At 64.1% G+C, this 55,728-nt stretch carries 52 protein-coding genes and 1 tRNA gene (2 of these 53 cut by a window edge); 20 read left to right on the forward strand and 33 right to left on the reverse strand.

Features of this window, described 5'->3' with window-relative positions; all coding sequences use genetic code 11:
* Both DW2_RS05635 and DW2_RS05640 read right to left on the reverse strand, forming a co-directional pair.
* On the reverse strand, positions 1-743 hold the 5' portion of the coding sequence (locus DW2_RS05635) for an SDR family NAD(P)-dependent oxidoreductase (RefSeq protein WP_038144550.1). It extends 10 nt beyond the left edge of the window; the window shows 743 of its 753 coding nt (coding positions 1-743); the start codon lies at positions 741-743; its stop codon lies off the left edge, out of view.
* Between the two features lie 125 nt (positions 744-868).
* The gene (locus tag DW2_RS05640) at positions 869-1,627 is read right to left on the reverse strand and encodes a DUF1013 domain-containing protein (protein ID WP_038144351.1); all 759 of its coding nucleotides are present in this window, start codon (positions 1,625-1,627) and stop codon (positions 869-871) included.
* Between the two features lie 132 nt (positions 1,628-1,759).
* Here DW2_RS05640 and DW2_RS05645 point away from each other — a divergent pair, with 132 nt between their 5' ends.
* A complete protein-coding gene (locus DW2_RS05645) occupies positions 1,760-2,398 on the forward strand; it encodes a ribonuclease T2 family protein (RefSeq protein WP_038144353.1) in 639 nt (212 codons plus the stop codon).
* Here the strand turns inward: DW2_RS05645 and DW2_RS05650 are convergent, their stop codons facing one another.
* The 3 genes from DW2_RS05650 to DW2_RS05660 all read right to left on the reverse strand — a co-directional run bounded on the left by DW2_RS05650 (position 2,399) and on the right by DW2_RS05660 (position 4,588).
* A complete protein-coding gene (locus DW2_RS05650; protein ID WP_051855493.1) occupies positions 2,399-2,860 on the reverse strand; it encodes a SpoIIAA family protein in 462 nt (153 codons plus the stop codon).
* Positions 2,861-2,927: 67 nt separating this feature from the next.
* On the reverse strand, positions 2,928-3,920 hold the full coding sequence (locus tag DW2_RS05655; protein ID WP_038144354.1) for an NAD(P)H-quinone oxidoreductase: 993 nt from the start codon (positions 3,918-3,920) through the stop codon (positions 2,928-2,930).
* Positions 3,920-4,588: a COQ9 family protein gene (locus DW2_RS05660; protein WP_038144356.1), complete on the reverse strand. Its 669-nt coding sequence runs from the start codon at positions 4,586-4,588 to the stop codon at positions 3,920-3,922. Before DW2_RS05660 ends, DW2_RS05655 begins: the two co-directional genes overlap by 1 nt.
* A gap of 104 nt (positions 4,589-4,692) precedes the next feature.
* Between DW2_RS05660 and rpsU the strand changes: the two genes are divergently transcribed.
* Both rpsU and DW2_RS05670 read left to right on the forward strand, forming a co-directional pair.
* Entirely contained in the window at positions 4,693-4,899 is a 207-nt protein-coding gene (gene rpsU, locus DW2_RS05665; RefSeq protein ID WP_010398727.1) for a 30S ribosomal protein S21, read from the forward strand.
* Positions 4,900-5,093: 194 nt separating this feature from the next.
* Positions 5,094-6,542 carry a TrkH family potassium uptake protein gene (locus DW2_RS05670; RefSeq protein WP_038144358.1) on the forward strand — a complete coding sequence of 483 codons (1,449 nt, stop codon included), beginning with the start codon at positions 5,094-5,096 and terminating at the stop codon, positions 6,540-6,542.
* Here DW2_RS05670 and DW2_RS05675 read toward each other — a convergent pair whose 3' ends face one another.
* A complete protein-coding gene (locus tag DW2_RS05675) occupies positions 6,543-7,007 on the reverse strand; it encodes an Lrp/AsnC family transcriptional regulator (RefSeq protein WP_038144359.1) in 465 nt (154 codons plus the stop codon).
* Positions 7,008-7,152: 145 nt separating this feature from the next.
* Between DW2_RS05675 and ald the strand changes: the two genes are divergently transcribed.
* Positions 7,153-8,277, forward strand: a complete 1,125-nt coding sequence (gene ald / locus DW2_RS05680; RefSeq protein WP_038144360.1) for an alanine dehydrogenase — start codon at positions 7,153-7,155, stop codon at positions 8,275-8,277.
* Positions 8,278-8,345: 68 nt separating this feature from the next.
* Here ald and mscL read toward each other — a convergent pair whose 3' ends face one another.
* The 4 genes from mscL to DW2_RS05700 all read right to left on the reverse strand — a co-directional run bounded on the left by mscL (position 8,346) and on the right by DW2_RS05700 (position 11,497).
* A complete protein-coding gene (gene mscL, locus DW2_RS05685) occupies positions 8,346-8,768 on the reverse strand; it encodes a large conductance mechanosensitive channel protein MscL (RefSeq protein ID WP_038144362.1) in 423 nt (140 codons plus the stop codon).
* 152 nt (positions 8,769-8,920) lie between these two features.
* Positions 8,921-9,550, reverse strand: coding sequence for a hypothetical protein (locus DW2_RS05690; RefSeq protein ID WP_038144364.1), 630 nt, complete (start codon positions 9,548-9,550; stop codon positions 8,921-8,923).
* A 104-nt stretch (positions 9,551-9,654) separates the two neighbouring features.
* Positions 9,655-10,446: an inositol monophosphatase family protein gene (locus DW2_RS05695; RefSeq protein ID WP_038144366.1), complete on the reverse strand. Its 792-nt coding sequence runs from the start codon at positions 10,444-10,446 to the stop codon at positions 9,655-9,657.
* Positions 10,447-10,591: 145 nt separating this feature from the next.
* A complete protein-coding gene (locus DW2_RS05700) occupies positions 10,592-11,497 on the reverse strand; it encodes a LysR family transcriptional regulator (protein ID WP_038144367.1) in 906 nt (301 codons plus the stop codon).
* A 93-nt stretch (positions 11,498-11,590) separates the two neighbouring features.
* On the opposite strand from DW2_RS05700, the gene metF reads away from it, so the two are divergent.
* Positions 11,591-12,457, forward strand: a complete 867-nt coding sequence (metF, locus tag DW2_RS05705) for a methylenetetrahydrofolate reductase [NAD(P)H] (protein WP_038144368.1) — start codon at positions 11,591-11,593, stop codon at positions 12,455-12,457.
* 78 nt (positions 12,458-12,535) lie between these two features.
* Here the strand turns inward: metF and DW2_RS05710 are convergent, their stop codons facing one another.
* A complete protein-coding gene (locus DW2_RS05710; protein ID WP_038144370.1) occupies positions 12,536-13,180 on the reverse strand; it encodes a DUF2268 domain-containing putative Zn-dependent protease in 645 nt (214 codons plus the stop codon).
* Positions 13,181-13,314: 134 nt separating this feature from the next.
* Here DW2_RS05710 and DW2_RS05715 point away from each other — a divergent pair, with 134 nt between their 5' ends.
* Positions 13,315-13,806, forward strand: coding sequence for a PaaI family thioesterase (locus DW2_RS05715; RefSeq protein WP_038144372.1), 492 nt, complete (start codon positions 13,315-13,317; stop codon positions 13,804-13,806).
* Here DW2_RS05715 and DW2_RS05720 read toward each other — a convergent pair.
* Together DW2_RS05720 and DW2_RS05725 are read right to left on the reverse strand one after the other, a co-directional pair.
* Positions 13,708-14,910, reverse strand: a complete 1,203-nt coding sequence (locus tag DW2_RS05720) for a DUF2235 domain-containing protein (protein WP_238321269.1) — start codon at positions 14,908-14,910, stop codon at positions 13,708-13,710. The genes DW2_RS05715 and DW2_RS05720 overlap by 99 nt on opposite strands.
* A gap of 106 nt (positions 14,911-15,016) precedes the next feature.
* Positions 15,017-16,162: a type III PLP-dependent enzyme gene (locus DW2_RS05725; RefSeq protein ID WP_038144373.1), complete on the reverse strand. Its 1,146-nt coding sequence runs from the start codon at positions 16,160-16,162 to the stop codon at positions 15,017-15,019.
* A 228-nt stretch (positions 16,163-16,390) separates the two neighbouring features.
* On the opposite strand from DW2_RS05725, the gene DW2_RS05730 reads away from it, so the two are divergent.
* A complete protein-coding gene (locus DW2_RS05730; RefSeq protein WP_038144375.1) occupies positions 16,391-16,822 on the forward strand; it encodes an Lrp/AsnC family transcriptional regulator in 432 nt (143 codons plus the stop codon).
* A 362-nt stretch (positions 16,823-17,184) separates the two neighbouring features.
* On the forward strand, positions 17,185-20,298 hold the full coding sequence (locus DW2_RS05735) for a valine--tRNA ligase (RefSeq protein WP_038144377.1): 3,114 nt from the start codon (positions 17,185-17,187) through the stop codon (positions 20,296-20,298).
* Positions 20,299-20,355: 57 nt separating this feature from the next.
* Here DW2_RS05735 and DW2_RS05740 read toward each other — a convergent pair whose 3' ends face one another.
* Positions 20,356-21,651 (reverse strand): MFS transporter, encoded by a 1,296-nt coding sequence (locus DW2_RS05740; protein WP_038144379.1) that lies wholly within the window; start codon positions 21,649-21,651, stop codon positions 20,356-20,358.
* Between the two features lie 116 nt (positions 21,652-21,767).
* On the opposite strand from DW2_RS05740, the gene DW2_RS05745 reads away from it, so the two are divergent.
* Positions 21,768-22,886 (forward strand): pyridoxal phosphate-dependent aminotransferase, encoded by a 1,119-nt coding sequence (locus DW2_RS05745; protein ID WP_038144381.1) that lies wholly within the window; start codon positions 21,768-21,770, stop codon positions 22,884-22,886.
* 148 nt (positions 22,887-23,034) lie between these two features.
* Positions 23,035-23,241, forward strand: coding sequence for a hypothetical protein (locus DW2_RS05750; protein WP_038144383.1), 207 nt, complete (start codon positions 23,035-23,037; stop codon positions 23,239-23,241).
* Here DW2_RS05750 and DW2_RS05755 read toward each other — a convergent pair.
* Positions 23,232-24,443 carry a pyridoxal-phosphate-dependent aminotransferase family protein gene (locus tag DW2_RS05755; protein WP_038144385.1) on the reverse strand — a complete coding sequence of 404 codons (1,212 nt, stop codon included), beginning with the start codon at positions 24,441-24,443 and terminating at the stop codon, positions 23,232-23,234. The two genes, DW2_RS05750 and DW2_RS05755, sit on opposite strands and share 10 nt — an antisense overlap.
* Positions 24,444-24,586: 143 nt before the next feature.
* Between DW2_RS05755 and DW2_RS05760 the strand changes: the two genes are divergently transcribed.
* The 3 genes from DW2_RS05760 to DW2_RS05770 all read left to right on the forward strand — a co-directional run bounded on the left by DW2_RS05760 (position 24,587) and on the right by DW2_RS05770 (position 27,855).
* Positions 24,587-26,335 (forward strand): ABC transporter ATP-binding protein, encoded by a 1,749-nt coding sequence (locus DW2_RS05760; protein WP_038144387.1) that lies wholly within the window; start codon positions 24,587-24,589, stop codon positions 26,333-26,335.
* A gap of 51 nt (positions 26,336-26,386) precedes the next feature.
* On the forward strand, positions 26,387-27,118 hold the full coding sequence (gene ygfZ / locus DW2_RS05765; protein ID WP_038144389.1) for a CAF17-like 4Fe-4S cluster assembly/insertion protein YgfZ: 732 nt from the start codon (positions 26,387-26,389) through the stop codon (positions 27,116-27,118).
* Between the two features lie 404 nt (positions 27,119-27,522).
* Positions 27,523-27,855, forward strand: a complete 333-nt coding sequence (locus tag DW2_RS05770; RefSeq protein ID WP_038144391.1) for a DUF6280 family protein — start codon at positions 27,523-27,525, stop codon at positions 27,853-27,855.
* 81 nt (positions 27,856-27,936) lie between these two features.
* Here the strand turns inward: DW2_RS05770 and DW2_RS05775 are convergent, their stop codons facing one another.
* The 3 genes from DW2_RS05775 to DW2_RS05785 form a co-directional block, all read right to left on the reverse strand.
* Complete coding sequence (locus tag DW2_RS05775) at positions 27,937-29,073, reverse strand: hypothetical protein (protein ID WP_038144393.1); 1,137 nt, start codon at positions 29,071-29,073, stop codon at positions 27,937-27,939.
* 146 nt (positions 29,074-29,219) lie between these two features.
* Positions 29,220-30,584 (reverse strand): TolC family outer membrane protein, encoded by a 1,365-nt coding sequence (locus tag DW2_RS05780; RefSeq protein WP_038144395.1) that lies wholly within the window; start codon positions 30,582-30,584, stop codon positions 29,220-29,222.
* A 128-nt stretch (positions 30,585-30,712) separates the two neighbouring features.
* On the reverse strand, positions 30,713-31,363 hold the full coding sequence (locus DW2_RS05785) for a protein-L-isoaspartate O-methyltransferase family protein (protein WP_038144397.1): 651 nt from the start codon (positions 31,361-31,363) through the stop codon (positions 30,713-30,715).
* Positions 31,364-31,557: 194 nt separating this feature from the next.
* On the opposite strand from DW2_RS05785, the gene DW2_RS05790 reads away from it, so the two are divergent.
* A tRNA-Cys gene (locus tag DW2_RS05790) sits at positions 31,558-31,631 on the forward strand.
* A 256-nt stretch (positions 31,632-31,887) separates the two neighbouring features.
* Entirely contained in the window at positions 31,888-33,291 is a 1,404-nt protein-coding gene (locus DW2_RS05795) for a site-specific integrase (protein ID WP_238321270.1), read from the forward strand.
* A 17-nt stretch (positions 33,292-33,308) separates the two neighbouring features.
* Here DW2_RS05795 and DW2_RS05800 read toward each other — a convergent pair whose 3' ends face one another.
* Positions 33,309-34,049, reverse strand: a complete 741-nt coding sequence (locus DW2_RS05800; protein ID WP_038144401.1) for a hypothetical protein — start codon at positions 34,047-34,049, stop codon at positions 33,309-33,311.
* Between the two features lie 136 nt (positions 34,050-34,185).
* Here DW2_RS05800 and DW2_RS05805 point away from each other — a divergent pair, with 136 nt between their 5' ends.
* Positions 34,186-34,428: a helix-turn-helix domain-containing protein gene (locus tag DW2_RS05805; RefSeq protein WP_038144567.1), complete on the forward strand. Its 243-nt coding sequence runs from the start codon at positions 34,186-34,188 to the stop codon at positions 34,426-34,428.
* A 110-nt stretch (positions 34,429-34,538) separates the two neighbouring features.
* On the opposite strand, the gene DW2_RS05810 is transcribed toward DW2_RS05805, so the two are convergent.
* The 6 genes from DW2_RS05810 to dsrO all read right to left on the reverse strand — a co-directional run bounded on the left by DW2_RS05810 (position 34,539) and on the right by dsrO (position 46,372).
* On the reverse strand, positions 34,539-37,163 hold the full coding sequence (locus tag DW2_RS05810) for a DEAD/DEAH box helicase family protein (protein ID WP_038144403.1): 2,625 nt from the start codon (positions 37,161-37,163) through the stop codon (positions 34,539-34,541).
* Positions 37,160-39,052, reverse strand: a complete 1,893-nt coding sequence (locus DW2_RS05815) for a DNA methyltransferase (RefSeq protein WP_038144405.1) — start codon at positions 39,050-39,052, stop codon at positions 37,160-37,162. The genes DW2_RS05810 and DW2_RS05815 overlap by 4 nt, the downstream gene beginning before the upstream one ends.
* Positions 39,053-39,202: 150 nt before the next feature.
* The gene (locus DW2_RS05820) at positions 39,203-40,522 is read right to left on the reverse strand and encodes a hypothetical protein (RefSeq protein WP_156102891.1); all 1,320 of its coding nucleotides are present in this window, start codon (positions 40,520-40,522) and stop codon (positions 39,203-39,205) included.
* A 667-nt stretch (positions 40,523-41,189) separates the two neighbouring features.
* Positions 41,190-44,285, reverse strand: a complete 3,096-nt coding sequence (locus DW2_RS05825) for a molybdopterin dinucleotide binding domain-containing protein (protein ID WP_038144410.1) — start codon at positions 44,283-44,285, stop codon at positions 41,190-41,192.
* Positions 44,278-45,423 carry an NrfD/PsrC family molybdoenzyme membrane anchor subunit gene (gene nrfD / locus DW2_RS05830; protein WP_081874871.1) on the reverse strand — a complete coding sequence of 382 codons (1,146 nt, stop codon included), beginning with the start codon at positions 45,421-45,423 and terminating at the stop codon, positions 44,278-44,280. Before nrfD ends, DW2_RS05825 begins: the two co-directional genes overlap by 8 nt.
* Positions 45,410-46,372, reverse strand: a complete 963-nt coding sequence (gene dsrO / locus DW2_RS05835; RefSeq protein ID WP_420340831.1) for a sulfate reduction electron transfer complex DsrMKJOP subunit DsrO — start codon at positions 46,370-46,372, stop codon at positions 45,410-45,412. Before dsrO ends, nrfD begins: the two co-directional genes overlap by 14 nt.
* Positions 46,373-46,613: 241 nt before the next feature.
* Between dsrO and DW2_RS05840 the strand changes: the two genes are divergently transcribed.
* The 4 genes from DW2_RS05840 to DW2_RS05855 are packed head-to-tail and all read left to right on the forward strand — an operon-like array spanning position 46,614 to position 50,391.
* Positions 46,614-47,876, forward strand: coding sequence for an amidase family protein (locus DW2_RS05840; RefSeq protein ID WP_038144412.1), 1,263 nt, complete (start codon positions 46,614-46,616; stop codon positions 47,874-47,876).
* A gap of 9 nt (positions 47,877-47,885) precedes the next feature.
* Positions 47,886-48,629: a 5-oxoprolinase subunit B family protein gene (locus DW2_RS05845; protein ID WP_038144413.1), complete on the forward strand. Its 744-nt coding sequence runs from the start codon at positions 47,886-47,888 to the stop codon at positions 48,627-48,629.
* On the forward strand, positions 48,626-49,642 hold the full coding sequence (locus tag DW2_RS05850) for a 5-oxoprolinase subunit C family protein (protein WP_038144415.1): 1,017 nt from the start codon (positions 48,626-48,628) through the stop codon (positions 49,640-49,642). The genes DW2_RS05845 and DW2_RS05850 overlap by 4 nt, the downstream gene beginning before the upstream one ends.
* Positions 49,639-50,391, forward strand: a complete 753-nt coding sequence (locus tag DW2_RS05855) for a LamB/YcsF family protein (RefSeq protein ID WP_038144416.1) — start codon at positions 49,639-49,641, stop codon at positions 50,389-50,391. The genes DW2_RS05850 and DW2_RS05855 overlap by 4 nt, the downstream gene beginning before the upstream one ends.
* A gap of 9 nt (positions 50,392-50,400) precedes the next feature.
* Here DW2_RS05855 and DW2_RS05860 read toward each other — a convergent pair whose 3' ends face one another.
* The 8 genes from DW2_RS05860 to rpsH form a co-directional block, all read right to left on the reverse strand.
* Positions 50,401-51,339 carry an asparaginase gene (locus DW2_RS05860; RefSeq protein ID WP_038144417.1) on the reverse strand — a complete coding sequence of 313 codons (939 nt, stop codon included), beginning with the start codon at positions 51,337-51,339 and terminating at the stop codon, positions 50,401-50,403.
* Between the two features lie 147 nt (positions 51,340-51,486).
* Positions 51,487-53,127 carry a BCCT family transporter gene (locus DW2_RS05865; RefSeq protein WP_038144419.1) on the reverse strand — a complete coding sequence of 547 codons (1,641 nt, stop codon included), beginning with the start codon at positions 53,125-53,127 and terminating at the stop codon, positions 51,487-51,489.
* 63 nt (positions 53,128-53,190) lie between these two features.
* Positions 53,191-53,607 (reverse strand): universal stress protein, encoded by a 417-nt coding sequence (locus DW2_RS05870; protein ID WP_038144420.1) that lies wholly within the window; start codon positions 53,605-53,607, stop codon positions 53,191-53,193.
* Between the two features lie 173 nt (positions 53,608-53,780).
* Entirely contained in the window at positions 53,781-53,969 is a 189-nt protein-coding gene (gene rpmD, locus DW2_RS05875) for a 50S ribosomal protein L30 (RefSeq protein WP_038144421.1), read from the reverse strand.
* A 12-nt stretch (positions 53,970-53,981) separates the two neighbouring features.
* Complete coding sequence (rpsE, locus tag DW2_RS05880; protein ID WP_038144423.1) at positions 53,982-54,551, reverse strand: 30S ribosomal protein S5; 570 nt, start codon at positions 54,549-54,551, stop codon at positions 53,982-53,984.
* A 114-nt stretch (positions 54,552-54,665) separates the two neighbouring features.
* Positions 54,666-55,025, reverse strand: coding sequence for a 50S ribosomal protein L18 (rplR, locus tag DW2_RS05885; RefSeq protein WP_038144424.1), 360 nt, complete (start codon positions 55,023-55,025; stop codon positions 54,666-54,668).
* 12 nt (positions 55,026-55,037) lie between these two features.
* Positions 55,038-55,571, reverse strand: a complete 534-nt coding sequence (gene rplF / locus DW2_RS05890; RefSeq protein ID WP_038144425.1) for a 50S ribosomal protein L6 — start codon at positions 55,569-55,571, stop codon at positions 55,038-55,040.
* Between the two features lie 10 nt (positions 55,572-55,581).
* Positions 55,582-55,728, reverse strand: the 3' portion of a protein-coding gene (gene rpsH, locus DW2_RS05895) for a 30S ribosomal protein S8 (protein WP_202900092.1). 252 nt of this gene lie beyond the right edge of the window; the window shows 147 of its 399 coding nt (coding positions 253-399); the start codon falls outside the window, past its right edge; it ends in the stop codon at positions 55,582-55,584.

Raw genomic sequence — 55,728 nt, forward strand, 5'->3', positions numbered from 1 at the left:
CCCGCTTCCACCATGTAATTGTTCGCCGTGCACATGGCCGCGTCGTCAGAGGCGAGGAACAGCACCATCCGCGCGACATATTCGGGCTGGATCAGATCGGGCAGACACTGCCGCTCGCGCTGTTTCTCAAGGGCCTCGGGCGTGGCCCAGAGAGTTTTCTGACGATCGGTCATGATCCATCCGGGAACGACCGTGTTGACGCGGATCCGGTGCCCGCCCAGCTCGCGCGCCATCGTCCGGGTCAGCCCGTGGACCGCGCCCTTCGCGGTCGCGTAGGCCGGAAAGCCGGCCCCCGCTTCCCACCACGAATTCGAGCCCATATTGATGATCGAGCCCGCCCCTTTCGCAATCATGTCCGGCGCGACCGTCTGGATCGCGAAGAACATGTGGCGCAGGTTCGTGTGCATGCGATCGTCCCAATACTCGGCATCGACCTCGCGCCAGTCATGGCGATCGTCGCGCGCGGCATTGTTCACAAGCACATCCGCCGGGCCGATCCGCTCGCGCAGCTCCGCAAGTGCCGCCTTCAGCGCCGCGATGTCGCGCAGGTCGCACAGCGCATAATCGACACCTTCGAGCCGCGCCGCGAGAGCCGCGCTCGCCTCCGCGTCGCGGTCGAGGAACCCTACCTTCGCCCCCTGCTCCGCGAAGCCTTCGACGATCAGCGCCCCGATCCCCGAGGCGCCGCCCGTGACGATGACGCTTTTTCCCTTCAGGCTGGGATAGCTCGCGAATTCCGGCATGAGGTCCTCCTTCATCTCGGCGCGCACCATCGCGCCGGGCCGGGATCATGTCCAGCCCCGGACGGGCGCGGGGAACGAAAAAGCCGCCCCGAGGGAGCGGCTTGATCCGATCGTGATCGCGACGATCACTTGTCGTCTTCGTCTTCGTCCTCGTCATCGGGCAGGTTGAAGAAGCTGTCCGCATCGGAATAGTCCTTGTCGGTTTCCTCTTCTTCCTTCTCGTCCCGGAGATCCGAGGTCGAGAAATTCTCGAGACCGGCGATCGCCGAGGGCAGGCGCGGCTCGTCGGGCATCCCGAGTGACTGCTCGGTCGAGACCAGCTTGCGACGCTCGTCATCGCTCATCACGCCCTCGGCGGCGGCCTTCTTCGCGGCCTTCTGCACTTCGGCATCAAGCTCCGACTGGCGGCACAGGCCAAGCGCGACCGGATCGATCGGCGTCATGTTCTGGATGTTCCAGTGGGTCCGCTCGCGGATCGACTGGATCGTCGGCTTGGTGGTGCCGACGAGACGCGCGATCTGCGCATCGGCCAGCTCGGGGTGGAACTTCACCAGCCACAGGATCGCGTTCGGACGGTCCTGACGCTTCGAGAGCGGCGTGTAGCGCGGCCCACGGCGCTTGTCCTCGCCCAGAGCGGCCTTGTTGAATTTCAGCTTCAGCTTGTGGAGCGGGTCCTTCTCGGCCTTCTCGATCTCGGAAGGGTCGAGCTGGTTCGACGCGACCGGGTCGAAACCCTTCACGCCCGCAGCCACGTCACCATCGGCAATGCCCTGAACCTCAAGCTCGTGCATGCCGCAGAAATCCGCGATCTGCTTGAAGCTAAGCGTCGTATTGTCCACCAGCCACACGGCAGTGGCCTTTGCCATCAGGGGCTTGTTCGTCATTGCAGCCATCCTTTACAAATCTCTCCCGGGCCGAGAAATCGGCTGCGGCGCGGGAATTCCCTGCCGCGGTCCATTTCTGGAAGGGGAATTGCCGGTTCATATAGTCGTTCGAAGGCCCGGAGAAAAGAGAAAATGAGACTCCTCACACTCGCCGCCGCTTTTATCCTCGGTGCCAGTCTCGCCCATGCGGAGGGCGAACGGGCGGGCGATTTCGACTATTACGTCCTGTCGCTGAGCTGGTCGCCGACCTGGTGCGCGCTGGAAGGTGACGCGCGCAACTCCCCGCAATGCGATCCGCGCAACGACTATGCCTTCGTGCTGCACGGGCTCTGGCCGCAATACGAACGTGGCTGGCCGAGCTATTGCCGCACCGGTGCACGCGATCCCTCGCGCCAGCAAACCGCGGAGATGGAAGACATCATGGGCGCCCCCGGCACCGCGTGGTATCAATGGAAGAAGCACGGGCGCTGCGCGGGCCTTTCGGCCAGCGACTATTTCGAGACCGCGCGCAAGGCCTATGAGAGCATCACCATCCCGCCGGTCTTCCAACGTCTCGACCGCGACGTGAAGCTTCCCGCGAAAATCGTCGAGCAGGCGTTTCTGGAAACCAATCCCGGGCTCGATGCCGACGAGGTCACGATCACCTGCAAATCCGGCCGCATCCAGGAAGTGCGGGTCTGCCTGAGCAGGGATCTGGCGCCGCGCCGCTGCGGCGCCGACGTGATCCGCGACTGCGCCCTGCCCAATGCGCTGATGGACAAGATCCGCTGATCAGCCCATCGGCGGCTGCTTGTCTTCGAGCGTCGGCAGCTTGTGCGTCGCGTCCGTGTCGTGGGAATGATCCTCGCGCGGCTTGCCCGCCTCGCAAATCCACGCCTTCGCCTTGTCGAGCTCGGCGACATGGAACACCGCGAAGGCGCCGGGGATCATCGGCGCGAAGACCTGGACGCCGAGCCGGACCCATTCGATGTCGCTGACCAACGCAAGCGCCGCGAAATCGCCCAGATGCGTCAGGCCGAACCGCGCGTCGTCCCAGGCCGCCTTCGCGCTGAACCCGTCGAACCGATCGCCGATCACGTAGAGCAGCTTGATCTTGCCCTCGGCGGCGATCTTCGCCTCCAGCGCGGGGATCAGATGGTGTTCATAGGCGTCCGCACCGATCTCGCCGACCGCCTCGATCGCCAGGACATCCGCCGGATAGCCGTCGAGAAACTCGAATTTTCCCTTGCTCATTGCGTCCTCCATCGCGTCTGCATTCCCTTCGAGTATGGGGTCCGCGAAGCGCGATGGGAAGGCAGGCTCACGCGTCTGCTACTTCGAGGACGATCTTGCCGATATGCTCGCTGCTCTCCATCCGGGCGTGGGCCTTTGCGGCTTCGGCAAGCGGGAAGGTGCTGTCATGGATCACCCGCAGCTTGCCCGCCTCGACCATCGGCCAGACCTTCTCGCGCAGCTGACGCGCAATCTCGGCCTTCGCCGCGACCGATTGCGGGCGCAGCGTCGAGCCCGTGATCGTGAGCCGTCGCATCATCACCTGCGCGAAATTGATCTCGGCCTTCGGGCTTTCGAGAAAGGCGATGAAGACCAGCCGCCCGTCATCGGCCAGCGCCTTGAGATCGCGCGCGATATAGCTGCCCCCCACCATGTCGAGGATCAGGTTCGCGCCGCCCTCGGCGCGCAGGACATCGACGAAATCACCCGTCTTGTAGTTGATCGCGGTCGCTCCGAGCGCCTCGCAGGCCGCGCATTTCGCCTGGGTGCCGGCCGTCGTGAAGACCCGCGCGCCAAGCGCCTTCGCGATCTGGATCGCGGTGGTGCCGATACCGGACGAGCCGCCATGCACGAGGAAGCGCTCGCCCGCCGTGAGCCCGCCACGCATCACAACGTTCGACCAGACGGTGAAACAGGTTTCGGGCAGGCAGGCCGCCGATTTCAGGTCGAGCCCCGCAGGCACCGGCAAGGCGTGTTCGGCCGGGCAGGTCGCGTATTGCGCATAGCCGCCGCCGGGAAGGAGCGCGCAGACAGCGTCCCCGACCTTCCAGCTCGTCACGCCGGGGCCGAGCGCCGCCACCCGCCCCGAACATTCGAGCCCGGGCAGGTCCGAGGCGCCCGGCGGAGGATTGTAGGCGCCCGCGCGCTGCAGCGCGTCGGGACGGTTCACGCCCGCATAGGCGATCTCGATCAGGACCTCGCCATGGCCGGGCACGGGCACCGCGCGGCTCGCCTCGACGAGAACTTCCGGCGCGCCGGGCTCGCTGATCTCGATGCAGCGCATCTGCTCTGGCAGGCTCATCAGCGGGTCTCCTTTCCGGGCATGTCCTGGGTGCCTCTCGGCGCGCGGATCCCGCTCAGGAGCTTCGGCAGGATCGGCAGTTTCATCGCGGCGCTCTTCACCTTCTCGAACTGCATCACATCGCCGATCCGCCGATCGAGAAACTCCCAGGTTTCGGCGTGATCCTCGCTCTCGTCGCCCATCCAGTAGAGGACGGTCGCGGAATAGACGCCCGAAAGGGTGAGGCGCTTGGAATACCAGTTGTAATCCTCGCTGCGATCGCCGAGCGCGCGCCAGATCTTGTCGCAGGTCTCCCAGATCAGCTTCGACCCGGTCGTGGTGTTCTGAGGCAGGGCGAAGAGCGCGGCCCCGCGCCGCACGAGTTCAGGGTCGGAGGCCTCGAGACGGAATCGCACCGCGAGTGCCACGCGGTCACGGAACTTGAGCTCCGACAGATCTGCCGCCTCGAGCTGGCGCAGCATCTCGGCATCCCCCTCGCGGTGATAGGCGACGGCGAGATCGACCGCGCCGCGCGGGCAGACCACCCGCGCCAGTCCCGGATCGAGCCCGAGATCGGAGACCGCCATCTTGAAGGCGGGCTCGGACCAGCCATCGAAGGGCACATGCGGCTTGATCGCCGCAAGAAGCTCGGATCTCGCGCGTTCCACGTCGATATGGTCGTTTTTCATCGCGTTTCCTCCGATCTGGGCGGTAGACAAGCCGCCATTTGCTGACTATATGGAGCGCTCCTGCAAGCAACTGCAACTCTAACTTAGGAAGGTGGTGACACCACATGCAGGTCAGCGTTCGCGACAATAACGTCGAACAGGCGCTCCGTGCTCTGAAGAAAAAGCTTCAGCGCGAGGGTGTGTTCCGCGAAATGAAGCTCAAGCAGCATTTCGAGAAACCCTCGGTCAAAAAAGCGCGCGAGAAAGCCGAGGCCATCCGCCGTGCCCGTAAACTGGCACGTAAGAAGGCCCAGCGCGAAGGCGCTCTCTGAGCCGCCCGCGCCGATCACCGGCGCCTGAAAATGCTGGCGGGCTTGCCCGCACCGACGACCCCCGTGGCCTGCCTCGGGGGTTTTTGGTATCCAGAGGCGACGATTCTGCACCGATCTTTTCCTTCTTGCCTAAATCGATCCGGCCCCTACCCTAGCGCCACACGATGACTGTCTGGCTGGAACCGCTCTAGACCATGTCCGATTTCCGGCCCGTCCTGCACCTGTTCGGCCTGATCCTCGCGGCGCTCGGCGTCTCGATGGCGGTTCCGACCGCGCTCGACATCCTCGACGGCGCAGCCAACTGGCATTCGTTCCTCGAAGCCGCGATCGAGACGACCCTCACCGGGGTTCTGCTCGCGCTCGCCACGCAGGGGGACCGTTCGGACGGCCTCACGACCCGGCAGGCCTATCTTCTGACCGCCGCGATCTGGCTTCTGCTGCCGCTTTTCGCGGGCCTCCCCTTCATCGACGGCGCTCCCTATGTGAGTCTCACGGATGCCTATTTCGAGGCCGCGTCCGGGATCACCACCACGGGCTATACGGTCTTCGAGCATCTCGACAAGCTGCCGCGCTCGGTGGTGCTCTGGCGCGGGATGCTGAACTGGTTCGGCGGGCTCGGGATCGCTTTCGTCGCGATGATCTTCCTGCCGGTCCTGCGCATCGGCGGGATGCGCTATTTCCAGACCGAAGGTTTCGACACGCTCGGCAAGGTGATGCCGCGCGCCGGCGATATCGCCCGCTCGCTGCTCTGGGTCTACCTGTCGCTGACCGCGGCCTGCGCGCTCAGCTATGGCGCGACAGGGATGAATGCCTTCGATGCGATCTGCTACGCGATGGCGACGATCGCGACGGGCGGGTTCGGCACCCATGACAGCTCCTTCGCGAATTTCTCGCCCAGCGCGCAATATGCCGGCATTCTCTTCATGCTGGCCTCGGCCCTGCCCTTCATCCGCTATGTCCAGCTCGGCAACGGCCAGATGCGACCGTTCTGGAGCGACCCGCAAATCCGCGCCTTCCTGCGCTGGTTCGCGATCGCGCTGAGCGCGCTTCTGGTCTGGCGCTACACCCATGCACCCGACACGCCCGAAGCGACCTTCCGCTCCGCCGCCTTCAATCTCTCCTCGATCATGACGGGAACGGGGTTCGGCACCGCGAATGTCACCGATTGGGGCAGCTTCGGCGTCGTGCTCTCCTATTGGGTCGGGCTTATCGGCGGCTGCACCGGGTCGAGTTCCGGCGCGCTTTCCGTGTTCCGCTGGCAGGCGCTCGGGGCGGTGATCCGTACCGCCGTGCGCCGCCTGCACGCCCCGCACAGGGTGATCCTGCCCCGGCTTGGCGGCAAGCTTCTCGAAGACGACGTGCTCTCCTCGCTGATCCTCTATTTCACCGGCTATATCCTCGCATTGGGAGTGATCTCGGTCGGGATCTCGATGACGGGGGCGGATTTCGTCTCGGCGCTGTTCGCGACCTGGGGGGCGCTCGGCAATATCGGCTACGGCATCGGCCCGATGGTGGCGCGTACCGGCACGATGGCCGATTTCTCCGATGTCGCGACCTGGCTGATGACGCTCGCGATGTTGCTCGGCCGGATCGGCATGCTCGCGATCCTCGTGCTGTTCCTGCCCCGCTTCTGGCGCGGCTGATCAGACCGGCAGCGCCGTCGTCGACTGCACGCATTTGAGCGAGAAGCTCGACTGGATCTGGGCCACACCCGGCAGGTTCGCGAGCTTCGCCCGGTGCAGCCGCGCGAAATCCTCGGTATCCTCGGCGACCACTTTGAGAAGATAATCCGCAGCCCCCGCCATCAGGTGACATTCCAGCACCTCGGGCACCTTCAATACCGCACCCTCGAAGGCATCGAGCACCTCGTCGGCCTGGCTCGCGAGCTTGATCTCGACATAGACCGTGGTGGTGCGCCCGAGCTTGCGCGCATTCAGGAGCGCCACGTAGTCGGCGATGAACCCCTCCTCCTCGAGGCGTTGCACCCGCCGGTGGCAGGCGGAGGGCGAGAGGTTCACGCGTTCGCTCAACTCGGCATTCGAGATTCGTCCCTGCCGCTGAAGCACCATGAGAATGCGCCGATCCGTTGCGTCGAGATTATGATCCATGCAAATTTCTGCCGATTTTTGTGCGTTTCATCGAAGATACCGGCGCAAGCCTCCTCGGACAATCGCGAAAAATCAAAGCACTTGTTCGGCTTCGGCCGCAATATGGGACCCAGGACATTCCAGTCATATTGGAGGAGGAAACGCGATGAAGATCGGCACGGTGCGCGAAATCAAGGCACAGGAATTCCGCGTGGGGCTAACCCCCGGAGCGGCTCAGGAAGCCGTGGCGCATGGCCATGAGGTGGTCGTCGAGACCGGCGCGGGGCTCGGGGCCGGCTTCGCCGACAGCGATTACACGGCTGCCGGCGCGGCGATCGTCGCCGACGCGAAGACGGTGTTCGAGACGGCGGACATGATCGTCAAGGTGAAGGAGCCGCAGGCCTCCGAGCGCAAGATGCTGCGCGAAGAACAGATCCTGTTCACCTATCTTCACCTCGCCGCCGACGAGGCACAGGCCCGCGATCTGATGGACTCGCGCGCCACCTGCATCGCCTACGAGACCGTGACCGCCAGGGATGGCACCTTGCCGCTGCTGGCGCCGATGTCCGAGGTGGCCGGCCGCCTTGCGCCGCAAATGGGCGCCTGGACCCTGCAGAAGGCGAATGGCGGGCGCGGCGTGCTGTTGGGCGGCGTCCCGGGCGTGGCACCTGCGAAGGTCGTCGTCATCGGCGGCGGCGTCGTCGGAACCAATGCCGCGCGGGTTGCGGCCGGGATGGGGGCGGATGTGACCGTGCTCGATCGCTCGCTGCCGCGGCTGCGCTATCTCGATGACGTCTTCGGGGGAACCTTCCGCACGGCCTATTCCTCGAAAGCCGAGACGGAAGCGCTCGTGGCGCAGGCGGATCTGGTGATCGGCGCGGTTCTGATCCCCGGTGCGGCTGCCCCGAAACTTGTGACCCGCGAGATGCTCAAGACGATGAAACCGGGCGCGGCGATCGTCGACGTGGCGATCGACCAGGGCGGCTGCGTCGAGACCTCGTGCCCGACCACGCATGACAACCCCATCTTCGAGGTCGAGGGCGTGATGCATTACTGCGTGGCGAACATGCCGGGCGCGGTGGCGCGCACCGCGACGCTCGCGCTCTCGAACGCCACTCAGCCCTTCATGCTCGCGCTGGCCGACAAGGGCTGGGAGCGCGCCTGTGCAGAGGATCCGCATCTGGCCGCGGGCCTCAACGTTCATGCCGGCGAAATCACCCATGCGGCAGTGGCCGAGGCGCTCGACCTGCCGCTCCATGAGACTGCGAGCCTTCTGCACGCGGCGGAGTGATCCCCCCAATTCAGAGAACAAAGGCCCGGGCGTTCCCGGGCCTTTTCCTTTTCGCTCTGCGCGTGGGTCTACTTCTTCAGCGCGTCGCGGATCTCGAGCAGCACATCGAGTTCGCTCGGACCGGTCGGCACCTCGGGCGCCACGTCGTCGGGCCGTTCGGCCGCGGCCTTCACGCGGTTCACCATCTTCACCAGCATGAAGACCACGAAGGCGATGATGAGGAAGTTGATCACCGCCGTGATGAAGGCGCCATAGGCGAAAATGGGAGCGCCGGCTTCGCGCGCCGCGGCGAGCGAGTCGAACTGGCCCTCGCCGAGATTGACGAAGAGGTTCGAGAAATCGATCCCGCCCGTCACGACGCCGATGATCGGATTGATGAGGTCGCTCACGAGCGAGGTGACGATCGCGGTGAATGCCGCGCCGATGATGATGCCCACGGCCATGTCCATGACATTGCCCTTGGCGATGAAGTCCTTGAATTCCTGAATCATTCTCTGCCTCCCGACAGATGCTCATTGCCCCTTCAAATCGACGTTACCATGCATGGCGAACCCCGCCATATTTATTTTTGACTCAGGAATAGAGGTTTTCCCCGCCTCCAGGGCGGCCAGGACCATCCCGGACGGTCCGGGCCGACGCCTTTTCAGAACAGCTGACCCCGCGCGTCTTCCACGAGACGCCTGGCAAGTGCCGCGACCGAATGGGGAAGCTCGGGCACTCCCTGCTCGCCATAGACCGGCGAGGCCGCGAAGCCGTCGCTGAGCCGGGCGCGCGCCTCCTGCCGCGCGATCTGCGCGAGCTCGTCCGCGTCGAACCGAAGGCTTTCGCGCGCCCTGTCCTCCAGGTCATCCGCATCAATTCCGGTCGGCGGCGAATCGAGCCGCCGCTCGGCGAGTTGCAGAAGACTGCGCAGGCGTCCCTGCGCCTTGCGAATGCGCGTGCGTGCTTCGGCGCGCTGATCGTCGCGATAGGCGGTCTCGAGCGAGAGGGTCTCGGCCAGCGAGGCGCGGTCCTCGCGCAGACCCGACACCGCGTCGCAAAGTGCACCGGCGGTTTCCGGCCCCGCCTCCGCGGCATCGGCCTCGCAGCCCGCGATCATCCCGTCGATCATCATGATCCGGTTTCGCGCGATCAGATCGGCGGCCTCGGCGAAGGCGAGATCACAGGCGGCCTCGCGCAACTCCTCCAACGCGGCCGCAAGCGGGGTGGAGCGGGGCTTGGGCACCCCGGCGAGCGCGGCCGGGGCGTGAGCGCCGAATTCTTGCTGGAACATGGCAGTGTCCTTCCTTTGGCAACCGGATCACGCTGCCAAAAGAAGGTGAACGAGAGGTGAACATTGTGGGAACACCCGGATCAAGCGGAGAAAACCCCGCAAAATCAATCGTTTTCGCGGAGCACTTTCGCGAGCGTGGGGAAGGTCGCAGCATTGGCCGCGATCACCGAACCCGATTCAAAGATCGAGCGGCCCTCGCGCACGGCCTCGGTAAAGCCGCCAGCTTCCTTCACCAGGATCAGCCCGGCAGCCATGTCCCAGGCGTTGATCCCGCGCTCCCAGTAACCCTCGTAGCGGCCCGCCGCGACATAGGCGAGATCGAGCGCCGCCGCCCCCCAGCGCCGCACGCCCGCGCATTGCGGCATGAGTTTCGCGAGGTCCTGAAGCGTCGCCGGGAGGGTCGAGCGGCCGCCGAAGGGCACGCCGGTCGCGAAGATCGACTCGATCATCTTGTGACGGCCGGAGACGCGCAGGCGGGTCTCGTTCATATAGGCGCCAAGACCCTTTTCGGCATAGAACATCTCGTCCTTCGCCGCGTCGAAGATCACGCCCGCAATCACTTCGCCCTTGTGCTCGAGCGCGATCGAGACGGCCCAGTGCGGCAGACCATGCAGGAAGTTCGTGGTCCCGTCGAGCGGATCGACGATCCAGCGGCGGGTCGGATCCTCGCCATCCTCCTCACCGGTTTCCTCGCCCAGCCAGCCATAGGACGGGCGCGCGCCGCGCAGCTCTTCCTTGATGATGCGCTCGGCCTCGCGATCGGCTTTCGAGACGAAATCGCCCGGCCCCTTGGCCGACACCTGAAGGTTCTCGACTTCGCGGAAGTCCTTGACCAGCGAGCGGCCGGCCTTGCGGGCGGCCTTGATCATCAGGTTGAGATTTGCGCTGCCTTGCATCGGGAGGGCTCCTTGAGTTTCAAGCGGGTGCCTTACAAGGGTTGCGCGCGAAATCCAAGGGCTTTGGCGCATGGGCGCAGCGTGCCGCCGCACCGGCCCGCCGAAGCTTGCCCGACCATCGGGGTATTTTTCGGCGCGATGACCTTCACGCGCGCTGAAGCTTGACGGGTTCAGTCCGGGCAAGGCGCAGGAAATGGGCCATGAAGGGCTCCGTCGCCTCTTCGGTCCGCGTCGCGGCATAGAGGCGCTTGGTGAGGCCTTTTTCGGTGACCGGCCGGGTGATGTAATCGGACTGGTATTTCACCTCGCGCAAGACCCAGTCGGGCAAAACGGCGACGCCGCGCCCGGAGGCGACGAGCATGAGGATCACCGCGGTCAGTTCGACCTGGCGATGGGCATGGGGTTCGACGCGCGCAGGGGTCAGCAGCATCGAGAAGACATCCGAGCGGCCCCGGTCGATCGGATAGGTGATCAGGGTCTGGTCGGCGAAATCCTCGGCCGTGACATAGGGCTTCTCGGCGAGCGGGGAATTCGACGCGGCGATGAAGGTCGGCGCGTAATCGAAGAGCGGATTGAAGGTAATCCCGTCGAGCTTCTCGGGATCGGAGGAGATCACCAGATCGACCTCCTCGCGCATCAGCGCGGGCAGCGCATTGAAGGCGAGGCCCGGGCGGATGTCGATATCCACCTCGGGCCAGGCGCGGCGAAACTGTTCGAGCACCGGGAAGAGCCAGTCGAAACAGGCATGACACTCGATCGCGATATGGAGCCGTCCCGCACGTCCCGAGCGCAGCGCCTCGAATTCGGCCTCGGTCGCGGCGATCTCGGGCAGGATCCGTTCGGCCAGCCGCAGGAACTTCATCCCCGCCGCCGAGAGTTTCAGCGGTTTCGAGCGGCGCACGAAAAGTTCGACCCCGGCCTGATCCTCGAGCCCCTTGATTTGGTGCGACAGGGCGCTTTGTGTTATGTGAAGGATATCCGCCGCACGGGCCAGACCGCCCGCATCGTGAATCGCCTTTATCGTGCGAAGGTGGCGGAACTCGAGATGCATCTTGTTGCTACACTCATAACCATTGTGAGGAATATGAATTTGTCTCACAAAGCCCGATCTGGCACAAGGGACGGAACGAAAGGACAGATTCCCATGACGACGCCCAAGGTCAGTTTCGAATTCTTCCCGCCGCAGACGCTCGACGCGTCTTTCCGGCTGTGGGAAACCGCGCAGGTGCTCGCACCGCTCAAGCCCGAATTCGTCTCCGTCACCTACGGGGCCGGCGGAACGACGCGCAAGCTGACCCATGAGGCGGTGGGCGCGATCCACAAGAATTACGGTCTCAACGTCGCCGCACACCTGACCTGCGTCGAGGCGACCCGCGCCGAGACGATGGAAATCGTGAATTCCTATGCCGAGGTCGGCGTGACCGAGATCGTGGCGCTGCGGGGCGACCCGCCGAAGGGTCAGGGGAAGTTCACGCCCCATCCCGAGGGTTTCGCCTCCTCGGTGGAACTGATCGAGGCGCTCGCCGAGGATGGCCGCTTCACGATCCGCGCCGGGGCCTATCCCGAACCGCATCCCGACGCCGCCGACATCCATGCCGACGTGCGCTTTCTCAAGCGCAAGGTCGAGGCGGGCGCGAGCTCGGCGATCACCCAGTTCTTCTTCGAGGCCGAAACCTTCTTCCGCTTCCGCGATGCCTGCGAGAAGGAAGGGATCGAGGCGAAGATCATCCCCGGCATCCTGCCGATCCAGTCCTGGAAAGGGGCGAAGAATTTCGCCCTGCGCTGCGGCACGTCGATCCCGGCCTGGGTCGAGGAAGCCTTCGAGGCAGCGATCCGCGACGATCGCGAGCAGCTTCTGGCCACCGCGCTGTGCACCGAGCTTTGCGACAAGCTGATCGAGGGCGGCGTGGAGGATCTGCATTTCTACACCCTCAACCGCCCCGGCCTGACCCGCGACGTGTGCCATGCGCTCGGCGTCACGCCCGAGGCGGTGCTGGAGAACGTCGCCTGAAAGGGTGGCGGATCGGAGAGAATGGAAGGGGCCCGGCTGGGCCCTTTTTCTTATGGCGTGGGGGGGCGTTGCGGACGGTCAGACGGCTTCGAGGAATGCACGAAAATCGAGAGCATCCGCGTGGACCAGCTCGGAAGCCCGGGCGTTGCTATTTTCGGCCAGATAACGGCCGACTACTTGATAGCCGAGGGAGTATCCTACCCATGCTGGGAACTCCTGTGATCCGAAGAACCAGTCAGCGTGGTTGTACTCGGTGCTTTGCCAATCAGATTGAGCTTTGAAAAAGTAAGGGCGCAAGGTGCTGACTGGCACTTGCTCCCAAGGCTCGCTCTCGCCGTCATAAGCTTCCTGCGCGAAGCGCCCCGCTAATCCCTCAGAAACAAGGGCCTCACCGAGCGTATGGCCATACCCTGGGCCGTCCCATCGCGAGGAGTGATGCAGCTCGTGCGCCAGCATCCGTTCCAAGGACTGTGATGGGTTTGCCCGCAGGATCGGGTTTTCTGGATCTACGGTGACATAGATCAGGCCCTTATCGGGAGCATACCCCAGATGCCCTTTCTCGGGAATGACGGCTTTCCCAGCCTTCACGATCACATCTGTATCTCGCAACGGCAAATACTTCGCAGACACTGAGAAAGCATCGTGTAGCCGTTCTGCAAGCCATTCATCCATGTTGGCAAGCTGATGGCGAGCATTGATGATATGCAAGGTCATCTTGGGCATGGTGGGAACCATCGCATTTGAATACCAATGACCGCAATGGTCCCCAAGCCGCCATTCTCCTCACCCACCTACCTCCCCCCTTCCCTTTCCATCCCGCCACGATAGCTTAAGGCCCGACACGCAAAGGACCCCAGATGCCCGAACAGTATTTCGCCGAAAGCCCGGAAGACTTCCTCCCGCTTGAGGAGGTTCTTTCGATGTCGGGGCTCGACTACATGCGCAAGATGGTGGCCGGCGAGGCACCCTCGCCCACGGTGCAGAAGTCGATGGCCTATCGCATTACCGAGGTCGAGGAAGGCCGCGTCACCGTGCGGGGCACACCGGGCCTGCCGCAGACCAACGCCTTTGGCGGTGTGCATGGCGGCTGGTATGCGATGGCGCTCGACACGGCGATGACCTGCGCGGTGATCACCGGGCTCAAGCAGGGCCAGACCCAAACCACGCTCGAATTCAAGGTCAACCTGATCCGCGCGATCAAGCCCGGCACCGAGGTGATCGGCGTGGGCCAGCTCGACCATATCGGCCGCTCAACCGGCGTCGCGCGCGGAGAGATCCGCGGGGTCGAGGACGGACGGCTCTACGCGACGGGCACCGCCACCTGCTTCATCATGACGCCCGGGCTCTGAGATCGGCGCGGCGGGTTCGTCGAGTCGCCGGATCTCGGGCCGCAGGATCCGCGGGCGGAAGATCGCGACGCCGCCTTTCTCGGACAGCTCGACGCTTTCGTGCAATGCCTCGCTCGGGTCGATGCCGACCACGCGGGGCGCTCGGAGCCAGAACAGCTTGCCCCAACCGCGCCATGTCCCCACCGAAGGCGCGTTCGGATCGCGCGGAAACTCCTGTTGCCAGCCGGGCGGGAGCGCGAGCCCCAGCCCCTCGGCCTTCTCCAGCATCCAGACGAGCGGAATATTCGCGCGCGGCCGGGCATCGGCGAAATGGCCCAGCTGCCCGCCGATATCGCCATGCGCACCGGCGAACCAGCGCTGCTCGAGCCGGGTCGCGCCGGTCGTGTCGCTCTTCCAGATCAACGGCTCGAGGACCGACCGGGTCTCGTGGAGCGCCAGCGCCTGATAGCCGTGATTGACGCTCTCGCCCAGATGGTGGCCGTGAAACCGCACCCGCGCCTCGCTCACCAGCCAGAAGAACGGCAAGCGGACCCCGAGCGCCTGCACGGTATCGAAGGCCCCGACCATCTCGATCGGCACCGCCTCGTGGCAGAGCGTCCGGCGAAACCCGTTCAGGATCGGCTCAGGCGTCTCGCCCTCGTAATGGCGCCAGGCCAGGCGGGTGTTGCGCTCGATCGCGTGCTCGGGCCGGAGCAGGCCCACCCGCTCGATCATCCCCGCCAGCGAACGTGCCGCGAAGGCCCCCCGCGAATAGCCGATCAGGAAGATCCGATCGCCCGGACGGTAGCGCATCGCGAGCCAGCCATAGGCCCGCAGGATCTGCGTGTTCACGCCCCAGCCGAACCAGACATCCGAAATGTCGTGCCATTCGCGCCATTGCAGCCCGCGCCCGTAATAGACGGAAGCCCTAGGCGCGGCCCTGCGCAGGAAGCGATAGATAAGCCCGATCGAGGTCAGACGATCGGAGCGGAGCGAGCCCATCGTGCCGTCGAGCAGCAGCACGTGATCGAGCGGCTCGCGCCCATGCGGCGCCTGCCGCACCTCCGCCCGTTCGGGGCTGTAGCGCCGGAAAGCCGAGATCAGGCGTTCGAACAGCCCCCGCAAACCCAAATGCCTCCCGCGAAAGAAAAAACCTTGCCCCGGATATCCTAGGGCAAGGCTGGTTAATTTTCACATCCCAATGTCGCGCGCGCCGGGCGCGATCGGGGCCTCAGAAATCGAGGCTGAGCGCGGTGACCACCTCGAGCTGGCCGAAACCGTTGAAGCGGGTATTCGTCGCGCTCGAATAGGCGCCCATGCCCTTGAAGACGACGAAATCGCCCTCTTCCATATCGGTCGGCAGCCCGAGCTCGCCCGGCAGCCGGTCGACCGAATCGCAGGTCGGGCCGAAGACGATGCGCGGACGCGCCTCTTGCGAGCGGATCACACCCTCGGGCGAGATCGCCGCGATGCGGTCGATATTGCCGATGAGCGGAAGCTCGGCGAGGCCGCCATAGACGCCGTCATTGAGGAAGACATGCTCGCCATCGCGCAGCGCCTTGATCCGGGTGACATGCACGAAGGCATCGCCCACCAGGCCGCGGCCCGGCTCGCAGACGAGGGCGGGACGCGCCGCGCCGAAGGCTTCGCCGGTCACGCGGTCGATCAGCGCGAAGATCTCCTCGAGCGCCGGCGCCGGGCCCACCGAGCGGTGGTTCGGGAAGCCGCCGCCCACGTTGAGGCGTGCGATCTCGACCCCGGCATTGCGCGCGATCTCGGCGGCGGTGCGGATATAGGCATCCCACGCCATCGGATCGGTGCATTGCGTGCCCGGATGGAAGGTCAGCGAGGGGATGAAACCCGCCGCCGCCGCGCGCGACAGTAGCACCGCGGCCAGTTCCGCGGTCGCACCGAACTTCGCGCCGAAATTATAGGCCGCGCCCGCGACCGGCAGCTTGAAGCGCACCGAGATCTCGCAGCCTGCGGCGGGGACCATCTCGATCAGCTTGTCGAGCTCCGAGATCGAATCGACCGACCAGGTCTTCACGCCCTTCGCCACGGCGAAGGCGATCTCGTCGCGGCCGCGGACGGGGTTGTGATAGTGCAGCGCCGCATTCGGCGCGATCCGGCGGATCATCTCGATCTCGGCGGGGCTCGCCACGTCGAAACCGCGCAGGCCCGCGGCGACGAGGTTCTCGATCACCATCTCGTCGGGGTTCGATTTGACCGCATAGGTCACGAGGCCCGGGAAGCCGCGCAGGAACCGGCGCGCCGTGGCTTGCAGCACGGTCGGCGCAAAGACCAGCACGGGATGATCCGGCTGCTTGGTGCGGATGACTTCAACGGGGTTCGCCCAGATCGTCTTCGACAGTCCCATAGGCTTTCTCCTTCGCCAATGAGTGGCAGCCACCTCTTGCCCCTTTCGCGGGTTGGGAGAGCGCTTACGCGTTTCAACCAGTCCGCAGGCAAGGTACGTATGAGCCGCCCTTTTCCTGTCTTTCGATGTTGCGCGATATGGAACACAAACTCACCGGAGAAAAGAACAAAAATGACGCGAATCTTCGTTACATTGACGAAGATGCCGGTCAAATTGCATGGTGTTGTCATGGATGAACTCGATCAGAAGATTCTCGGCCTCCTCTCGGGCGACGCACGGATGTCGCTCGCCACGATGGCGCGCCGCCTGCGCGTAGCGCGCTCGACGATCCAGGCGCGGCTCGAGAAGCTCGAGACCTCGGGCGTTATCGCGGGCTACACGGTCAAGCTCGGCGAGGAGGCAAAGGCCGGACGGCTGCGCGCGACCGCGCTTCTCGAGATCGACCTGCGGGTGCAGGCGGCGATCTTGCAGAAACTCCGCACCATCCCCGAGATCGAGCGCATCATCACCACCTCGGGTCGCGTCGATCTGCTGCTGCAGATCGCGGCGAACTCGACCCAGGCGCTCGATCACGTGCTCGACGTGATCGGGGAGATCCCGGGCGTGCAGAATTCCGAGAGCCTGATCCACCTTACCACGAAGCTCGACCGCGCGTTCTGAGCCCGCGTTCTGAGACGGACCAGGGCCCGGGAGGGGGCGCTGCCCCCGCTGGCTGCGCCAGCCCCCCGGGATATTTTCGTCAAGAGGAAGGAAAAACGCCCGGCTCGTTCCTCAGAGGGGAGGGCAAGCCTGGCGCTTCCAAATGCGCGGCCATCGGCGTCCCCGCCTGTCCCGCTCCCCCTCTCTACGGCAGGACGGTTAACAATAGCCTTCATCCTTCCAAATGCTCCAAATATCCCGGGGGTGAGCGGCGCAAGCCGCGAGGGGGCAGCGCCCCCTCCCCTCCATCCCTTCCCGCGAAGGGTTTTCCTCGCCCCCGCGCCGGGCTAAACAGCGCTCAAGCCGAGCCAAGGATGCCTGACATGACGATGGACAAGACTTTCGACGCCGCCGCCGCCGAGCCGCGGATCTACGCGAAATGGGAAGAGGCCGGAGCCTTCAAGGCCGGCGCGAATGCCTCGCGCGACGAGACCTTCTGCGTGATGATCCCGCCGCCCAACGTCACGGGCGCGCTGCATGTGGGCCATGCCTTCAACAACACGATCCAGGATATTCTCGTGCGCTGGCACCGGATGCGCGGCTTCGACACGCTCTGGCAGCCGGGTCAGGACCATGCGGGCATTGCGACCCAGCTGATGGTGGAAAAGGAACTGGCCAAGACCCAGCAGCCCAAGCGCACCGAATTGGGCCGCGAGAAATTCCTCGAGAAGGTCTGGGAATGGAAGGGCCAGTATGGCTCGACCATCATCAACCAGCTCAAGCGGCTAGGGAGTTCCTGCGACTGGTCGCGCAACGCCTTCACCATGTCGGGCGCGCCCGGCGCGCCTGAGGGCAATGAAGGCAATTTCCATGACGCTGTGATCAAGGTCTTCGTCGACATGTACGAGAAGGGCCTGATCTATCGCGGCAAGCGGCTGGTGAACTGGGACCCCCATTTCGAGACCGCGATTTCCGACCTTGAAGTCGAGAATATCGAGGTCGCCGGCCACATGTGGCACTTCAAATACCCGCTCGCGGGGGGCGAGACCTATATCTACCGCGAGAAGGACGAGGACGGGAACGTCATCCTCGAAGAGGAGCGCGACTATATCTCGATCGCGACCACCCGCCCCGAGACGATGCTGGGCGACGGTGCGGTGGCGGTGCATCCCTCGGACGCGCGTTACGCGCCGATCGTGGGCAAGCTCTGCGAGATCCCGGTGGGCCCGAAGGAGCATCGCCGTCTCATCCCGATCATCACCGACCAATACCCGGACCCGAATTTCGGCTCGGGCGCGGTCAAGATCACCGGGGCGCATGACTTCAACGACTACATGGTCGCGAAGCGGGGCGGCATCCCGATGTATCGCCTGATGGACACCAGGGGCGCGATGCGCGCGGACGGGTTGTCCTACGAGGAATGCGCGGCGCGCGCGATGGAGATCTCGCGCGGGGCGGAATTTACCGAAGCCGAGATCGACAGCCTGAATCTCGTGCCCGAGGAGCTGCGCGGGCTCGACCGGTTCGAGGCGCGCGAAGCGGTGGTGCGCCAGATCACCGAAGAAGGACTGGCGGTGATGATCGCCAATCCGAAGGCGGAAGACGAAGGCGAGCCGGCCGAGATCCCCTATGTCGAGAGCAAGCCGATCATGCAGCCCTTCGGCGACCGCTCGAAGGTCGTGATCGAACCGATGCTGACCGACCAGTGGTTCGTCGATGCCGAGAAGATCGTGGGCAAGGCGCTCGACGCGGTGCGCAAGGGCGACACGGTGATCCTGCCCGAGGCGGGCGAGAAAACCTATTACCACTGGCTGGAGAATATCGAGCCGTGGTGCATCTCGCGCCAGCTCTGGTGGGGCCACCAGATCCCGGTCTGGTACGGTCTCGACATGGAAGCGCCTGATTTCCGCGATGACGAGGGCGACGGGACGATCGACCTGGTGGAGATGGGCCGGCTGCTCGTCGAGACCAAGATGGTGCATCGTGACGACCGCTATCACTGCGCGGCGGATTTCGAGTCGGTGACCGGCTGGTTCAAGGCGGCGAATGCCGCGCTGCCGACGCCGCTCAACGCGGCGCGGATCGTCGAGGTGGCCGACCGTCATGCCGCGATCGAGGCACTGGCCGCGAGCCTTGCGCAATACGAGATGACCGAGGACCCGACGCAGCTGATCTACCCGGTCTGGCGCGATGCGGATGTGCTCGACACCTGGTTCAGCTCGGGCCTCTGGCCGATCGGCACGCTCGGCTGGCCCGAGGACACGCAGGAGATGCGCAAGTATTTCCCGACCGATGTTCTGGTGACCGGCTTCGACATCCTGTTCTTCTGGGTGGCGCGGATGATGATGATGCAACTGGCCGTGATGGATCAGGTGCCCTTCCACACCGTCTACCTGCACCAGCTCGTGCGCGACGAGAAGGGCAAGAAGATGTCGAAGACGGCGGGCAACGTGATCGATCCGCTCACGATCATCGACGAATACGGCGCGGATGCGCTGCGCTTCACCAATACCGCGATGGCGGCTCTGGGTGGCGTGCTGAAACTGAGCGAAGAGCGTATCAAGGGCTATCGCAACTTCGGCACGAAGATCTGGAACGCCACGCGCTTCGCCGAGATGAACGGCGTGTTCGAAGGCCCCGTGGTCACCGAGATCCCGCAGCCCACGCATACCGTGAACCGCTGGATCATCGGCGAGACCGCGAAAGTGCGCGAACTGGTTGACGAAGCCTTCGTCGCCTACCGCTTCAACGACGCGGCACTTGGCCTTTACGGCTTCGTCTGGGGCAAGGTCTGCGACTGGTATGTGGAATTCGCCAAGCCCCTCTTCGATGGCGAACACGCGGAAGAAACCCGCGCCACGATGCGGTGGGTGCTCGATCAGTGCTATACGCTGCTGCACCCGATCATGCCCTTCATCACCGAGGAGCTGTGGGAGCTGACCGCGCCGCAGGGCGACCGCACCAAGATGCTCGTTCATGCCGACTGGCCGAGCTACACGGCTGCAGATCTGGTCGACGAGGCGGCCGATCGCGAGATGAACTGGGTGATCGACCTGATCGACGCCATCCGCTCGAGCCGCACCCAGATGGGCGTCCCGGTCGGGCTGAAACTCCCGATGGTCCTGGCAGAGGCGGACGACGCCGCACGCGCCGCGCTCGCCAATAACGAGGCGCTGATCTTCCGCCTCGCGCGGGTCGAGAGCATCACCGAGGCAGCCGTGCCGAAAGGGGCGATCTCGATCCCGGCGCAGGGCGCGCTTTTCGGGCTGCCGCTCGAAGGGGTGATCGACATCGGCAAGGAGAAGGCACGTCTGGAAAAGGCGCTCGGCAAGATGGAAAAGGAAATCGGCGGCATGAAGGGCCGGCTGAACAATCCGAAATTCATCGAGAACGCCGATCCCGAGGTCGTGGTGGAAACCCGCGAGAACCTCGCCCGCGCCGAGGAAGAGGCCGAGAAGGTCCGTCAGGCCGTGGCGCGTCTGGCCGAGCTGGGCTGACACAATACCATTTCGAAAAAGAACGGCCCGGGGCGACAAGCCTCGGGCCGTTTTCGTTCAGTGTGAGGTTTCCTTCATCGTGTAAGCCACACCCGAGGCCACGACGCAGATCCCAGCATAGAGGATCAGCACCGCCTCGGGACCCAACACCGCGAGCCCCGAGCTTGCTGCGCCGAAGGCCAGCAGCATCACCCCCACCGTCGTGTTCGAGACCGCCGTATAGGCCGCGCGGTTGTCCTTGGGCGACATGTCGACGAGATAGGTCGCCCGCCCCAGACGCACGCCCTGATAGCCGATCATCAGCCCGAAGAGCGCGACCGGCGCGGCCCAGATCGTCCCCATCAGTCCGAAAAGATCGAACAGCACCGCGAACGACAGGAAGACCGCTCCGACGAGCCCCGTGAATATCAACACCCTGCGCGAGGACCGGTCGGCCAGCCGTCCCCAGATATAGGAACTGACCAGCGAGGCCAGCGCCGAGGCCAGGACCATCGCGCCCAACGCCCCGAACCGGTCGTCGCCCGCCTGCGTCGCGAGCAGCACGATATAGGGCGGCGCCAGCGCGGTCGGCAGCAGCAGGACCCGCGCGATCACGAATTTTCCCAGATCCCGGTCGCGCCACAAAAGCGCAAGCTCGCGCAGCGCGATCCCCTGGCCATCCTCGCCGGGCTGGTCCTCTTCGCGCAGGGTCGAAAAGACCAGCGCCGCTCCGATCCAGAGCAGCGCGGCAAGCGAGATCGCCCCGATGACGAGGCTCATCCGCTCCACGACCCCCGTCATCAGGATCAGCGCGAACAGGATCACCCCACCGGCCGAGATCGTGGTGGCGACGCCCGTCGAGGTGCCGCGCCGCGCCCGGTCCACGGTCTTGCCCAGAACGTCCTTGTAGCTCACCGAACTGACCGAACGCGCCACCGCCAGAACGGCCAGCGCCGCGAGCATCGCAAGCCCTGCGCCCATCCCCTGCATCGTGATCGCGATCCCGACGATCGCGGCCGCGGCCAGGCCCTGCCCGAGACTGCCCGCAGCCCAGGCCCATTTGCGCTGCGGCATCTTGCGGATATGCGGCGCGGTGAAAAGCTGCGGCAGGAGAGAGCCCGCCTCGCGCACCGGCACCAGCCAGCTCACCAGCGCGGCAGGCGCGCCGACCGCCTGCATCAGCCAGCTCAGCACCAGTTTCGGGTCGATCAGCCCGTCGGCGAGCTTCGTCATCGAGATCGAGGCGACATGGCGCAGGAAATTCGCGGGCTCGTGGCGCGCGGCCCCGTCGCTGAGTTCCTTCGTTCCCCCGCGCCGGTCCCCGGTCAGCGCCTGAAAGACGGTCGTGGCGAAGGAAGGGTCGCTGGCGCTCATCGGCTGGCTTTCCGCATGGTGACATTTCGAAGGCTAACGCCTAACAAGCTCACCTGCCAGCGCAGGGTTCCGCAAGCCCCTTGCCGCAAACCCGCTTTGGCCTTACGCCTTGTGCCATGACCGGACCTCGCTACACGAAACTCGTCGACAGCCTGCCCGCCACCGTGCCCTTCGTCGGCCCGGAGGACCAGGAACGCAATGCCGGACGCCCCTTCGCGGCACGGCTCGGGGCGAATGAGAACGGCTTCGGCCCCTCTCCCCGCGCGATCGCGGCGATGGCGGCTGCGGCGGGCGAGGTCTGGAAATATGGCGATTCCACCAGCCACGACCTGCGCGCCGCTCTCGCCGCCCATCATGGCGTCGGGATCGAGAACGTATTGGTGGGCGAAGGGATCGACGGACTTCTGGGCTATCTCTGCCGCTTGGTGATCGAGCCGGCCGATGCGGTGGTCACCTCGGAAGGGGCCTATCCGACCTTCAACTACCATGTCGCGGGCTTCGGCGGCGTGCTGCACAAGGTTCCCTACAAGGATGACCGTGAAGACCCGCAGGCGCTGATCGCGAAGGCGGCCGAGGTCGGCGCGAAGCTCGTCTATCTCTCGAACCCCGACAACCCGATGGGCACCTGGCATGACCGCGCCACCGTCGAGGCGATGATCGCCGCCGTGCCCGAGGGCACGCTGATGGTTCTGGACGAGGCCTATGTCGAGTTCGCCCCCGAAGGGACCGAGGCGCGCATCGACGCCGATGACCCGCGGGTGATCCGGATGCGCACCTTCTCGAAGGCGCATGGCATGGCGGGTGCGCGGGTGGGTTATGCCCTTGGTGCGCCCGGGCTGATTGCCGCCTTCGACAAGATCCGCAATCATTTCGGGATGTGCCGGATTTCCCAGGCCGGCGCGCTCGCCGCGCTCGAGGACCGCACCTGGCAGGCCTATATGCGCCTGCTCGTCGCCGGTGCGCGCGAACGGATCGGCGAGATCGCGGAAGCGAACGGTCTGCAGGCCCTGCCCTCGGCCACGAATTTCGTCGCGATCGACTGCGGGGCGGACGGCGATTTCGCGCGCGCCGTTCTGCGCGAACTGGGCGAACTTGGCGTGTTCGTCCGGATGCCTTTCATCGCTCCTCAGGATCGCTGCATCCGGGTCTCGGTCGGCCCGGAGACCGAGCTCGAGGCGTTTGCCGAAGCGCTTCCCAAGGCGCTGGCATCGGCCCGCGCCGGACAGTCGCGATAGACGCCCCAGACGGCCCCCTTCCTCGCGACGCGCACATTTCCGCTCAAGCCATGGGCAGGAAAGGGCCGCTCCGGCCCGATCTCCCGGTTTGGTGAGTTGAAGCGCGGCAAAGGCAGGCGCATCTTTCCAGCGTGAACAGGAGGAGCCCATGAGCCGCAAGTCCCGCAACCGCCGCATGGCGATGCTCAGCCCGCTGGCCTTTGCCCTGACCTTCGGCGCCTATGCCGGATCGGGTTCGATCACCCGCGACCCGCGCGTCTCGTCGCCACAAGAGGAAACGCCGAGGATCTCGCGCGAGGCGCGCGAAGAGGTGAACTGGCTCACCGACTGGATCGAGCGTCACGGTCAGGCCTGACCCGCGCCTCTCGCGACTGCGGCCGCCGCCGCCGCGAGCCCACCCTGACCATGCGGGATCGCGAGCGCCTGCATCCCGGCTTCCATCGTCGCAAGAGCGCCCAACGTCATATGCGCGTTCACATGGCCCATATGCGCCACGCGCAGGAAATCTCCGGCTTCGGGCGTTCCGGGTTCGGCCATGCCAAGCCCGATCCCCAGCGTCACCCCGGCCTGGGTCTCGAGCCAACCGCGCAACCTCTGCGCCCCGCCTGCGCCGATCCGCGCCGCGGTGACCGAATGGGCGCGATGTGCCGGATCGGCGATGTTGAGCGCGATATCGCCCTCCTTCCCCCAGGTTTCGAAGGCCGCCCAGACGGCACGCGCGAGCGTCGCGTGACGGGTCCAGACATGCTCGAGCCCCTCTTCCTCGAGGATCATCTTGAGCGCCTCGTCGAGCCCGAACAGATGATGCGTGGGCGAGGTGCCGCCGAAATACTGGTAGACGAGTTCCGGGAAAGCCCGAGGCTGCCAGTTCCAGTAGGGAGTGACGAGATCGGCCTTGCGGTTCGCCTCGAGCGCCCTGTCGGAAAACCACACGAAACCCAGACCCGGCGGCGTCATCAGCCCCTTCTGGCTCGCGGCGACCATGACATCCGCGCCCCAGTCGTCCATCCGGAATTCGTCGCAGCCCAGCGACGCGATGCAATCGACCATCAGCAGCGCGGGATGCCCCGCCGCGTCGATCGCCGCGCGGACCGCAGCCACGTCATTGCGCACCGAAGTCGCGGTATCGACATGGGTAAGCAGGACCGCCTTGATCTCGTGCCGAGGATCCGCGCGCAGCGCCGCCTCGACGCGCGCGGGATCGGCCGGCGCCTTGAGCCCGAAATCGAGCCGCTCCACCTCGACGCCCATCGCGGCGCAACTCAGCGCCCAGATATTGCCGAACCGCCCCGTCACCAGCCCGAGGGCCTTGTCGCCCCGCGAGAAGACATTGGCGATCGAAGCCTCCCAGGCGCCGTGCCCGTTCGCGATGTAGATCGCGACATGGCTCGAGGACAGCGCGACCCTGCGCAGGTTCGACGCGACGCGTGCGGCGATCTCCTCGATCTCACCCTCGTAGATATTGGGAGCGGGCCTGTGCATCGCAGCGAGCACCCGGTCGGGCATCGTCGAGGGGCCGGGAATGGCGAGGTAGGGACGCCCCTGGGCAAGGCTCATCTGGGATCTCCGTCAAGCTGAACGGACAATCGGTAATCCGCCCACCCCGCTGCGTCAATTGCCGCTGCGCTTGCACGCCCCCCCTCACTCGCGTTAAGGCGGGGGCTGACCCGCGCGCAAGGCGCTCAACGTGACGAAAGCTCGTGGCAAAGACTCCCGATCCATATGACTCCCGACGGCTCTTCTCCCGCATGTGGCGCGACTACCTGCATGTGCACTGGCCGTGGGTCATTGTCGCGGCCCTGCTTCTGGTGGTCGAAGGCTCGACACTCGGCGCGCTGAGCTGGCTTCTGAAGCCACTTTTCGACAAGGTCTTCATCCAGGGGGAATCCAATCTCATCTGGTGGGTCGGCTTCGGGATCTTCGGGCTATTCCTGCTGCGCGCCGTGACCTCCGTGCTGTCGCGCACGGTGATGTCGAACGTGGCCTTCCGTACCTCGAGCGACATGCAGATCGACCTGCTGCGCCATGTGCTCCGGCTCGATCAGAAGTTCTACCAGGACTACTCGCCGGGTGCCTTGATGGAACGGGTGCTCGGCGACACGCAAGCGCTTCAGGGGGTCTGGCAGACCTTCATTACCGGGGCGGGTCGAGACACGATCGCTCTGGTCTCGCTTTTCGCAGTGGCCATCTCGATCGATCCGATCTGGACGCTCGGCGCACTGATCGGCACCCCTCTGCTGATCCTGCCCACCAAGATGGCGCAGCGCTACATCCGCCGCAAGACACGCCAGATGCGCGAGGGCGCGTCCGACAGGGCAACCCGTCTCGACGAGGTCTTCCACGGCATCCTGGCCGTGAAACTCAACGGGATCGAAGAGTACCAGACCTCGCGTTTCGACAAGCTCGTCCAGGAGCTCCGCAAGGCCCTCATCAAGACGGTCGCGGTTCAGGGCACGGTGCCCGCGATGATCGACATCATGACCGGGCTCGGTTTTTTCATCGTGCTCGTCCTCGGCGGCCAGCAGATCCTGTCGGGCGAACGCTCGGTCGGTGAATTCATGTCCTTCTTCACGGCGATGGCGCTGGCGTTCCAGCCGTTGCGCCGGCTCGCGAACATGAGCGGAAGCTGGCAATCCGCCGCGACCAGCCTCGAGCGCGTCTATCGCATGTTCGACATGAAGCCCTCGATCTTCTCCCCTGCCCAGCCCGCGCCCGTTCCGGCCTCGACCCGGATCGAGCTCAAGGACGTGCATCTGCGCTACGGCGACAGGCCGGTGCTGCGGGGGCTGAGCTTCACCGCCGAGGCGGGACAGACCACGGCGCTCGTGGGCCCGTCGGGCGCGGGCAAGACCACCGTGTTCAATCTGCTCACCCGCCTTGTCGATCCCGACAGCGGCATCGTCTCGCTGGGGGGCACCCCTCTCCCGCAGCTCGATCTGGCCGATCTGCGGCGCCAATTCTCGACCGTCTCGCAAGATGCCGCCCTCTTTGATGAAACGATCCGCGAGAACGTCCTTCTCGGGCGCGACGACGTGCTGCCGAAGACGCTGCGCACCGCGCTCGAGGCGGCGCATGTCACCGAGTTCACGGATCTTCTGAGCGACGGGATCGACGCCCCGTCCGGCCCTCGCGGCTCGGCGCTCTCCGGCGGGCAGCGGCAACGGGTGGCGATCGCTCGCGCCGTTCTGCGCAACGCGCCGATCCTGCTGCTCGACGAGGCCACCTCGGCGCTCGATACCGTGTCCGAGGCGAAGGTCGCCGAGGCGCTGGCCCAGTTGAGCACCGGGCGCACGACGCTGGTGATCGCGCATCGCCTCTCGACCGTGCGCAACGCCGACAAGATCGTCGTCGTCGTCGAGGGCCGGGTCGTCGAGGAAGGCACGCATGAGACGCTGCTGGCCCAGAACGGAGCCTATGCCGCGCTGTGCCGGATGCAGCTTCTCGACTGAGGCTGACATCGGGCGGGGCGCGCCCTACATCCCTCGGGAAAGGAGTATTCCATGGGCGAGCGTATCCTCTATGAAATCACCGGCTCCGAGCGGGAACATTTCCTGCAGGGGCTGGTCACCAACGATCTCCGCAAGCTGTCGCAAGGACTGGTCTATGCCGCGCTGCTGACGCCGCAGGGCAAGTACCTGGCGGATTTCTTTCTGCTCCAGCAGGGCGAGGCTATCGTGATCGACCTCGACGAGAGCATCGCCGAGCCCACGATCAAGCGGCTGTCGATGTACAAGCTGCGCGCCGATGTCGCGATCGCACCCTCCGATCTCAAGGTCTATCGCGGAACCGGTCCGGCTCCCGAAGGTGCGCTGCCCGACCCGCGCCATCCCGATCTGGGCTGGCGGCTCTATGGCGAAGGCTCGGGCGAAGACGGCACCGACTGGGACGCGATCCGGGTGGCCCATTGCATCCCGCAAACCGGCATCGAACTGACGCCCGATACCTTCATTCTAGAGGCGGGGTTCGAACGGCTCGACGGCGTCGATTTCAGAAAGGGATGCTATGTCGGGCAGGAGGTCACCGCGCGGATGAAGCACAAGACGGAACTGCGCAAGGGGCTCGCGACCGTGCGCATCGAAGGGCCGGCGGAATGCGGCGCGGAGATCACCGTGGACGAGCGCAGGGTCGGCCAGCTCTTCACCCGAGCGGGGGACCGGGCCATCGCCTATCTCCGGTTCGACCGCGCCGGGGGCGAGATGCGGGCCGGCGAGGCGCGTCTCACGATGTTATGACGCGACGAAACTTGTTTTCGGAAAATTGCAAGAGGCGGGCGTCAAGAAGTTGGCGCAGCGTGTTTCTCCAGAAACGGCCGGATGCGCGGGGCCCAATCGGTAGCGCCTTCGGTTTTCACGCATTGTGAATTTCGCAAGAATTTCCGTTATTTCTCAAATATATAAGGCGACTTAGGAGCAACTTCTGCCCGCTCTCCTTCTGCCCCACCCCTTGAAAACGCCCCGAAGCTATCTAAGTGCTAGCGGATCGTCGGGGGGCTCATTCGAGTTATGCAATGGGCAACAGAGGCGATATGCGTTAAACGCATGCCTGCCATGAGTTGGCGGCCATATCGAATCGGGGCGAAAGCACCATAGATGTCCCCCACGCCAGGAAACACAAGAGCAATAAAAAGGACGGAAGAATGCGCGATTTCGTTGACGGCTCGGCCTTCAATTATGAACAAGGACAACGGGCCCGGAAGCTTTTCGCTGCGGTGGTTCTGGCGGCACTCGACGATGCGATCGCCGATGACAAGAAATATGGCAACGGTCCCGAGCAGATCGCCCGCTGGGCACGCTCGCGCGATGGGCGCGAGGTTCTTTCCTGCGCCGGGATCGACCCGAATGAACGCGTCGTCAAAGGCCTGATGGAGTTCGTCGCGAAGGGTGTCCGGACCTCGGTCGCACTTTCGCGCGAAGAGAGCGAGCGTCGTCTTGCCGCGATTTCGGACGATCACGAAGCCGAAGCGGCCTGAGCCGATCACCGCCAAGCAGAATTCATGACGGCGCGACCCTGCTCGGGCGCGCCGTTCTTTTTTCGCAAATCGGGAGGCGGTTCAGTCGAAGTCCCGTGCCATGAGCGCACGCTGCACTTCGCGCCGGATCATCTTGCGCAGGTTGCGCGTCATCCGCGTTCCGAGCGACCCGCGCAGCTCTTCGCGCAGAACCTCGGAGACGAACTGCCGGAGCTGACCCTCGTCCATCGCGAGCGCGATGGGGTGCAGGCCCGCTTCGACCGGCGGTGCGAGTTCGCCCTCCTCCGCCTCGAGCATCTCTCCCGCCAGGCCGTCATCGGGCTCGTAAGCCTCCAGTCGCTCGCGCAGCCCCTCGTAACTGGAGGGACGCGCCTCGGGCGCGGGCCGGCGCCGCTCCGCGTCGCTCAGATGGAGACGGCGCGGGACGACCCGTTCCGGCTCCGGCGCAGGCGGCGGCGGATCGACATCGAGCATTTCATCGAGCGCGGCCGTCTGGTCGGGATCTTCGGGCCAATCGCCCTCGCTCACCTCGAACTCCGCCCCCAGTTCGAGCGGTTCCGGCACGTCCTGCGCCACGTCGGCCTCATCCGCATCGACGGTGAGTGCGGCGTCATCTTCCTCGTCAGTCTCGTGCTGCGGTACGTCCAAGGCCTCGGTTTCATACGCGTCCGGCAACTGCGTCAGCGGGTGCGTTCCCTCGGGCTCGAACCTGTCGCCCTGCTCCGGTTCGAACTCGAGACCTTTGCGCGAGACCTCTGCCTCGAGGGAGGCAAGCGTGGTCTCCAGCCGGTTCAACTCATCCCCGAGCGTCGCCTTCGGCAACTCGGTCGCATCGGGCCAATGAACCGAGGCATCGTCCTCGAATTCGGGCTCGAAGTTCTGCGGCGCGCGGCGCGCGGCCGAAATTTCGGTGACATTGTCGGGCGCTTCCGGGGCGGGCTCACCGGTCATGTCTGCCAGATGCGCACCCGACGGATCTTCGGGGCTATCCGCCACCTCGCCCGACTCGTCCGACCAGAACCGCGCCTCCGGGACGTCCTCTTCGGGCATCTCGGGCTCGGGCCGGATCATATGTGCCGGGGTGAGCACGAGCGGGTCAGGCTCCGGCATCGGGACCGTGCGGTAGGTTTCAGTCGCCTGCGGGCTATCCTGCGACACAAGCCGCCTGATCGACGCGAGCACGTCCTCGATTTCGGGTGTGGGTCCGGTTTCAGCCATTGCAATCCCATCCTGAAGCGCGTTCGCGCCCCTGTCCAGTCACCTGCTGCATGGATAAGGCGAAGAGGCCACCGCGCCACATGCGCTCAGGTCGGCGGGGGCAGCCGAAACCGCCCCCGCCAGAAACGAATACCGAAATGGGTGTCTTACTTCTTCCCCATCGCCTCGAGAACGCGATCGAGCCGCTTGCCCTGCGGGCTGAGCGTGATGGGCGCGTTATGCACCGCATTGTAATAGGCGGCCGGATCATAGGTCGGGATCCCGAGTTTCAGGTTGTCCACCGTCAGAAGACCCATAGCGGACAGAAGTTGATAATAAGCTACCTGCAGCGTGGCCGCCGCGTCGATCCGGCCCGCCTGCGCATCGAGCAGGTCCTGCTCGGCCGAGAGGACATCAAGAGTGGTGCGTGCACCCAGAAGCGCCTCTTCCTTCACGCCCTGATAGGCGGTGCGCGCGGCCTGCACCTGCTGGTCGTAGGCCGAGATCTGCGCCTTCGCGATCTCGATTGCGGACCAGGCATTCGCGACGTTCTGCGCCACGGTGACGCCGGCCTGGCTAAGCTGCGCACGCGCCGCCTGATCGTTCGCGATCGCCTGACGCTGTCCCGAAATCAACGCGCCGCCCGAATAGAGCGTCTGGTTCAACTGGATCTTGGCCGAAGTCGATTCCACGCCGCCCTCGGCATTCTTCAGACCGAGCGAGCCGGAAATCGTCGGCATGCGGTTCGCCTTCGCGTAATCGACCCCGAGGTCATAGACCGCGACGGTGTGCTGAAGCTGCTTCACGCCCGGATGGTTGCGCAGAGCGATCGCACGCGCGGCCTCGATCGTCTTGGGCAGGGCAGGAGCTTTCGGGAAGGCGGCAAGCGCGCCGGGATAATGCCCGGTCGCGGCCTTGTAGGCCTCGCGCGCGGCGCGCAGCTTGCCCTGAGCCGCCGCCAGCGAGGCGCGGGCGGATGCGAGCTGAGCCTGCGAGAGCGACACGTCGGTCTTGGTCACCTCGCCCACGTCGAAGCGGTCATTGGCGGCCTTGAACTCCTCGCCCAGAACCCGCACCGAGTTCTGGTTGATCGCGATCTGTTCGGACGCGCTCTTGACGTCGGAATAGGCCTGGATCGTCGCGAGCAGCACATTCTGCTCGACCGAGCGCAGCCCCTCGCGGGTGGCCAGAACGCTTTCCTTCTTCATCTCGATATTCAGCTTGTTGCGGCCGAAATCGAACAGGGTCATGGAGGCGCCCAGAGTGGCCGAGGCGGTGCGGGTCGAATTCGCCAGCTGGTCGGAATCCTGGTACTCGTACTCCGCCGTCCATTGCAGGACCGGGCGCAGCTTGGCGACCGCCTGAGCCACGTCCTCATCCGCAGCGCGCAGCGTCGCGCGGTTCTGTTCGAGAAGATGGGAATTGCGATAGGCCGACACGAGCGCGTCAGCGAGCGTCTCGGCGCCGGCCGCCACCGGGGTCAGCAAGGTGGCCACCGCCACGATCGTCAGTCTCAAATTCTTGCGCAACATGCCTCAACCCTCATCGTTTTGCAGCCGCGCTGTCGCCCGGACAAGTCGCGCGCCTCATTTATTAGATGCTACAGGCAATGCGCGCGGATTCAATTGCGGCATTGTGTGTAGCCGAAACGATGTGCCCCTCAGAGCACGAAATCGCGCTGCGCGGCGAAGCCCGGCATAACCGGAGCCGTGCCATTGAACATGTCGCGCCACGAGATCACCCCGTCGATCTTGTAGCCGATCCGCGCCACGCCGAGCGCGCCCTCCATGAAGATCGCCGCGATCCGGCCGCCTTCCTTGAGCTGATCGGCGATCGCGTGGGGGACCGCCTCGATCCCGCCTTCGATCAGGATCGCGTCATAGGGGCCGTGCTGCGGGGCGCCCGCGGCCAGCTCGCCTGCGACCACGGCCACGTTATCGGCCCCCGCCTGCGCCAGCGCGGCTTCCGCCTGCGCGGCCATGTCCTCGTCGTCGAGCGCCACGACCGCCTCGGCCATCTCCGCGATCACCGCGGCCGAGTAGCCGAGCCCGCATCCCAGATCGAGCACGAGATCGTCCGGCTGGATGTCCAGCCCGTCGAGCATCTTGGCGAAATTGCGCGGCTCGAGCAGCACCCGGCCCGCAGCGATCTCGACATTCTCACCGATATAGGCGGCTTCACGGCGCGACGCCGGAACGAACTCCTCGCGCGGCACGTGCAGCATCGCGGCGATGATCGGGAATTTCGTGACGTCGTTCGGGCGGACCTGCGTATCGACCATCATGGTGCGACGCGTGGCAAAATCTTGCATGTCGTGAACTCTTCGGTATGGAACCCGTTACGGTTTCTGCCACAGATACCCCAGAGGGGCAAGCTGCGCGATGGTCGCACACACCCCGTTTCCGGGCAGAGTCCCCCCCTCGCCAACGCACAGTCGCGGCCCGCCCGCAACTCCGCTCTTGCGCGCGCGCCTGCGATACCGTATCTGACGCCAACACCACGGATGGCGAGTTGGCGGAGTGGTGACGCAGCGGATTGCAAATCCGTGTACACCGGTTCGATTCCGGTACTCGCCTCCATTTCCTTCTAAATCATAGGCTTAGCGGCTTAGCGGTCGGGTGTGACACAAAGTGGGACACACACCCTATGATGCTGTCATCCTATCTAAGCCGTTCAAGACATGGGATTTACTACTTCCGCTGGCCTATCCCTCCGTCCATAGAAGGAAAGCGCGCCACAGTCCGCGTCTCCCTCCGCACACGCTGCCCGGATCGGGCTGGTGATTTGGCCCGTCATCTTGCATCCTGCGGCCGATTTCTAAGCGAGAGCAAAGCATTGGCGGGACTTAGGCAAAGCGAGATACGCGAAAAGGTACAGGCCTACTTCAAGGCGCAGTTAGATCAGTACCTTGACTGGCTGGACCGGCGCGGTCTGTCGCAGAACGCCTTGGCAGACGCGCGCGAAGAAGTGCTGGACCATGAGAGTTTCATGGACATCAACAGCGCCAACCTGATCTGGCTTCCGGTCGCGCGCTTCAAGACCAAGATGGAGGTGTCCGATGCCGATTGGGACGCCAGCATGCCCCGGATTGCGACCGAGCTACGGAAGGGCCGCCGCGACATGCTGAGGCGGGTTCTGGACGTCGCAGAGCGCCTTGAGCATTACGCCTATGACGATGCGTCGGCCCTCTCCCCCGCCCCTCCTGAGGCGCCTCCAGCCGCCTTGCTGGCATCATCGTCGCTGGGCACGGCAGTGGATGACTTCATCACCGAGCATTCCCGCCAGTGGGCTGAAAAGACCACCGGGCAAAACCGAGCTTACCTGAATATCCTGATCGAATACTTCGGGCGTGGCCGGCTGCTTGCCACGATCACGAAACAGGATGCGAACGAGGTGAAAAAGGTGTTGCAGGCCCTTCCGGCAAACCGGAACACCAAGCCCAAGTTGAAGGCCATGCCGCTGATGCAGGTCATCAAGGAACCGGGACACCCGAAAATCTCCCCCAAGACGATCAACAGCCACATCCAGATGTTCAAGATGTTCTTCGACTGGGCGGAACGTCACGGGCATTCGCCGCACGTTCTGTTCGATAAGATGAAGGTGGCCAAGGCCAAGAACAGTGACACCGAGCGCAAGCCCTTCTCACACGAACAGACACGCTTCCTCTACACCGAGTTGACGGACAACCCGTCCGGGCTGGTGCGCAATGACAGCCACAAGTGGGGCATGCTTCTGGGTATGTTCAGCGGGGCGCGCTTGAACGAGATTTGTCAACTCGACATTGCCGATATCCAACAGAACGGCGGGCTTTGGTTTCTGAACATCACCGACGAAGGTGAGGGCAACAAACGGGTGAAGTCCAAGGCAGGCAGGCGCAAGGTCCCGCTGCACGCTGAGTTGATCCGCCTTGGCTTTCTCGACTTTGTGGATAGCCGCCGGGGCGGTGCGCGCCTGTTCCCAGATTACAGCTACCATCTCAAACACGGCTATGGCCGTAGTTTGAGCCGGTGGTGCAATGAGAGTTTCTTGCCGAAGTTGGGCATCAAGGAAAGCGCGCTGGTATTTCACTGTTTGCGGCACACGTTCGTTACGCGACTGGGCCAAGCGAACGTGCCGGAACCGATCATCCAGTGCATCGTAGGCCATGCCCGGTCTGGCGTCACTCAAGAGGTCTATTTGCGCGAGGGGTATACCCTGCCCCAACTCAAGGAGGGCATTGACCGCTTCGCCATCGGCTGAGGCAACTGGGCCGGTCTTCAAACAGCGGCGGGGCCGGTCCGCATGGCCCCGCTCCACAGCCCCTCCATTCCATAGGAGAAGCGACCCGCCTCAATGCGGATACCTTCCAACGCTTCGGATGACATTGCGGTCAAAGTAAGGTCGGCGATACGCTCTGGATCGAGTTCCTCCATTCGACCAAGGTCTTTGAGTTGCCTTGCTATGAATGAGACCCCCATGGCGTGCATGTCGGGATTTGGCACCTTGGCCTTGTGAGCCTGCAACGTCCCGTCAAGCGCCCCGAGCGCGGCGGCTGCAAACTCTGCATCGTCCACGTCCCGGCCTAGGGCGCGCAAGAAGCCTATATGATGCAGGCTAGCGGCGCTTTTCACACCCTCAAGGACATCAGACAGATCAGGACCGCCGAAACCCGCAGATTGTTCAGCCGAGGCATCAACCGATGCCGCGCTATCGTCCCGCTTTAGCGGCACAAGATAGTCGCCCTCGGCCTTTGGGTTCATCTCGCCTGCACAGAAGGCGCTCACGATGAAGGCGACCCCGAGCGGGAACACGAAGGCCAGCAGGGCAAAACCCACCACGATGAAGAGCCACCACTGCGCCCTAAAAAATCGCATCACGCCTGTGGCAATCAGCAAGCGCATCTGCATGTTCCACCAGTAGCGCCCCACGACAGCAAGGCTTGCACTCGCAGCAGAAACGCCCTCCGCCGCGGCGCCGAAGGCAACGTGGTGGTCGGGGGACTTGTCCTCTGGTCGCATTGGCACTTCCCATTCCTTCCGAGACGCCATGCACCGCCCCAAGAGTGCGCACGAGCACGCACCTGCCATATCTGATTTTTAGATAACCACATTTTGGATATAGTCAACGCGCCCAGTGCAACTGCATGGGGCCTTCATGCCGAAAACTCTCGGAGATCAAAGGCATGATGCTCTTATCCGCTATCTCATCGAGAAGCGGAGCGAGGCAGGCTTGAAGCAGGTGGAACTTGCGGAGCGGATGAAGGTCTATCAGTCCTTCATCGCGCGGCTTGAAAGCGGTCAGCGCCGCGTCGATGTCGTGGAACTGGTCAAGCTGGGTGAAGTGCTGGGTTTCGATCCAACCGAGATCGTGGACAGGTTGACCAAGATGTCGGACTGAGCGCCAAACTGAACCCGCTTATTTGCCCCGGTAGTGGGGACGGGCCGTTCTTTAGACCACCAATCCCACACATTTAGACAGGTCTGTACATTTAGCCAGATGGAACCGGGCTATGCGCCCAGCGCCTCAATCTCGAACGCCGCTTTGAAGTCGATATTAGCTTGTCCCGTCTCGTTGAAGAATGGCAAGCCAAGGATGGTATAGTCCCGCCCTCGGAAAACCGTCTCAAGTCTTGCTTGGACCTTCACTTGCGCGAGGAAGTCTTGCTTCCAGTCATCCTTCGGTCGCAACTGGTCGCCCTTGGGTTCGATAAATAGCTGCAAAATCGTGCTTTCCTCTTGCCCCTTCTTCCTCAGAAACAGAACGAAGTCTGGCTCAAAGGCGCGCCCGGTGTCAAAGTCGTACAGCTTCACCGCCTTCTCGTTCCTCAGCAGGTAGAAGTCGTCATAGATATCGCGCAACCGGGCTTCCTGATCGTGCATATACTTGATGAAGTGCTTTTCCTGATCGGTGCCGTAGCTGTCTTCATAGGCGTGCCAGTCCTTGCCGCTCAAGTCGATCTGGTCCAGTCCGGGGACGTTACTTTCGGCCCAGCTTAGCCCGGTCTCGCCTTCGATCCGCAGTTTCAGTACCTTGTCGGTGAAACGGTCCTTAATGGGGTACGGCTTAAAGTCTTTGGTACCGATGTATTCGACGCTTTCGCGCTTCACACCGCTTTCGATCTCGTGCAGCACGTATTGCGTGATATCTAGCTTTTGTCGTGCGGCAAGGTGGGCCAGGTCATCCGGCAAGCCGCGCACGCTTACCGTCACGCCGCCCAGATAGGCGTCAGAGGTCACAAACTGCGATGCGCTGGCAAGTTGTGGGAAGTATGTTCTCAGACTGGTGAAATGAAAGAAGTCGTTCGCGTCCATTGCAAAGCTCAGTATGGCCCTGCCGAAGTCCGCCAACTTGAAGTCGCGCGACACAGGCTCCTTGCTCGACGGCTTCAACGTCAACTGGCCACCGCCGAAAGCTGAGGCTTCCGTTACCCGACCCGTCATCAAGCTGGGATAAGTGAAGCGGCCTTCGATCTTGTAGGCGTCCAGCCCGGCCACTCCATCGCGCGGGTTCTTCTTCCGGTCGTTCATCCAGACGTATTCCCCAGCATACAGGGAAGTCTGCTTGAAGCCGTCCTTCAACCGCAACCGCACCGTGCGGGCGGTTTCGTCCAGCATGCCGGTTTCGCGCAGAGCGTTGCGGATGTCTTGGATGTACTTGGGGTTGTGGGAACAGTGATAGTGCAATTCCTCCAAGATGCGCAGGGGGTTGTCCATCGCGTTGTCGTACTTGCGCTTCTCTCGCGCCGCCTCGGGCTGATCCGGTGCCATGAAGGGGAAGTATCGCGCCCCGCGCCCGATCAACTGCGCCTCGGCCATTGTGGTCTTGCCCACCTTGTTCGCCTTGCCGTCGCGGGTATCGTATAGACGCACGATGTCGAACAGGTTCAGAACGTCCCAGCCCTCGTTCAGCTTATCGACGGCGAAGATAACCCGTATCTCGTTGTCGCGTTCTTCCAGCGCGTTCAACTGTATCTGTCTTCTTTCGAGATCGGTCGGATTGTTGACGTTCACCACCTTTTCGCGGCCAAAGTCGCCCTGCAGCTCGCGGGCGAAATCCGGGCCACTGAGGCCCCTTTCATCCATGATATAGGCAAAGGCCCGTGAAAGCGTCTCATCGCCGCCAGAGGCCGCCCTGAGCGCGTCCAGTGCATCACCGGACAATCCCGCCACCATCGCGCCGAAGGCCGCTTCGTTGTCGGCGCTTTCCTTGATTGTCTTGGACTTCATCAAGATCACCGGCTTGCAATGCAGCCCGTGCGCCTCGGCCACCTTGCGGCGGTATTGGCTCAGCACCATCGCCTGCATCATCCGGGCCTCGGGCGGCAGATCGGCCTGCCGCAACTCGATGTCCTTGGAATAGCCATCCTCTCGAAACTGCCGCAGCGAATAGTCGTACAGTATCTTGTCGTGGTACTTAGCCCGGATCGCCTCGTGAGATAGGTCCACGGTCGCCGTAAACTCCAACAGCATGTTCTCGGGATGCTGGCGGAATATCTCCGCCACCGTGCCTTCCCAACTGGCCTTCTCCTCGGCCTCAACTACCGACAGCGTCTTCTTGGTCTCGGCGTTCAGGTGGTGCGCTTCGTCCGAAATCATCACCACCTTGTAGTCGCGGAAGTCTTCGATTGTTACGGAGTTTTCTTTCGGCTCCGTCATCCGCTTGTGCAGCCCTTGCATGGAGGTGAAGTGGATGTTGATTGCCTCTTTGTTAACCGCATCGAAAGTATCCACGGCGCGGATGTCCACCGACTTGTCGTCTATCCGCACCATAGGGGCGAACAGGTGCTTAGCCGATGCAGGGTTCAGGAAGTTCTCCTTGGTCTTCTCGATGATCTGGCCAGAGTTCACGAAGAACAGGAAGTTGCGATAGCCGCGCCGGTAAAGGTCAAGAATGAGAGCCGCCATCAGCACCGTCTTGCCGCTGCCCGTGGCCATATGGAACAGCAGATGCGGGGCCTTGGGCCGCCCGTCGTACTTGTCGATGTAGAACAGCCAGCGTTCCAGCGCCGTTCGTTGGTAGGGGCGCAGTTCGATCTTGGGCGACAGGTTCGCGGTGATTTCGTCGGGTAGATCGACCTTGAGCGCACCATACTTGGCGAGTGCGTCAAACTCTTGGCTAAGGCTCTGGGTCATTCCGTGATCTCGTAAAAAGAGCGGGTCGCGGCTGCATCTTCGTCGGAGATTTCAAAGTCTACATCGCCAAGAGAGCCGAGATTGACGTAAAGGTGGTTGGCATCGAGGCAATCAATCAAAACGCGCTTGGCGTCGTTTAACGGAAGCGCTGCGAAGTCGTCTAGGTCGAAGCCACGCACGTCCGCGTCAGGGCGGAGATAGCCAGTGGCTTTGATATCGGCATGGATGGTCTGCAGCGCCGCCATGTCTAGGGCCGCCTCGATGCGAGTAGCGAAGCCCGAGTTGGAGGCCGCGAGTTCAGCATATACAAACGATCCGCCGCCTTGCCATCCAACAGCTTTTGATATGCCTCCTTGCTCACCCTCAATGACCTTCTTGAGGCGTTCCATGGTTAGGTTGCGCACATATCCCATTTGTTCAACAGCAAGCCATTGACGCTGCATTTTCGATGCAGCGGCGGACATGGTACCCGAGCCAACAAAAAAGTCCAAAACTAAGTCACCGGGTGACGTCGTAATTTCGATGATGCGCTGCATGAGTTTTTCGGGCTTTGGCGTGGGGAACGTATCCTGCAAACCGAATGCCATTGCTTCGCGCTTAGCGTCTTGATTATCTCCTGCAAAACTGCGGAGCCAAAGCGTCTCAGGAACAATTCCGTTTTTCACCTCGGACAAAAATGACTTTTTTCGGGGCTTATCCATCTCTTGGTTCGCCCCCCACCAAAGGCGTCCGTCTTCGATGTTCTTGAGTGTAGTATCGCGCTCGCTAGCCCAAACGCGCGATCTTTCCGGCCAAACCTCCTCTCCTGTGCGAGGATGAATGATAGGATAGTATAGATTAGGTCGTTCTTCGGCGGTTTTATTGCAAGTGTATACCACAGATTGCCATGGCCCACGCGGGTCATTATCTGGGTTCTTATAGTTCGAGAGTTGCCCTTCATCCCTCTCGACAGGATTAAACCCTACTGATTGAACATCCTTCACAAATACCAATAAGTGATCGTGACTCTGGCTAAACCCAGTTGCGTCATTCTGCTTGGCATACTTTTTCTGCCAAATCACATTTGCGATGAAGTTGTCTCGTCCGAAGACTTCATCCATCAATACCTTGCAATAGTGCGCTTCTCTGTCATCTAAGTTGACAAATATCACACCATTCCGGCTCATCAGCTCTTTAGACGCTTCAAGCCGATTCCGCATAAAGGTCAGCCAAGCCGAATGGTTAAAACGATCATTATATCGGAAGCCGTCATTGCCGGTATTATAGGGCGGATCAATATAGATGAGCTTCACCTTACCCGCATACTTCGCTTTTAACGAATGCAGCGCCAACAGGTTGTTGCCTTTGATGAGTAGATTGTCGTCCTCCGCCACCTGCCCCACTGGCTTGGCCTTGCCTGCCGCCACCGCCTCCGCATCCCAGCGCTCCCAGCCGGTCAGCACCTTGGGTTCAAACAGCCGCGTGATGTCGTCGGGAGCCAGCGTCGTGTTCCAGAACACCTCGTTCCGACCCCGGTCCTCTTTCGTCATGGCGCCTTCCAGCACGCAATCCTTGTAGGGCCACGCCAGCACCACGTCGCGCGACTGACTCAGGTAGTTTCCTCGACCGTCGGTCAGCCCGATACGGTTCTTGAAGGCGGTGTAGCTGTCGGGCAGGAATGCCTTGTTGGACACGAAGTCCTGAAACCGCACCTTATCGAAGACCAGCGCGCCCGCCACCTCAGTGAAGAAGTGCGCCTTAATCCTTGGGGACTGCATCAGCAATTCGAGCAGGCGCGGCTCCATATTCAGCGCCGCCTCGATCACAGCGTTTTTCAAGATCGCCCCGTCCGATATAAAGGCTTGGTCCGCCTGCAATAGTTCTGTCAGATCGTTCAGCAGGTTCTGCATGACCTCGCCCCCATAATTTGGTCTTCTTGCCCGACATGTGCCTGATCGAGCGGCGCAAATCCACCCCGGCTCTTATTTTACCCGGTAGTGGAGGAACTCAAGCCATAGGGACACCCGCATAATAGATCCGCATCCCCCACCGCATCACCATCAAGCCGATAGTTTCAGTGTGATCTTGGGCATCTGGCCGTATCGGGCATGGAACACTGCCTCCATGACCCGGATGAGTTCATCCTTGTGATCGGCTGCGATGATGAAGCTGTCATGCACGGGCAGGACCGGCATGCCCCTATCCGCGAAGTGCAGCATGATCTTTTCGGCCATGTCGCTGTCTTCGCGTTGCAGGCAACGCCCGATGCCGGTGCCGAAGATACCTGGCAACATCGGGAAGGCATCCTTGACTCTCTGCCGGAACGCCTCAGCCGTCATGCCATGGGCGGCACTGTCGAAGTTACGCGGCTCCTTCGTGGTGCTGTCGGCATTCAACAGGGCAAGAAAGGTCGTCTTGGCGTGGTCGCGCAGCATCTCGTTGTCCGCGATGCCCGGCACAAGGCTGTAGGGGTCTGGTGGAATATCCAACCCCGACTTGGCGAACAGGATAGCCGGGTGCAGGCCCTTGAAGTCGGCTTCGACGGTGGGCTGCCCGTCGATGGTGATGAAGGGCCGCACGTACCGTTTGGCGTGCTGCCACCAGCCGCCGTAGAAGCGCCCGCCTTGCGCGAAGCTGCGGTTATTGAAGACGCGGTAGAGGTCCGTTCTCTGGCCGCTGTACTTGTCATCAAAGTCGATCAGCGCATGGGCCGAGCGCGTCAAGGCGATGTCGGTGCCTTCCAAGAGATCGTTCAAGCGCCGCAGATTGGTGCGCATCGCCTGCGTTTCTGGTGTGTCGCTGTAGCGGGTCAGGCGGCCTTCGGTGTCTTTTAGCCGGATGACTTCATCACGCCTACCGATGGTGAAATCTCGGGTCGCTATGCCTGACAGGAGCAACAGCGTGCAGGCCGCTTCCGTCAGCGCATAGCGGGCCGTTTCGCCGTAGCCGTCCTGTCGATGTCCGGCCTTCACCATGCAAACCAGACCGCGCTCTTGCAGCAGCTTAAGCGCCCTCACATGGTATTGGACCGACATGAAAGCGGGCCGATAGCGCACTTCGGCCTGCAACGGCCCCTTGCTACTCGAAATGCCCACCGTAAGCCCTTCGTCCACTGTTCGGACCCGCATGAGGTTGAGCAAGAGGACGCGCAGGCAACCAACGAACCTACCCTGCTCCACCGAGTTCGGTTTGCGCTGAAAGCCCTGCAACCAGTGTTCGCGCAGGCTATCCAGCACCGGGGCCAACGCGGCGTTTGCAGCTTGATGGTGCAACTCAAGGTACGGCTCGAATGCCCATGCCCGCACGCCTCGCTGATCCGGCAACTCGGCAATCTGTTCCTCGGTCAAGAAGGTCTTCAAAGACGCGGGCACATCGGTCATCGTAAAATCACGGCACATTTTTTCGTACCCCTATCTATCCAGTCGGGCGCGGCATCTTCCCCCCATGCCCCCCCTTGACCCTGCGCACAGATACCATGCATCGTCCATGCCCGAGGATGCCGAAAGTCGGGTACCGCCGGACATTGGGCTACCCGCAGCCGGGCATGCCGCCAAGTGTGTGCCGGTTGACAGGATCGCCCCTAAACCTGCATAGGTGTGACACGAAGTGCGACACACAACTCAACCTCGCACTCGATTGTTCAAGCCTTCCAGTGGCTTAGAAAAATGGTAGCGGGTCCGGTACTCGCCTCCATCATCAAGCCGAAATTCAATCTCCTGCTTGCAGACCGGAATTCCGAGCCTGCCCTGTGCTCGGTTTGTCCCAAGCGATTTGAGATTGTGGAAAGCGGCTGACCGATTGGCAGTGCCCATTGGGCGGAAGGACCATCCGGCAGAGGCTCGCCGTCACCTGTCACCCCCCGCACCGGCCACTTGCTCGATCCCGTCGATCTTCAGCAGGAATAGAAGAATGGTTGAGGTCCGGTGATCCGGAAGCCGGGGCCGCTTCGAAGAACAGCGACTTCCATAGAAGGGCCGCGCTTGGCTCTTTTTTCCGGTGTGAACCGGATCTCCGTGCCCCGCGGGTGGGCGGGGCACGGAAGCGTCTTCAGGCCACGGCACTCACCGCCCGCACCCGCACGGGAAGGCCCTGACGGACGGCTGCGCCGCTGATCGGCTCGAGCCAGGTTCCGGCCACGCTACGCGTCGGGTCCGCGAAACCGAGATCGTTGAGGCTCACCCCTGCGCCGATCCACGGGTTGCCGCCGTATTTCTCGCCGTCGATCCGGTGTTCGGCGGCGCCGAGTTCGCGATGGCCGAAGCCATGCTCGATCCCCAGCGCCCCGCGCATCACCCCTTTCGTGACGAGAGCGGTTCCGGTGACCTTGCCGCCAGGGCTCTCGATCTCGATCGTGTCCCCGTGCTCGATGCCGAAGAGGCGGGCATCGGCCTCATGCAGTAGGACCGGGTTATACGGCTTGATCATCCGGAGCCGGTCGAGCCCTGCCGCATAGGGGTTCATCAGGTTCGACTTGAACGAGAATGCGAGGAGCGGCCATTCCTTCTCGGAGAAGACCTCGCGCATCGGCGTCCCGTCGGCCAGGCTCGGGATGACGAATTGCGGCACCCCCCGATGATGCTTGCCGGTCTGGCTGTCGATCGAGGTCGCGACCTCCTCGTTGTAGACGCAGAAGGTGCGCTTCCAGCGGTTGCCGAGTTTCTCGCCCTGATGGGCCTTGGCATAGGACTGGAACCGTCCGCCGCGCGAGTAGAGATAGGCGACGGGGCCACGCTCTTCCTCCGGCAAGACCGCCTCGATCTTCGGCAGCAGCGGTGCGAGCCCGCTCATCTCCACGTCGTCTTCCGTCGCCTCGGGCAGCTGGTCGCCCTGGAAGGCGATGTTGGCCGCGGCGCGAAGGAAGAAGTCCTGCGCTGAATCGAGCCCGACCAGGCTGCCATCGGCGGCCGGGATCGCCTTCTCGCCGAAGCCCGGCAAGCCCAACCGCTTGGCCACCGTGATGAAGAAGCTCTCCATGCTGACCGGTTCGCCATCGGCCGTCTTCGCCTGACGCGGCTCGATCACCGGCCAGCAGGCCGTGGTCATCTTCACCAGGTTGCCCGACCAGGCGCCCGTGAAGCCCCAGACCTCGTACATCACCGAGTCGGGGAAGATGTAGTCGGCATAGCGGTTGGTCTCGTTGATGAAGCCGTCGACCGCGACAAAGAGGCCGAGCTTCTTCGGATCCGCGAGCTTCTCCGCGATCAGGGCATTCAGCCCGGCCTGCCCGTAGAGAGGGTTCGCCATGTTCGAGATGATCGCCTTGATCGGATAGGGATACCCGTCAAGCGTCGAGGACAGATGCTCGGTCAGGGTCGGTGGCGCCAGCGATCGCCACGGAGCCTTCGCGGGGTAGGGGTTCTCGCCCGCCGCGACCTTGCGCTTGTATTCCGAGGATTTCTCGTAAGGGAACTTGGAGCGCGACAGGAAGATACCCTTGGGCTTGCGCATTCCGGGGAAGGTCTGAAGGTCGTAACGCGGCCCCTTGGTGATCCCCTTGAAGGAACCGCCGCCCTGAGCCGCCCCGCCGGTATGGTTGACCGACCCCGCAAGCAGGTTGAGCATCTGAACGCCGAAAGCCGCGTAGAAACCACCGCCCGACATCATGCCGCCATGGCAGTCGGCCGCGGCGCGACGTCCGCCCGCCTTGAACCGGGCCGCGATATCGGCGATCCGTTCCTCCGGTACGCCGCAGGCCTCGGCATAGTCGGCGAAGCTGTTCTCCATCGCGGCGTCGCGCAGCAAGGCAAGGCTGCTCTTGACCGCGACCTGCGAGCCGTCGGGCAGAGCCACGGTGGCGTCGACGAAGAGATCGCCGCGAGGGGCCTCGGAGGCCGCGATCACCGCCCCACCGCTCATCGCCATCGGGGCATCGTCCTTCGCCCCGGCCTCGGCCAGACCGAGATCCGACTTGCGCAGGAAGTGATCCTTCTTCGGATGGCCGTCCTCGACGATCACGAGATGGGTGGCGTTGGTATGGCCAGCCTCTCCCGCCGCGTCGGCCGCCGCTTGCGAGGGCAGCGCGAGGAAGTCTTCCGCGTAGCCCTCGTTCTCGAGAAGCCAGCGGATCAGCGCCATGGCGAGCGCCGTATCCGAACCGGGGCGCACCGGCACCCAGTTCGCCCGGGCGCCCGCGCTTTCGACCACGGAGGCGTTGAGCGCCGGATCGACCACGACATAGTCGAACGCCCCACGCGCCCGGGCTTCGGCAAGAAGCCGGCCCTGCCGCTTGAACGGGTTGCCCGCCTGGCTCGGCGCGGAGCCGATGAACAGGGCGAAATCCGCATTGGCGAAGTCGGGCTTCATATGGGCGTATTTCGCCATGTCGTTCATCACCGCACCGGACCCCATCCGGAAGGCGAGGCCGCAATAGGCGCCGTGGTGACCGTAATTCCGGGTGCCGAACGCGTTGAAGGCAAACCGCTTGAGCAGGTCGGACCGACCGTAATCGGCCGCTTCCATCACCAGAAGCTGGTTCGTCTTGGGGCCGAATTCCGGATTGTCCGGGTCGATCAGCGTCTCGTAGTCATTGAGCGCCTTGAGGCCCTCGACCGCGCCTTCGCCGAACAGGTCGCCGCCCTCGCAGATTTCCTCGATCGCCTGCTCGAAGCTGACCGTCTCCCACTGGCCGCTGCCGCGCGGGCCGGTCCGTTTGAGGACGGAGAGCACCCGGTGCGGACTGCCGATCTGAGCGATCATCGCATTGCCGCGCGCACAGGCCGTGGAGCGGTTGATCTGGCCCTTGTCGTCGTAGCGGCTGAGGCCGCACAGCGCGTCGCGTACCGGCGTGTCGAGATCGATATGCGCATCGGCCGAAAGCGGGTTGTAGGGGTTGCCCGCAACCCGGATCACGCTGTCGGTCTCCTTGTCGATGCGCACCCGCACGCCGCATTTCGTGGTGCAGCCGTAGCAGACCGTGAAGGCGATCCGCTGATCCGGGTTCGGCGTCAGATCACCGGTCGCGGGATCGACCTGGAACTCGGGTTTCGGGGCGTTGCCATAGATCGGGTGGGCGGGTTTCTCGCCCGAACTGCCCGTGATGCCGTGCGCGAGCTTCTCGAGCGGTTCGGAATAACCGGCGGCAAACGTGGCAGCCCCCCCGGCGGCAAGCGCACCTTGCAGCAATCTGCGACGATTCTTATCCATAGTTCGGCTCTCCTTGAACTGCGGAGGGAATTTCAGCCTCGTCGCGACCACCGAGGGCGGTGCGCCAAGGAACGAACATGTTGATGATCAGGACCACGGCCAGCCACAGGCCGAAGCTCCCGACGATGCCGAGGATCCCTTGCGACCCGGGATCGATGGCGTAGTGCTGGAAGCCCGCGCTGTTGCGCGCCACCGTCTGCACTTCCATGAGGACGGTCCAGCGGAACATCCAGGCCACGTGGAGCGCGAGCAGGCCGAGGATCCAGCGCGTGCCGCGCAGCGATCCGAAGATCTCCATCAGCCCGGCTCCGAGGAAGAGGACGACACCGACGACGACGTTCCAATAGGCCAGTCCACGCCAGTCGGGGTTGTTGCGCACCGAGTCGATCGCGGCGGCGACGGAACCCTCGTTCATCGTCAGCCCCTGGGCAAGCCAGCCGGCCACGACGAGCCCCGCCAGCACCAGCGAGACAAGGATCACCGTCAGCATCTGGTCACCCGCGCGCGGATGACGAAGACCGGAGAAGCGGTTGAGCACGACCACCAGGCCCGCTGCGCCGATGAGGCCGGTGATCAGGAACATCGCCGGCAGGTATTCGGTATGCCACAGCGGGCGCGCCTTGAGGATCGCGACTTCCGCGCCGGTATAGATCATCACCCCGAGGGAGAACACGACCGCGGCCAGCCCGACGAGCACGACTGCCCAACGCGGCGTCTCCCACTGTCCGAGCGGCACGATCCGGGCGAGCCAGCCCTGCACGCCGCCCGCATTCGCATGGGCGCGCATCGGGTTGCGCCAGACCAGCCAGCCCAGCACCACGACCGCCCCGACATAGAGGGGCAGGAAGAAGCTGCCGAGCGCCATCCAGGAGGTCGGGTTGGGGTAGGCGTAGAAATGCCAGAACCGCATCGGCTGGTGCAGGTCGGCCAGAAGCGTGATCGGCGCCACGATGGCGGTGCTGACGGCGCCCAGCAGGGCCAGACGGCCCGCCGCCTTCCAGTTCTCCCGCCCGAAGATCACGCCCGGCACAGCCAGCCAGAGCGACGCGTAGGAGAGCGCGATGAGAAAGAAATACTGGACCGCCCAAGGATACCAGGCGATCCCGTAGCGCGGTGCGATGAGTTCAATGCTCTGCATATTCGTACCCCAATTCCTGACCTTCGTGGTCGCGGACGTCCCACAGGCCCGGCACGGCGGCCGGCCGGGTCGCGAAACGCTCGTCCATCCCCAGATAGAAGACATGCGGAGAGGTGTTCTTCTCCGGCTTGAGCACCTTCAATTCGTCGTAATGCTCGTCGATCATCCGGGAGATCTGGCTCTTCGGATCGTGGATATCGCCGATGATGCGTGCGCCACCGACGCAGGATTCGACGCAAGCCGGAAGCAGACCGGCCTCGAGCCTGTGAGCGCAGAAGGTGCATTTGTCGGCGGTCTGCGTGCGCTCGTTGATGAAGCGCGCGTCATAGGGACAGGCCTGAACGCAATAGGCACAGCCCACGCAGCGGTCCGAATCCACCACGACGATCCCGTCTTCCCTCTGGAAGGTGGCCCCGACCGGGCAGACGGGGACGCAGGGCGGGTTGTCACAATGGTTGCACAAGCGCGGCAACATGAACTGCGCCAGCCCGCCGGTTTCGGTGCTTTGAACCTCGGATTGCGACACGATCGTTCGGAATTTTCCGAGCGGTGCCTGATTTTCGATGTGGCAGGACACAGTGCATGCCTGACATCCGATACAGCGACGCAGGTCGATGAGCATCGCGTATCTCTTTTCGGGATCGCCACCGCGACGCGGTGGCTGATCGTTAATTCCAGCCTCAGCAACACTCGCCAGCGGCACGAAAGCCGCACCGGCGGTAATGCGTGCCGCCTGGCCTAGAAACAAACGTCTTGCCAGATCCATGGTCTCGCACTGCCTCCTTACCCTTTCCGGACGAACACTCACGCCGCTATCACGGCCTCGTGTTCGCCAACTTTGATGCAGCGCAAACCAGAGGCAGAAACATAGCCGGTATGCACTTGAATCATATATGAATTTTCGATCCATGAATGGGGATGACGTGTCGTTCCCCTGCGGGAGGGCCATCTTCTCAGGCGCCTGACGGGTTCTCGGAACGGTCCGCGACTCCGGCCGCGCGCCCGGGAAGAAGTTCGGCGGGAACTGCAGAAAAGCGCTATGTTGACGCGCGCCAGGAATGGCGGATGCTGGCCCGGATATGCGCAATCAAATGGGGAGGTGCGCCCTGCCCCGCATTTCCCTAGAAAGAAGTGGCCCCCGGTGATCGGCCGGGAGGTGATCGAGGAACCCGAAATCATCCGGAGGTCGCATGAGCGAGGAATTCCGCAGCAAGGTCGCCCAGGCCATCGCCCGGGTCGAGGCCCTTCCCGAGCCCGAGCGGCGCGCGATCTTCACCGAGTTCACCCCGGCGCGCATCCGCTCGGACGCCGAAGCGCTGATCGCCCGGCGTGACGCGGGCGAGGATATGCCGCTCTTCGGAACGCTCGTCTCGGTCAAGGATCTCTTCGACGAGGCGGGCCAGGTGACCTCCGCGGGCTCGCGGCTCTTGGCCGGCCGCGATCCGGCGCGTGAAGATTGCGAGCCCGTGCGCCGGTTGAAGACGGCCGGGGCTCTGATGTTCGGGCGCAGCTCGATGTCGGAATTCGCCTATTCCGGCGTGGGCCTGAACCCGCATCACGGCACCCCCTCGAGCGCGCTCGTCCCCGGCGCCATCCCCGGCGGGTCCAGTTCCGGTGCGGCCGTCTGCATCGGGCTCGGGATCACCGATGCGGCGATCGGCACCGATACGGGCGGCTCGCTGCGCGTCCCCGCCGCCGCGAACGGGATCTGGGGCTACAAGCCGAGCCACGGGCTGCTCGACGCTCGCGGCGTGCATCCGCTCTCGCCCAGTTATGACGATCCGGGGCCGATGGCGCGCGATCTCGGGCTCTTGCACCTGATGACCGAGGTGATGGCCGGGCGCACCCTGCCCGCCGCGCCCGAGCGCCCGCTGCGCCTTGCCGTGCCTGATGGCGCCTTCACCGACAAGCTCGCGCCCGAAGTGTCCGCTCTCTTCGAGGCGGAACAGGCGCGGATCGCATCCGCCGGGCACCGCCTCGATCCCGTCGACATGACCGAGATCGGCGCGGCGATCATCCTCAATCGCACCATCGTCGCGGCCGAGGCGCTCGAGATCTATGCCGGAGATCTCGAGCGGCTGGAGGAGGTCGGCGATCCGCGGGTGCTCTCCCGGATCCGCTTCGCAGAGACGCTCTCCTCCGAGGAGATCGCCGAGGCCTATGCGGAGCGCGCCCGCATCGTCGCGCTGTTCGAGCGCAAGATGGAAGGGTTCGACGCCCTGCTGGCACCGGTGCTGATGCGGCTGCCACCCACCATCGCCGAGGTCGAGGACCAGTTCGACCGGCTCAATGTCGCGATGCTGCGCAACACCTCCCTGATCAACCTCGTCGATGGCTGCGCGATCGCGATGCCGTCCCCCGGCCTAGCCCCGCCCTATTCGATGACCATGCTCGCGGGTGTTCACGGCGCAGATGCGGCGATCCTTGCGGCGGCCCGGCAGTTGAGCGGGTGACGGATCGCGATGGCCGAGACGGTTCTCACGCCTGAGCTTCTCCCTGCCGGGGCCGACGGGTTCGTGCTGCGCTTCGCTCTGACGCCGGAGCCGCGCGCGATGGCGGCGGCGCGCAGTCTCGCGGACCGGCTCGAGGCAGCGCCGCCCCCCGGCACGGTCGAGATCGCCCCGGCGCTCGTCTCGGTGCTGCTGCGTTTCGACCCCGCCCGGACGGACCGCGAGACGCTCGCGGCGCATCTTCGCACCGTGGCGCAGGAGATCGCGGCCACCGAGCCCCGGATGCCGGAGCCTTCGCGGCGCTGGACCATCCCGGTCTCGTTCGGCAACGAGAACGGGCCGCAACTGAGCGATGTCGCGACCAAGCTGGGAATGGGCGAAGACGCCGCGATCCGCGAGATCTGCGCGTCCGAACTGCGCGTGCTCACCATCGGCTTCGCGCCGGGCCAGCCCTATATCGGGCTTCTGCCCGACGCCTGGCACCTGCCCCGGCTCTCGGAACTCACCCCGACCGTTCCGCCCGGCGCGGTGGTGGTCGCGGTGCGCCAGATCGTGCTGTTCGGATCGGCCTCGGCCACCGGATGGCGGCAGATCGGGCGCGCGGCCTTTCGGACCTTCATGCCCGAGCGCCGCGAACCGATGCCGCTCCGGGGCGGCGACGCGATCCGCTTCGCCCCCGCTTCCGCCGCCGAGATCGACGCGCTCTCGGGCGAGGGCGACCGCATGGGCGGAGCGCGGCTCGAGGTGCTGCGATGAGCGCGCTTACGCTCCATCGCGCGGACGGCCTGCTCACGGTGCAGGATCTGGGCCGCCCCGGCCATCTAGCGGAAGGGCTGTCGCGCGGCGGCGCGATGGATCGCCGCGCGCTTCTCGAGGCGGCGGCGCTTCTGGGTGCGCGCCAGCCGCCAGCCGGGATCGAGATGGCGGGCGCGGGGGGCACCTTCACGGTCAGTGCCCCGACCCGGATCGCGCTGACCGGGGCGCCGATGCGCGCGACGCTCGATCAGGAGCCGCTGCGCTGGAACTCCACCCATCTCGTGAACCCCGGCCAGCGCCTGCGGATCGGTGCTCTCCAGGCGGGCGTTTACGGCTACCTCGTGCCGGCAGGCGGGATGGCCACGCCGGACTGGCTGGGCAGCCGCGCGGCGCATCTCACGATCGGAATCGGGCAATTGCTGAGCTCCGGCAGCGAACTCCCCATCGGCCCGGATCCGGAACCGCACCGCCCCGCCCTCACCCTTCCGCCCGACCCTCGCTTCGAGGGCGGTGTCGTGCGGGTGATGGACGGGCCGCAGACCGCGCTTTTCGATGCCGAGGTGATCGAGGCCTTCTACGCGACCGAGTTCACGCGCGGGGTGCGCGGCAACCGTCAGGGGGTGCAACTTGAAGCCGCGAGACGCTTCACCTCCGGCCACGCGAAAGGGCTCGCCTCGGACCTGATCGGTCCGGGCGATGTGCAGATGACCGGCGAGGGGGCGCCCTACGTCCTGATGGCCGAATGCCAGACGGTGGGGGGTTATCCCCGCCTCGGAACGGTCCTGCCCGCCGATCTGCCCCGCATTGCGCAGGCTGCACCGGGGATGAAGCTGCGCCCGGTCCACGTGACGCTCAAGCAGGCGATCGCGCTCCACCAGCCCGAGGCGGAGGAGCTGCGCGAGATCGCGGCCCGCTGCCAGCCCTTGGTCCGGGATCCCGCCACGATCCGCGACCTGCTATCCTATCAACTCATCGGCGGTATCACCCGCGGCGACGATCTGGAGAGAGAATGAAGATCGACCTCAATTCCGATATGGGCGAAGGCTTCGGGCCGTGGCAGATGGGCGATGATGCGGCCCTGCTCAAGGTGATCTCCTCGGCCAATATCGCCTGCGGCTTTCACGCGGGCGACCCGCAGGTGATGGCCCACACGATGCGCCGCGCGGTCGAAACGGGCGTCGGGATCGGGGCGCATCCCGGTTTTCCCGACCTGCATGGCTTCGGCCGCCGCCGGATGACCCTCTCGAGCGAGGAGCTGGGCAACCTCGTCACCTATCAGCTCGGTGCGGCTCAGGCGATGGCGCGGCGCGCGGGCGGCAGCGTGCGCCATTTCAAACTGCACGGGGCGCTCTCGAACATGGCCTGCGAAGTTCCCGCGATTGCGCGGGCCTGCTATGAGGCCGCGCTGCAGGTCGATCCGCAGATCGTCCTGGTCGGGCTGCCCGCGACCGCGATGGAGGCCGTCGCGCGCGAACTCGATGCGCGATGGGCCGGGGAGATCTTCGCCGACCGCGCCTATGAGGCCGACGCCTCTCTCGTGGATCGCTCGAAACCCGGCGCGGTGCTGCACGATCCGGCCGAGATCGGTCCGCGCATCGAGGCCATGCTGCGCGCGGGCGCGATCATCACCGAGAGCGGCAAGCAGATCCCCTGCCGGATTGACACGGTCTGCGTGCATGGCGACACCGCCCGGGCGGTCGACATGGCGCGCGCCCTGCGGACCCATCTCGAAGGCGCGGGGATCGGGATCGCACAATTCTGACGGCGGCAATCAGGTCTCGGGGGTGAACTCCCCGCAGAGCGATACCGCGAGCCTGTCGCGCCCTTTCGCTCCGAGCGAAAGCACATGGACGAGCTTGGCATAGGCCGCTTCGACCGTCATGTCGCGCCCGTCGATCACGCCGTGATCGCGCAGGATCGCTCCGGCCGCATAGGTGCCGAGCGCGATCCCGCCCTCGGGACACTGGCTGACAGCAATGACCGGAATGTCGCGGGCCTGCGCGAGTTTGAGCGCGCGGCGCAGCCCCTCGGTATCGGGCGCGGTGCCCGAGCCGTAGCAGCGCAGCACCAGCCCGTCGCATCGCTCGGCGGCGAACTCGAAAAGCGCCTCCTCCGTTCCCGGCGCCACAGCGAGCACGGCAACCCGCGCGGGCTGCATTCGGTGACGGATCAGATCGGCCCCAGGCTGGCGCGGCGGGATCTCCGAAGGGTCGGCCGCGAACGCGTCGAAGGCGCGCGAATGGCTCTTGCGGAGCCGCGCCCCGTGCAGCCTGCGGCCGGCGAACTGCACCCAGACACCGGGCGGGGCATTGCGGGCCGCGTCGAGCGCCTCGATCAGGTTGCGCCCGCCATCGGAGCCTTCGACGGTCAATGGCAGCATCGACCCGGTCACGATCACCGGCTTGCCGAGCCCTTCCAGCGCGAAGCAGAGCGCTGCCCCGCTATAGGCGAGCGTATCGGTGCCGTGGGTCACGACGAACGCGTCATGGCGGGCGTAGCCCCGCGCGATCTCCTCCGCGATCCGGTCCCAGTCCTGTGGCCCGGCATTGGCGCTGTCGATCAGCGGGCGCAACGCGCAGAGGTCGACATCTGCCGCGGCTTCCGGATGCCGGGCGAGGAAGGCCTCGATCACGCCTTCGCGCGGCGCGAACCCCTCCGGGGTCGGCGCCATGCCGATCGTGCCGCCGCTATGGATCACCAGAATCGTCACGTCTTCGCCCCCATTGCCGATGCGGCCTGCGTAGCGCCCATCGGTTTCGCGGCCAAGGCGATTGTCGCCAGCGAAACGGGTGAGCCATGAAAAAGCGCGCGCGAGCCGGTCGGGCTCGCACGCGCCTTCTCTTGCAATCGGGCTGGTTCAGCGCGGTTCGGCGCGCAGCCCTTTCACGATCGCCCAGCACATCAGCAACAGGACCAGCGTGAAGGGCAGACCGGTGGAGATCACCATCGCCTGAAGCGCGGAGAGCCCGCCGCCCACCAGAAGCACGATCGCGACCGCGCCCTCGAAGGTCGCCCAGAACACACGCTGGGGCACCGGCGCATCGACCTTGCCGCCCGCGGTGATCGTGTCGATCACGAGCGAGCCGGAATCCGACGAGGTGACGAAGAACACGATGACCAGAACGATCGCGATGACCGAGGTGATCGAGCTCAGCGGCAGCCCTTCGAGCATCGCGAAGAGCGAAAGCGGCGGATTGTAATTGTCGATAACCTGCGCCTTGACCGCGGAGGCGGCCGGATCCGAGATCACCTGATCGATCGCCACGCCGCCGAAGACGGCCATCCACAGCACGCAGACCATCGAGGGGATGATCAGAACGCAGGTGATGAATTCGCGCACCGTACGCCCACGCGAGACCCGCGCGATGAACATGCCGACGAAGGGCGACCAGCTGATCCACCACGCCCAGTAGAACGCGGTCCAGCCGTCGCGATAGCTATCGTCGGTCCGGCCAACCGGGTTCGAGAGCGGGATGATTTCCTTCGCATAGGCGACGAGCCCCTGGCCGAAATCGGACAGGATCATCAGTGTCGGGCCAGCCAGGAGAACGAAGAGCAGCAGAAGCGCCGCGATCCCCATGTTGATCTCGGACAGCAGCTTCACGCCGCCTTCGAGCCCCCGCAGCACCGAGAACAGCGCAACGCCGGTGATCGCGGTGATCAGCACGATCTGCACCGGGATCGAGACCGGGATGCCGAAGACATGGTTGAGACCCGCATTGGCCTGTTGCGCGCCGAAGCCGAGCGAGGTGGCCAGCCCGAAGAGCGTCGCGAAGACCGCGAGAATGTCGATCACATGGCCGGTCCAGCCCCAGATCCTCTCGCCGAAGATCGGATAGAAGGCGGAGCGGATCGTCAGCGGCAGGCCCTTGTTGTAGGAAAACAGCGCCAGCGCCAGCGCGACCACCGCGTAGATCGCCCAAGGGTGCAGGCCCCAGTGATAGATCGTCGCGGCAAGCCCCATCGCCTTGGCGCGGTCCACATTGCCCGGGATAAGGTTCCCATCGACATCGAAGGGGGACGGCGTGCCCAGCGGCTCGGAGATCGCCATGTGATAGACGGGTTCGAGCACGCCGAAGAACATCAGCCCGATCCCCATGCCGGCCGCGAAGAGCATCGCAAACCATCCGACATAGGAGAAATCGGGCGTCGCATCTTTGCCGCCGAGCCGGACCGAGCCCCAGGGACTCACGATCAGCGCGAGGCAGAAGACCACGAAGATGTCCGCCGCGGTGAGGAAGAACCAGTCGAAGGTCGAGGTGAGATAGGGCCGCAGCCAGCCGAAGATCGCCCCGGCCTGTTCGGGCAGAGCGAGCGCGTAGAACACGAAGGCCACGATCGCGATCGCCGAGACCATGAAGACGGGGTTGTGGACGTCGAAGCCGAAGGGACCAACCTTCCCTTCCAGATTGTCCTGCCCGATCTCGTAATCGGTCTCGATGAGTTCCGTCGCGCCTTCGGGCGCGGGGATGCCCTGAGTTTCGTCAGGGTCGGCCATATTCTGTCCTCCTGTCATTATTGTAGGTATTGGAAGTGGGGTAGTCGGGGGAAAGCGCCCGGATCAGCCGCGTACGAGAAAGACCGACGCCTTCGTATGGGACGCGAGATGGCCCCCATGCGACGCCCAGAGGTAATCCGCGACATTGGGCAGATGCGTGGCCATGACCACGAGGTCGCAGCCCAGCTCGTCGGTCGCCCGAAGAAGCGCCTTGTCGAGGTCTATCGCGGGGTCTGTCGCGACGATCATGAGAGCCTTTGCGCGATGGCCGTGCGCCGCCACCTCCGAGGTGGTGAATTCGGTCAGCCGTGCTTCATATTCCTTGGGATTGTGCCCCAGAGTTCCGGGTTCGGGGCTCGTGATACCGACATAGGTCACTTCGGCATCATGGGTCTTGGCAAGGTCCGCCGCGATACTCAGCGCCTTCCCCATTCGGGAAACGTGACGCAGATCGACGGGAACCATGATCTTGTCGAACATCTTGGTCCCTCTTTCTTTGTCGTTCCGCCCCCCGACACAGCCGAGGGGCGTAAAATGCAATAACTCTTACCCCACGGAAACAGTTCCCGATTTCGTGAGGCGGGCTGAAATGAAGACCGCCCCGATCCTGGGGATCGGGGCGGCTTTCATTCAGTTCGGTGTTGCCCGTGGGCTCAGCCGCGTTCTTCCACGATCTCGACGAGATGCGGGATCTTCGCGACCATGCCGCGCACCGCCGGCGTATCTTCCAGCTCACGGGTGCGGTTCATCTTGTCCAGACCCAGACCTTTCAGCGTCGCACGCTGGATGGCCGGACGGCGGATCGGCGAACCGATCTGCTTCACAACGATGGTTTTCGCCATGTCTCGAACTCCTTACGCTTCCGCGGCTTCGGCGGATGCCTCAGCCTCGGGCTTCTTCAGGATGTCGGCCACCTTCTTGCCGCGGCGCGCGGCCACCTGGCGGGGGCTCGCTTCCTTGGTCAGGCCGTTGAGCGTGGCACGGATCATGTTGTAGGGGTTCTGCGACCCGTTCGACTTCGAGACGACGTCCTTGACGCCGAGCATTTCGAAGACGGCACGCATCGGACCACCGGCGATGATCCCGGTCCCTTCCGGCGCGGCGCGCATGATCACCTTACCGGCGCCATGACGGCCCTCGATGTCGTGATGCAGCGTGCGCCCATCGCGCAGCGGAACGCGGATCAGGTTGCGCTTCGCCTGCTCGGTCGCCTTGCGGATCGCCTCGGGCACTTCTTTCGCCTTGCCCTTGCCGAAGCCCACACGGCCACGCTGGTCGCCGACAACCACGAGGGCTGCGAAGCCGAAACGCTTACCACCCTTCACGGTTTTCGACACACGGTTGATCGCGACGAGGCGATCGGCGAATTCCGGGTTCTCGTCGCGCTCTTCGCGGCGGCCCCGGCGGTTGTCACGTTCTGCCATAAGGCATTCCTTCTCGTGATGGCGCGGTATCACGCCGTTACATCCGATCCAGGTGCCCCGAAACGAGTCCGGGGCCCGGATCATCGGGGTGGCGCGAACGCCACCCACCAGTCCTTAGAACTTCAGGCCGCCTTCACGGGCAGCATCGGCCAGCGCCTTGATCTTCCCGTGGAACAGGAAGCCGCCACGGTCGAAGTAGCAGGTTTCGACACCGGCTTTCTTCGCACGCTCGGCGATCGCAGCACCGACTTTCGCTGCCGCTTCGACGTTGTTCTTGCCGATGACGCCGAGATCTTTCTCGAGCGTCGAGGCCGAAGCCAGCGTCACGCCGTTGACGTCGTCGATCAGCTGAACGCTGATGTTCTTCGACGAACGATGAACCGAAAGACGGGCGCGACCAGCGGCCATCTTGCGAAGCTTGTTCCGAACGCGCAGGCGGCGCTTGAGGAACAGATCTCTCTTGCTGTTAGCCATTTTTCGCGCCCCTTACTTCTTCTTGCCTTCCTTGCGGAAGATGTACTCGCCCTTGTAGCGGATACCCTTGCCCTTGTAGGGCTCGGGCGCACGCCACTCGCGGATGTTGGCCGCAACCTGGCCCACCTGCTGCTGGTCGATACCTTCCACAACGATCTCGGTCTGCTTCGGTGCCGTGACGGTCACGCCCTGCGGCACTTCGAAGTTGACCTCGTGCGAGTAGCCGAGCGAGAGCTTCAGAACGTTGCCCTGCATCTGGGCGCGGTAACCGACACCCTGGATCTCGAGCTCTTTCTTGAAGCCTTCGGTGACGCCCTGGACGAGGTTCGCGACCTGCGAGCGGGTCATACCCCACTGCTGGCGCGCGCGCTTCGACTGGCCACGCGGCGTGATCGAGACGGCGTTGTCCTCAACCTTGAGGGTCACGTCGTCGGTCGCGGTGAAGGAACGGGTGCCTTTCGGCCCCTTCACTTCGATGGTCTGGCCCGACAGCTGCGCGGTAACGCCGCTGGGAAGCTCGACCGGTTTTTTACCAATACGAGACATTGAGCCCTCCTTAGAACACGGTGCAGAGCACTTCGCCGCCGACATTGGCGGAACGTGCTGCCGCGTCCGACATGACGCCCTTCGAGGTCGAGACGATCGAGACGCCAAGACCCTGACGAACCGAGGGCACGTCTTTCGCGGCCATGTACACGCGACG

This window comes from Thioclava atlantica (genome assembly GCF_000737065.1).
GTDB lineage: Bacteria > Pseudomonadota > Alphaproteobacteria > Rhodobacterales > Rhodobacteraceae > Thioclava > Thioclava atlantica.

Coding starts and splice junctions, on each gene's coding strand:
- DW2_RS05640 (WP_038144351.1), bottom strand. CDS start 1,627: ATGACGAACAAGCCCCTGATGGCAAAGGCCACTGCCGTGTGGCTGGTG.
- DW2_RS05645 (WP_038144353.1), top strand. CDS start 1,760: ATGAGACTCCTCACACTCGCCGCCGCTTTTATCCTCGGTGCCAGTCTC.
- DW2_RS05650 (WP_051855493.1), bottom strand. CDS start 2,860: ATGAGCAAGGGAAAATTCGAGTTTCTCGACGGCTATCCGGCGGATGTC.
- DW2_RS05655 (WP_038144354.1), bottom strand. CDS start 3,920: ATGAGCCTGCCAGAGCAGATGCGCTGCATCGAGATCAGCGAGCCCGGC.
- DW2_RS05660 (WP_038144356.1), bottom strand. CDS start 4,588: ATGAAAAACGACCATATCGACGTGGAACGCGCGAGATCCGAGCTTCTT.
- rpsU (WP_010398727.1), top strand. CDS start 4,693: ATGCAGGTCAGCGTTCGCGACAATAACGTCGAACAGGCGCTCCGTGCT.
- DW2_RS05670 (WP_038144358.1), top strand. CDS start 5,094: ATGTCCGATTTCCGGCCCGTCCTGCACCTGTTCGGCCTGATCCTCGCG.
- DW2_RS05675 (WP_038144359.1), bottom strand. CDS start 7,007: ATGGATCATAATCTCGACGCAACGGATCGGCGCATTCTCATGGTGCTT.
- ald (WP_038144360.1), top strand. CDS start 7,153: ATGAAGATCGGCACGGTGCGCGAAATCAAGGCACAGGAATTCCGCGTG.
- mscL (WP_038144362.1), bottom strand. CDS start 8,768: ATGATTCAGGAATTCAAGGACTTCATCGCCAAGGGCAATGTCATGGAC.
- DW2_RS05690 (WP_038144364.1), bottom strand. CDS start 9,550: ATGTTCCAGCAAGAATTCGGCGCTCACGCCCCGGCCGCGCTCGCCGGG.
- DW2_RS05695 (WP_038144366.1), bottom strand. CDS start 10,446: ATGCAAGGCAGCGCAAATCTCAACCTGATGATCAAGGCCGCCCGCAAG.
- DW2_RS05700 (WP_038144367.1), bottom strand. CDS start 11,497: ATGCATCTCGAGTTCCGCCACCTTCGCACGATAAAGGCGATTCACGAT.
- metF (WP_038144368.1), top strand. CDS start 11,591: ATGACGACGCCCAAGGTCAGTTTCGAATTCTTCCCGCCGCAGACGCTC.
- DW2_RS05710 (WP_038144370.1), bottom strand. CDS start 13,180: ATGCCCAAGATGACCTTGCATATCATCAATGCTCGCCATCAGCTTGCC.
- DW2_RS05715 (WP_038144372.1), top strand. CDS start 13,315: ATGCCCGAACAGTATTTCGCCGAAAGCCCGGAAGACTTCCTCCCGCTT.
- DW2_RS05725 (WP_038144373.1), bottom strand. CDS start 16,162: ATGGGACTGTCGAAGACGATCTGGGCGAACCCCGTTGAAGTCATCCGC.
- DW2_RS05730 (WP_038144375.1), top strand. CDS start 16,391: ATGGATGAACTCGATCAGAAGATTCTCGGCCTCCTCTCGGGCGACGCA.
- DW2_RS05735 (WP_038144377.1), top strand. CDS start 17,185: ATGACGATGGACAAGACTTTCGACGCCGCCGCCGCCGAGCCGCGGATC.
- DW2_RS05740 (WP_038144379.1), bottom strand. CDS start 21,651: ATGAGCGCCAGCGACCCTTCCTTCGCCACGACCGTCTTTCAGGCGCTG.
- DW2_RS05745 (WP_038144381.1), top strand. CDS start 21,768: ATGACCGGACCTCGCTACACGAAACTCGTCGACAGCCTGCCCGCCACC.
- DW2_RS05750 (WP_038144383.1), top strand. CDS start 23,035: ATGAGCCGCAAGTCCCGCAACCGCCGCATGGCGATGCTCAGCCCGCTG.
- DW2_RS05755 (WP_038144385.1), bottom strand. CDS start 24,443: ATGAGCCTTGCCCAGGGGCGTCCCTACCTCGCCATTCCCGGCCCCTCG.
- ygfZ (WP_038144389.1), top strand. CDS start 26,387: ATGGGCGAGCGTATCCTCTATGAAATCACCGGCTCCGAGCGGGAACAT.
- DW2_RS05770 (WP_038144391.1), top strand. CDS start 27,523: ATGCGCGATTTCGTTGACGGCTCGGCCTTCAATTATGAACAAGGACAA.
- DW2_RS05775 (WP_038144393.1), bottom strand. CDS start 29,073: ATGGCTGAAACCGGACCCACACCCGAAATCGAGGACGTGCTCGCGTCG.
- DW2_RS05780 (WP_038144395.1), bottom strand. CDS start 30,584: ATGTTGCGCAAGAATTTGAGACTGACGATCGTGGCGGTGGCCACCTTG.
- DW2_RS05785 (WP_038144397.1), bottom strand. CDS start 31,363: ATGCAAGATTTTGCCACGCGTCGCACCATGATGGTCGATACGCAGGTC.
- DW2_RS05800 (WP_038144401.1), bottom strand. CDS start 34,049: ATGCGACCAGAGGACAAGTCCCCCGACCACCACGTTGCCTTCGGCGCC.
- DW2_RS05805 (WP_038144567.1), top strand. CDS start 34,186: ATGCCGAAAACTCTCGGAGATCAAAGGCATGATGCTCTTATCCGCTAT.
- DW2_RS05810 (WP_038144403.1), bottom strand. CDS start 37,163: ATGACCCAGAGCCTTAGCCAAGAGTTTGACGCACTCGCCAAGTATGGT.
- DW2_RS05815 (WP_038144405.1), bottom strand. CDS start 39,052: ATGCAGAACCTGCTGAACGATCTGACAGAACTATTGCAGGCGGACCAA.
- DW2_RS05820 (WP_156102891.1), bottom strand. CDS start 40,522: ATGACCGATGTGCCCGCGTCTTTGAAGACCTTCTTGACCGAGGAACAG.
- DW2_RS05825 (WP_038144410.1), bottom strand. CDS start 44,285: ATGGATAAGAATCGTCGCAGATTGCTGCAAGGTGCGCTTGCCGCCGGG.
- nrfD (WP_081874871.1), bottom strand. CDS start 45,423: ATGCAGAGCATTGAACTCATCGCACCGCGCTACGGGATCGCCTGGTAT.
- dsrO (WP_420340831.1), bottom strand. CDS start 46,372: ATGGCCCTCCCGCAGGGGAACGACACGTCATCCCCATTCATGGATCGA.
- DW2_RS05840 (WP_038144412.1), top strand. CDS start 46,614: ATGAGCGAGGAATTCCGCAGCAAGGTCGCCCAGGCCATCGCCCGGGTC.
- DW2_RS05845 (WP_038144413.1), top strand. CDS start 47,886: ATGGCCGAGACGGTTCTCACGCCTGAGCTTCTCCCTGCCGGGGCCGAC.
- DW2_RS05850 (WP_038144415.1), top strand. CDS start 48,626: ATGAGCGCGCTTACGCTCCATCGCGCGGACGGCCTGCTCACGGTGCAG.
- DW2_RS05855 (WP_038144416.1), top strand. CDS start 49,639: ATGAAGATCGACCTCAATTCCGATATGGGCGAAGGCTTCGGGCCGTGG.
- DW2_RS05865 (WP_038144419.1), bottom strand. CDS start 53,127: ATGGCCGACCCTGACGAAACTCAGGGCATCCCCGCGCCCGAAGGCGCG.
- DW2_RS05870 (WP_038144420.1), bottom strand. CDS start 53,607: ATGTTCGACAAGATCATGGTTCCCGTCGATCTGCGTCACGTTTCCCGA.
- rpmD (WP_038144421.1), bottom strand. CDS start 53,969: ATGGCGAAAACCATCGTTGTGAAGCAGATCGGTTCGCCGATCCGCCGT.
- rpsE (WP_038144423.1), bottom strand. CDS start 54,551: ATGGCAGAACGTGACAACCGCCGGGGCCGCCGCGAAGAGCGCGACGAG.
- rplR (WP_038144424.1), bottom strand. CDS start 55,025: ATGGCTAACAGCAAGAGAGATCTGTTCCTCAAGCGCCGCCTGCGCGTT.
- rplF (WP_038144425.1), bottom strand. CDS start 55,571: ATGTCTCGTATTGGTAAAAAACCGGTCGAGCTTCCCAGCGGCGTTACC.